Source organism: Microbacterium songi (genome assembly GCF_042747925.1).
GTDB lineage: Bacteria > Actinomycetota > Actinomycetes > Actinomycetales > Microbacteriaceae > Microbacterium.
The window spans coordinates 112,710-168,506 of sequence record NZ_JBHZIE010000001.1 but is presented as its reverse complement, the minus strand read 5'-3'; the positions used below and the strand labels follow the sequence as shown (position 1 = coordinate 168,506).

55 protein-coding genes and 1 tRNA gene (2 of these 56 running past the window's edge) are annotated in these 55,797 nt (G+C 69.5%); 21 read left to right on the top strand and 35 right to left on the bottom strand.

Translation table 11 applies throughout. The features are described from left to right. A protein-coding gene (locus ACFM35_RS00845) for a site-specific integrase (RefSeq protein ID WP_378837167.1) crosses the window boundary here: on the top strand, window positions 1-537 show its 3' portion. 711 nt of this gene lie to the left of the window's left edge; only the last 537 of its 1,248 coding nucleotides appear in the window; its start codon lies beyond the left edge, outside the window; the stop codon is at window positions 535-537. A gap of 62 nt (window positions 538-599) precedes the next feature. On the opposite strand, the gene ACFM35_RS00840 is transcribed toward ACFM35_RS00845, so the two are convergent. The 3 genes from ACFM35_RS00840 to ACFM35_RS00830 all read right to left on the bottom strand — a co-directional run bounded on the left by ACFM35_RS00840 (window position 600) and on the right by ACFM35_RS00830 (window position 2,226). Continuing rightward, a tRNA-Tyr gene (locus ACFM35_RS00840) sits at window positions 600-681 on the bottom strand. Between the two features lie 78 nt (window positions 682-759). Continuing rightward, a complete protein-coding gene (locus ACFM35_RS00835) occupies window positions 760-1,689 on the bottom strand; it encodes a PfkB family carbohydrate kinase (RefSeq protein ID WP_378837165.1) in 930 nt (309 codons plus the stop codon). A 42-nt stretch (window positions 1,690-1,731) separates the two neighbouring features. Then, on the bottom strand, window positions 1,732-2,226 hold the full coding sequence (locus ACFM35_RS00830; protein WP_378837162.1) for an FBP domain-containing protein: 495 nt from the start codon (window positions 2,224-2,226) through the stop codon (window positions 1,732-1,734). Between the two features lie 100 nt (window positions 2,227-2,326). Here ACFM35_RS00830 and ACFM35_RS00825 point away from each other — a divergent pair, with 100 nt between their 5' ends. After that, the gene (locus tag ACFM35_RS00825) at window positions 2,327-2,815 is read left to right on the top strand and encodes a YajQ family cyclic di-GMP-binding protein (RefSeq protein WP_378837160.1); all 489 of its coding nucleotides are present in this window, start codon (window positions 2,327-2,329) and stop codon (window positions 2,813-2,815) included. Between the two features lie 312 nt (window positions 2,816-3,127). Here the strand turns inward: ACFM35_RS00825 and ACFM35_RS00820 are convergent, their stop codons facing one another. From ACFM35_RS00820 to ACFM35_RS00795, 6 genes are all read right to left on the bottom strand, one after another. Then, on the bottom strand, window positions 3,128-3,442 hold the full coding sequence (locus ACFM35_RS00820) for a hypothetical protein (protein ID WP_378837158.1): 315 nt from the start codon (window positions 3,440-3,442) through the stop codon (window positions 3,128-3,130). Window positions 3,443-3,489: 47 nt separating this feature from the next. Beyond that, on the bottom strand, window positions 3,490-4,515 hold the full coding sequence (locus ACFM35_RS00815) for an alpha/beta hydrolase (protein WP_378837155.1): 1,026 nt from the start codon (window positions 4,513-4,515) through the stop codon (window positions 3,490-3,492). Window positions 4,516-4,580: 65 nt separating this feature from the next. After that, complete coding sequence (locus ACFM35_RS00810) at window positions 4,581-5,954, bottom strand: FAD-dependent oxidoreductase (RefSeq protein ID WP_378837153.1); 1,374 nt, start codon at window positions 5,952-5,954, stop codon at window positions 4,581-4,583. A gap of 67 nt (window positions 5,955-6,021) precedes the next feature. Then, complete coding sequence (locus ACFM35_RS00805; RefSeq protein ID WP_378837150.1) at window positions 6,022-7,095, bottom strand: polyprenyl synthetase family protein; 1,074 nt, start codon at window positions 7,093-7,095, stop codon at window positions 6,022-6,024. A gap of 83 nt (window positions 7,096-7,178) precedes the next feature. Next, on the bottom strand, window positions 7,179-7,916 hold the full coding sequence (locus ACFM35_RS00800; RefSeq protein WP_378837148.1) for a class I SAM-dependent methyltransferase: 738 nt from the start codon (window positions 7,914-7,916) through the stop codon (window positions 7,179-7,181). A 37-nt stretch (window positions 7,917-7,953) separates the two neighbouring features. After that, window positions 7,954-8,496 (bottom strand): DUF402 domain-containing protein, encoded by a 543-nt coding sequence (locus ACFM35_RS00795; protein ID WP_378837145.1) that lies wholly within the window; start codon window positions 8,494-8,496, stop codon window positions 7,954-7,956. A 22-nt stretch (window positions 8,497-8,518) separates the two neighbouring features. Between ACFM35_RS00795 and ACFM35_RS00790 the strand changes: the two genes are divergently transcribed. Beyond that, complete coding sequence (locus tag ACFM35_RS00790; RefSeq protein WP_378837143.1) at window positions 8,519-9,865, top strand: isochorismate synthase; 1,347 nt, start codon at window positions 8,519-8,521, stop codon at window positions 9,863-9,865. A gap of 10 nt (window positions 9,866-9,875) precedes the next feature. On the opposite strand, the gene ACFM35_RS00785 is transcribed toward ACFM35_RS00790, so the two are convergent. From ACFM35_RS00785 to ACFM35_RS00775, 3 genes are read right to left on the bottom strand one after another with little or no spacing between them, the layout of a single operon-like run. Further along, window positions 9,876-10,739, bottom strand: coding sequence for a PPK2 family polyphosphate kinase (locus ACFM35_RS00785; RefSeq protein WP_378837141.1), 864 nt, complete (start codon window positions 10,737-10,739; stop codon window positions 9,876-9,878). A 59-nt stretch (window positions 10,740-10,798) separates the two neighbouring features. Then, window positions 10,799-12,646 (bottom strand): 2-succinyl-5-enolpyruvyl-6-hydroxy-3-cyclohexene-1-carboxylic-acid synthase, encoded by a 1,848-nt coding sequence (gene menD, locus ACFM35_RS00780; protein ID WP_378837139.1) that lies wholly within the window; start codon window positions 12,644-12,646, stop codon window positions 10,799-10,801. Between the two features lie 3 nt (window positions 12,647-12,649). After that, complete coding sequence (locus tag ACFM35_RS00775) at window positions 12,650-13,138, bottom strand: PLDc N-terminal domain-containing protein (RefSeq protein WP_378837136.1); 489 nt, start codon at window positions 13,136-13,138, stop codon at window positions 12,650-12,652. A 90-nt stretch (window positions 13,139-13,228) separates the two neighbouring features. Here ACFM35_RS00775 and ACFM35_RS00770 point away from each other — a divergent pair, with 90 nt between their 5' ends. Then, the gene (locus tag ACFM35_RS00770) at window positions 13,229-13,561 is read left to right on the top strand and encodes a DUF4229 domain-containing protein (protein ID WP_378837134.1); all 333 of its coding nucleotides are present in this window, start codon (window positions 13,229-13,231) and stop codon (window positions 13,559-13,561) included. On the opposite strand, the gene ACFM35_RS00765 is transcribed toward ACFM35_RS00770, so the two are convergent. Genes ACFM35_RS00765 through ACFM35_RS00750 form a run of 4 tightly spaced genes read right to left on the bottom strand, consistent with a single transcriptional unit; the run spans window position 13,525 to window position 17,420 of the window. After that, entirely contained in the window at window positions 13,525-14,505 is a 981-nt protein-coding gene (locus tag ACFM35_RS00765) for a 1,4-dihydroxy-2-naphthoate polyprenyltransferase (protein ID WP_378837131.1), read from the bottom strand. The two genes, ACFM35_RS00770 and ACFM35_RS00765, sit on opposite strands and share 37 nt — an antisense overlap. A gap of 37 nt (window positions 14,506-14,542) precedes the next feature. After that, complete coding sequence (locus ACFM35_RS00760; RefSeq protein ID WP_378837128.1) at window positions 14,543-15,700, bottom strand: AMP-binding protein; 1,158 nt, start codon at window positions 15,698-15,700, stop codon at window positions 14,543-14,545. Between the two features lie 22 nt (window positions 15,701-15,722). After that, entirely contained in the window at window positions 15,723-16,622 is a 900-nt protein-coding gene (locus ACFM35_RS00755) for a 1,4-dihydroxy-2-naphthoyl-CoA synthase (RefSeq protein WP_378837126.1), read from the bottom strand. A 3-nt stretch (window positions 16,623-16,625) separates the two neighbouring features. Continuing rightward, window positions 16,626-17,420 (bottom strand): LLM class F420-dependent oxidoreductase, encoded by a 795-nt coding sequence (locus ACFM35_RS00750; protein WP_378837123.1) that lies wholly within the window; start codon window positions 17,418-17,420, stop codon window positions 16,626-16,628. A gap of 104 nt (window positions 17,421-17,524) precedes the next feature. On the opposite strand from ACFM35_RS00750, the gene ACFM35_RS00745 reads away from it, so the two are divergent. Beyond that, the gene (locus ACFM35_RS00745; protein ID WP_378837121.1) at window positions 17,525-18,529 is read left to right on the top strand and encodes an o-succinylbenzoate synthase; all 1,005 of its coding nucleotides are present in this window, start codon (window positions 17,525-17,527) and stop codon (window positions 18,527-18,529) included. A gap of 22 nt (window positions 18,530-18,551) precedes the next feature. On the opposite strand, the gene ACFM35_RS00740 is transcribed toward ACFM35_RS00745, so the two are convergent. Further along, window positions 18,552-19,271: a TetR/AcrR family transcriptional regulator gene (locus ACFM35_RS00740; protein WP_378837118.1), complete on the bottom strand. Its 720-nt coding sequence runs from the start codon at window positions 19,269-19,271 to the stop codon at window positions 18,552-18,554. A gap of 158 nt (window positions 19,272-19,429) precedes the next feature. Between ACFM35_RS00740 and ACFM35_RS00735 the strand changes: the two genes are divergently transcribed. The 3 genes from ACFM35_RS00735 to ACFM35_RS00725 all read left to right on the top strand — a co-directional run bounded on the left by ACFM35_RS00735 (window position 19,430) and on the right by ACFM35_RS00725 (window position 25,743). Continuing rightward, window positions 19,430-22,369 (top strand): efflux RND transporter permease subunit, encoded by a 2,940-nt coding sequence (locus ACFM35_RS00735; protein ID WP_378837115.1) that lies wholly within the window; start codon window positions 19,430-19,432, stop codon window positions 22,367-22,369. Beyond that, complete coding sequence (locus ACFM35_RS00730; protein ID WP_378837113.1) at window positions 22,366-24,414, top strand: YhgE/Pip family protein; 2,049 nt, start codon at window positions 22,366-22,368, stop codon at window positions 24,412-24,414. Before ACFM35_RS00735 ends, ACFM35_RS00730 begins: the two co-directional genes overlap by 4 nt. A 510-nt stretch (window positions 24,415-24,924) precedes the next feature. Then, the gene (locus tag ACFM35_RS00725) at window positions 24,925-25,743 is read left to right on the top strand and encodes a hypothetical protein (RefSeq protein WP_378837111.1); all 819 of its coding nucleotides are present in this window, start codon (window positions 24,925-24,927) and stop codon (window positions 25,741-25,743) included. 80 nt (window positions 25,744-25,823) lie between these two features. On the opposite strand, the gene ccsB is transcribed toward ACFM35_RS00725, so the two are convergent. The 6 genes from ccsB to ACFM35_RS00695 form a co-directional block, all read right to left on the bottom strand. Continuing rightward, window positions 25,824-26,927: a c-type cytochrome biogenesis protein CcsB gene (ccsB, locus tag ACFM35_RS00720; RefSeq protein ID WP_378837109.1), complete on the bottom strand. Its 1,104-nt coding sequence runs from the start codon at window positions 26,925-26,927 to the stop codon at window positions 25,824-25,826. A gap of 9 nt (window positions 26,928-26,936) precedes the next feature. Further along, window positions 26,937-28,718 carry a cytochrome c biogenesis protein ResB gene (gene resB, locus ACFM35_RS00715; RefSeq protein ID WP_378837106.1) on the bottom strand — a complete coding sequence of 594 codons (1,782 nt, stop codon included), beginning with the start codon at window positions 28,716-28,718 and terminating at the stop codon, window positions 26,937-26,939. Beyond that, window positions 28,699-29,526, bottom strand: a complete 828-nt coding sequence (locus ACFM35_RS00710) for a cytochrome c biogenesis CcdA family protein (protein WP_378837104.1) — start codon at window positions 29,524-29,526, stop codon at window positions 28,699-28,701. Before ACFM35_RS00710 ends, resB begins: the two co-directional genes overlap by 20 nt. Continuing rightward, complete coding sequence (locus ACFM35_RS00705; protein WP_378837101.1) at window positions 29,523-30,149, bottom strand: TlpA family protein disulfide reductase; 627 nt, start codon at window positions 30,147-30,149, stop codon at window positions 29,523-29,525. Before ACFM35_RS00705 ends, ACFM35_RS00710 begins: the two co-directional genes overlap by 4 nt. After that, entirely contained in the window at window positions 30,149-30,778 is a 630-nt protein-coding gene (locus ACFM35_RS00700; RefSeq protein WP_378837098.1) for a histidine phosphatase family protein, read from the bottom strand. The genes ACFM35_RS00705 and ACFM35_RS00700 overlap by 1 nt, the downstream gene beginning before the upstream one ends. A gap of 70 nt (window positions 30,779-30,848) precedes the next feature. Beyond that, window positions 30,849-31,535, bottom strand: a complete 687-nt coding sequence (locus ACFM35_RS00695) for a DedA family protein (RefSeq protein WP_378837096.1) — start codon at window positions 31,533-31,535, stop codon at window positions 30,849-30,851. A gap of 167 nt (window positions 31,536-31,702) precedes the next feature. Between ACFM35_RS00695 and aspS the strand changes: the two genes are divergently transcribed. The 5 genes from aspS to ACFM35_RS00670 all read left to right on the top strand — a co-directional run bounded on the left by aspS (window position 31,703) and on the right by ACFM35_RS00670 (window position 37,156). Continuing rightward, complete coding sequence (gene aspS, locus ACFM35_RS00690) at window positions 31,703-33,076, top strand: aspartate--tRNA(Asn) ligase (protein ID WP_378837094.1); 1,374 nt, start codon at window positions 31,703-31,705, stop codon at window positions 33,074-33,076. Between the two features lie 151 nt (window positions 33,077-33,227). Then, complete coding sequence (locus ACFM35_RS00685) at window positions 33,228-34,367, top strand: ABC transporter substrate-binding protein (RefSeq protein WP_378838599.1); 1,140 nt, start codon at window positions 33,228-33,230, stop codon at window positions 34,365-34,367. Next, the gene (locus tag ACFM35_RS00680) at window positions 34,354-35,262 is read left to right on the top strand and encodes an ABC transporter permease (RefSeq protein ID WP_378838596.1); all 909 of its coding nucleotides are present in this window, start codon (window positions 34,354-34,356) and stop codon (window positions 35,260-35,262) included. The genes ACFM35_RS00685 and ACFM35_RS00680 overlap by 14 nt, the downstream gene beginning before the upstream one ends. After that, a complete protein-coding gene (locus ACFM35_RS00675; protein ID WP_489672257.1) occupies window positions 35,250-36,053 on the top strand; it encodes an ABC transporter permease in 804 nt (267 codons plus the stop codon). Before ACFM35_RS00680 ends, ACFM35_RS00675 begins: the two co-directional genes overlap by 13 nt. Beyond that, window positions 36,050-37,156 (top strand): ABC transporter ATP-binding protein, encoded by a 1,107-nt coding sequence (locus ACFM35_RS00670; protein ID WP_378837089.1) that lies wholly within the window; start codon window positions 36,050-36,052, stop codon window positions 37,154-37,156. The genes ACFM35_RS00675 and ACFM35_RS00670 overlap by 4 nt, the downstream gene beginning before the upstream one ends. On the opposite strand, the gene ACFM35_RS00665 is transcribed toward ACFM35_RS00670, so the two are convergent. The 5 genes from ACFM35_RS00665 to ACFM35_RS00645 all read right to left on the bottom strand — a co-directional run bounded on the left by ACFM35_RS00665 (window position 37,153) and on the right by ACFM35_RS00645 (window position 38,873). Further along, window positions 37,153-37,422, bottom strand: a complete 270-nt coding sequence (locus ACFM35_RS00665) for a glutaredoxin family protein (protein ID WP_378837086.1) — start codon at window positions 37,420-37,422, stop codon at window positions 37,153-37,155. The genes ACFM35_RS00670 and ACFM35_RS00665 overlap by 4 nt on opposite strands. A 46-nt stretch (window positions 37,423-37,468) precedes the next feature. Beyond that, the gene (locus tag ACFM35_RS00660) at window positions 37,469-37,762 is read right to left on the bottom strand and encodes a rhodanese-like domain-containing protein (protein ID WP_378837084.1); all 294 of its coding nucleotides are present in this window, start codon (window positions 37,760-37,762) and stop codon (window positions 37,469-37,471) included. Between the two features lie 108 nt (window positions 37,763-37,870). Continuing rightward, the gene (locus tag ACFM35_RS00655) at window positions 37,871-37,969 is read right to left on the bottom strand and encodes a 30S ribosomal protein bS22 (protein WP_003792170.1); all 99 of its coding nucleotides are present in this window, start codon (window positions 37,967-37,969) and stop codon (window positions 37,871-37,873) included. Window positions 37,970-38,119: 150 nt separating this feature from the next. Continuing rightward, window positions 38,120-38,311 (bottom strand): helix-turn-helix domain-containing protein, encoded by a 192-nt coding sequence (locus ACFM35_RS00650; protein ID WP_378837082.1) that lies wholly within the window; start codon window positions 38,309-38,311, stop codon window positions 38,120-38,122. Between the two features lie 151 nt (window positions 38,312-38,462). Beyond that, window positions 38,463-38,873 carry an ArsR/SmtB family transcription factor gene (locus ACFM35_RS00645; RefSeq protein WP_378837079.1) on the bottom strand — a complete coding sequence of 137 codons (411 nt, stop codon included), beginning with the start codon at window positions 38,871-38,873 and terminating at the stop codon, window positions 38,463-38,465. 68 nt (window positions 38,874-38,941) lie between these two features. Between ACFM35_RS00645 and ACFM35_RS00640 the strand changes: the two genes are divergently transcribed. Then, entirely contained in the window at window positions 38,942-40,384 is a 1,443-nt protein-coding gene (locus ACFM35_RS00640) for a TrkH family potassium uptake protein (RefSeq protein WP_378837077.1), read from the top strand. Beyond that, window positions 40,377-41,048 carry a potassium channel family protein gene (locus ACFM35_RS00635; protein ID WP_378837074.1) on the top strand — a complete coding sequence of 224 codons (672 nt, stop codon included), beginning with the start codon at window positions 40,377-40,379 and terminating at the stop codon, window positions 41,046-41,048. The genes ACFM35_RS00640 and ACFM35_RS00635 overlap by 8 nt, the downstream gene beginning before the upstream one ends. A 9-nt stretch (window positions 41,049-41,057) precedes the next feature. Here ACFM35_RS00635 and ACFM35_RS00630 read toward each other — a convergent pair whose 3' ends face one another. Continuing rightward, window positions 41,058-41,882: a bacteriorhodopsin gene (locus ACFM35_RS00630; protein ID WP_378837072.1), complete on the bottom strand. Its 825-nt coding sequence runs from the start codon at window positions 41,880-41,882 to the stop codon at window positions 41,058-41,060. 139 nt (window positions 41,883-42,021) lie between these two features. Between ACFM35_RS00630 and ACFM35_RS00625 the strand changes: the two genes are divergently transcribed. Further along, complete coding sequence (locus ACFM35_RS00625; RefSeq protein ID WP_378837069.1) at window positions 42,022-42,507, top strand: MarR family winged helix-turn-helix transcriptional regulator; 486 nt, start codon at window positions 42,022-42,024, stop codon at window positions 42,505-42,507. A 22-nt stretch (window positions 42,508-42,529) separates the two neighbouring features. On the opposite strand, the gene proC is transcribed toward ACFM35_RS00625, so the two are convergent. After that, entirely contained in the window at window positions 42,530-43,375 is an 846-nt protein-coding gene (proC, locus tag ACFM35_RS00620; protein WP_378837067.1) for a pyrroline-5-carboxylate reductase, read from the bottom strand. A gap of 91 nt (window positions 43,376-43,466) precedes the next feature. Between proC and ACFM35_RS00615 the strand changes: the two genes are divergently transcribed. Genes ACFM35_RS00615 through ACFM35_RS00605 form a run of 3 tightly spaced genes read left to right on the top strand, consistent with a single transcriptional unit; the run spans window position 43,467 to window position 46,522 of the window. Next, window positions 43,467-44,579 carry an alpha/beta fold hydrolase gene (locus tag ACFM35_RS00615; RefSeq protein WP_378837064.1) on the top strand — a complete coding sequence of 371 codons (1,113 nt, stop codon included), beginning with the start codon at window positions 43,467-43,469 and terminating at the stop codon, window positions 44,577-44,579. A 42-nt stretch (window positions 44,580-44,621) separates the two neighbouring features. Continuing rightward, on the top strand, window positions 44,622-45,584 hold the full coding sequence (locus ACFM35_RS00610) for a cation diffusion facilitator family transporter (RefSeq protein ID WP_378837062.1): 963 nt from the start codon (window positions 44,622-44,624) through the stop codon (window positions 45,582-45,584). Window positions 45,585-45,592: 8 nt separating this feature from the next. After that, window positions 45,593-46,522, top strand: coding sequence for an LLM class F420-dependent oxidoreductase (locus ACFM35_RS00605; protein WP_378837060.1), 930 nt, complete (start codon window positions 45,593-45,595; stop codon window positions 46,520-46,522). Window positions 46,523-46,633: 111 nt separating this feature from the next. On the opposite strand, the gene tadA is transcribed toward ACFM35_RS00605, so the two are convergent. Then, window positions 46,634-47,101, bottom strand: a complete 468-nt coding sequence (tadA, locus tag ACFM35_RS00600) for a tRNA adenosine(34) deaminase TadA (protein ID WP_378837058.1) — start codon at window positions 47,099-47,101, stop codon at window positions 46,634-46,636. Between the two features lie 57 nt (window positions 47,102-47,158). On the opposite strand from tadA, the gene upp reads away from it, so the two are divergent. After that, complete coding sequence (gene upp / locus ACFM35_RS00595) at window positions 47,159-47,791, top strand: uracil phosphoribosyltransferase (RefSeq protein ID WP_378837056.1); 633 nt, start codon at window positions 47,159-47,161, stop codon at window positions 47,789-47,791. Here the strand turns inward: upp and ACFM35_RS00590 are convergent. From ACFM35_RS00590 to ACFM35_RS00580, 3 genes are all read right to left on the bottom strand, one after another. Continuing rightward, the gene (locus ACFM35_RS00590) at window positions 47,776-49,023 is read right to left on the bottom strand and encodes a type III PLP-dependent enzyme (protein ID WP_378837054.1); all 1,248 of its coding nucleotides are present in this window, start codon (window positions 49,021-49,023) and stop codon (window positions 47,776-47,778) included. The genes upp and ACFM35_RS00590 overlap by 16 nt on opposite strands. A gap of 207 nt (window positions 49,024-49,230) precedes the next feature. After that, complete coding sequence (locus ACFM35_RS00585; protein ID WP_378837051.1) at window positions 49,231-49,557, bottom strand: DUF3467 domain-containing protein; 327 nt, start codon at window positions 49,555-49,557, stop codon at window positions 49,231-49,233. 65 nt (window positions 49,558-49,622) lie between these two features. Then, window positions 49,623-53,231 carry a TM0106 family RecB-like putative nuclease gene (locus ACFM35_RS00580; RefSeq protein WP_378837048.1) on the bottom strand — a complete coding sequence of 1,203 codons (3,609 nt, stop codon included), beginning with the start codon at window positions 53,229-53,231 and terminating at the stop codon, window positions 49,623-49,625. Between the two features lie 103 nt (window positions 53,232-53,334). Here ACFM35_RS00580 and ACFM35_RS00575 point away from each other — a divergent pair, with 103 nt between their 5' ends. After that, window positions 53,335-55,404 carry an NAD(+) synthase gene (locus ACFM35_RS00575; protein ID WP_378837046.1) on the top strand — a complete coding sequence of 690 codons (2,070 nt, stop codon included), beginning with the start codon at window positions 53,335-53,337 and terminating at the stop codon, window positions 55,402-55,404. A gap of 10 nt (window positions 55,405-55,414) precedes the next feature. Here ACFM35_RS00575 and ACFM35_RS00570 read toward each other — a convergent pair whose 3' ends face one another. Then, window positions 55,415-55,797, bottom strand: the 3' portion of a protein-coding gene (locus tag ACFM35_RS00570; RefSeq protein ID WP_378837043.1) for a hypothetical protein. 196 nt of this gene lie beyond the right edge of the window; the window shows 383 of its 579 coding nt (coding positions 197-579); the start codon falls outside the window, past its right edge; the stop codon is at window positions 55,415-55,417.

Genomic DNA, 55,797 nt, shown 5'->3' with positions numbered 1-55,797 from the left:
CATCTGGACGGTGACACCCCTCATCTGGTGGTCACCACGCAGCTCGTAAGGGCTAACCGAGTGGTCGTAGAGAAGACGGCCAAGTCCAAGGCCGGGCAGGGCCGCGTGGTGCCACTCACTGACCGCGCCGTGGGCTCGCTCCTGGCTTGGCAGCTACGTCAGGCCGAGGAGAAGGATGCGGCGGCCTTGGTGGGGATCGCGCACGATTCCGACCGGGTGTTCACGATGGAGGACGGCCGAGACCTGAGGCCGGAATACCCCTCGCGGGTGTTCAAGGACATGATCACGCAGGCAGGGCTCCGCCACCAGCGGCTGCACGATCTGCGCCACCTGTTCGCGTCCCTCATGCTCTCAGCGGGCGAGGACATGGGCGTGGTGTCCAAGGTCATGGGGCACGCCAACTCGCAGATCACCCGCGACACGTACGCGCACCTCGTGGGCGACCGCGCCCGCACCGCTGTGAATGGCGGATTGGCGCTCCTGCCGCCGCTCGCGCGCACCAATGTGCCCGCAACTGTGCCCGCAGGAACGAAATAAGGCCCTCACGGGCCGGATGACCGGGGACCGAGAGGGCCCAAATACGCGTGATTACGCGGTTGTGGCGAGTGAGGGATTCGAACCCCCGAAGTCGATGACAGCTGAGTTACAATCAGATCCCTTTGGCCGCTTGGGTAACTCGCCAGGGCGCTCCGTCCGACTTGTGCAGACGACCGGAGGCGCGATCCACAATGCTACCCAACGATGGGCCCGCAGGAGAAATCACGTGCCCAGGCGATCGAGGTCGTCCCCCGCCAAGGCGGACGGCAGGCGCAGGAGCGCTCCTTCGAACCGGCACGTCGCCGCGGCGACATCCATCGCCCGCTCCAGAAGCGCACCCCATCCGTCATCGTTCGCCGGCGCATCCTGCACGAGGGAGACCACGGCGGCGGCGAGGACGGCATCTCCCGCGCCCATGGTGTCGATGATGCGCCGCGGGAGGTCCGACACAGGACGTGTCACAACGATCTCGCCCGCTTCGAGAGTCGCCCCGGCGGCGCCTTCGGTGGCGAGGACGACGTCCACCCCCAGGTCGATCAACCGAGCTCGCAGCGCGTGCAGAGGCTCGCCGTAGAGGAGGGAGGCATCGTCGTCGCCCACTTTCACGAGGGTGGCGGACGCGGCGAGCGACTCGAAACCGCGCACGAACTCCGCGCGGTCGCTCATCATGCCCGAGCGGGGGTTCGGGTCGATCGCGAGCGACTGCGCTCCGCTGACGGCGTCGGCGAGTTGGAGGGTCTGGGCGATGTCGTCGAACGGGAAGCAGCTGACCACAACGGTCGGAGCATCCGCGATCGCCTCCCGCTCACGCGCTCCGAACCGGATGCGTCGCTCCTGCGCGGCCTGGTTGAACTCGTACTCCGGCTCGCCGGCTCCGCTGCGCACACTGACCGCGCGCGAGGAGCCGTGCGGCGCGGCACTCGCGATGAGCTCCACGCCGAAATCCGACAGGAACGAGCGGATGCGCCCGCCCGCTTCGTCATCACCCACCATTGCGATCAGGGTTGCAGGCACACCGAGACGGCTGATCCCCACCGCAACGTTGAGGGCGGCCCCTCCGACGAACTCGCGGACGCCGTGGTCATCGCGCAGTTCGTCGATCAGGGCGTCGCCGATGACGACGACACGCGCCGGCGGAGTGTTCTCTGACATGGTGGGCTCCCTTGCTTCCTGTCTGCCTGCACATTACTGGCGTCAGGCCGTGACCTCGTCCAGGATGCGACGGACGAACGACTCCACGCGGCGGTGCGTCCCGTCGATGCGGCGGTCCACGCTCGCCCGCACTTCGCTCGGCGCCAGCGGCGCGGCGAGCCGCACGTTCTCGTGACAGGAGAGATCCGCGCAGATGTAGGTGCCGACGCTGTCGCCGTGCTCCCCCGAGAGGCCGGCCTTCTTCGCGGTGAACAACGCCACCTGATCGGCCGGTTGCATCGTGTGGCACAGGTTGCACATCGCCGACCTCGCCCGCGAGGTGCCGTCCGCGACCCGGAGGGCGACGCCCGCGATCCGACCGTCGAGCTCGAGGACGACGTAACCGCGCCCGCGGATGCGGGGATCACGCCATGCGAGGAAGTCGCAGTGGTCCCAGTCCGTGAGCACGAAGTCCGCCGGCGGAGTCACGAGTCGCCGCTCGTCCACCGTCACATTGGAGAACGACGCACGCACGTCGGCTTCGGTCAGCGGGCGCATGGGTTCTCCTCATGGTGGGATGCGGGCGGGCGACATCGACAAGTCTACGAAGACGGATGCTGCTTCCTCCGGCGCGAGACCACCGGACTAAACTCTCACCATGGCTGATTCATCCTTCGACATCGTGAGCAAGGTCGATCATCAGGAGGCCGACAACGCCCTCCAGCAGGCCCGCAAGGAGGTCGAGCAGCGCTACGACTTCAAGGGCACGGGCGCGTCGATCGACTGGAGCGGCGACGACATCCTGATCAAGGCGAACACGGAGGAGCGGGCCAAGGCAGTACTCGACGTCTTCCAGAGCAAGCTCATCAAGCGCGGGATCTCGCTGAAGAGCCTCGAGTCGGGTGAGCCGGCTGCGAGCGGCAAGGAGTACCGCATCGCCTCGTCGCTGAAGGACGGGATCTCGCAGGAGAACGCGAAGAAGATCGGCAAGATCATCCGCGACGAAGCACCGAAGACGGTCAAGTCGCAGATCCAGGGCGACGAACTGCGGGTGCAGTCCAAGAGTCGCGACGACCTCCAGTCGACGATCGCGCTGCTCAAAGGAGCCGACCTCGACGTCGATCTCCAGTTCATCAACTTCCGTTGACGGCTGCCGACGGCAAGCGCTCACCCGGCTGCGGTCGATATATCACCGCGGGTACCGCCACATCAGTGGACGTGTGGAACAGGTGTTCCATAGAGTGAGCAAGGACAACACGATCCCGACCTCGGTCGGCCCGGTTCCTCCCCAGTGGCCGGAGCTCACTGATCTATCCCCAGTAGGTCTGAGTGGTTGAGATGTCCGGTTCCCTCACGCCTGGCCCGCTCGGCAATGTGGCGTGAGGGAACCGATCTTTCCGCCGACGAATCCGTCCCGGCCGTCTTCGGCGGCGCGCGAGGACCGTCGTCGCACGGAGTGCTACGACGAGCTGCGTGGACGCGCCAGATACTCCCAGTCGACCTCGAGCACGTGGGGGCGGGATCGGGAGATGCGCGCGGGGAGAATCATGTCCGTCTCCGGCCAGTACCGGCGCTGGATGACCGCGGTGGTCTGCACGGTCGTCGGCACAACCCCGGTCGCCTCGGCGAGGAGCTCGAGACGGCACTCCTGGAATCGACCTCGCCTCGCGGGCTCCGAGACCGCGAGGACGCGCACTCGCCCGCGGACGGCGTCAGCGAGCGGACTGCCGGTCATCACCTCGAGCTGGTGCGCCACCTCGTCGAGATCTTCCATGCCCGAAGCCTAACCGCGACGCCCGCACCACCGGTCATATGCGCCCGTCAACGGAAGCGCGGCCTCGGCGCGACCGGTGCGCGCGTGGCGAGGCATCCGATCACCCAGCGCTCCAGCCGGTAGTAGGCCTCGTCGCGCACGTCCGCGCGCGACAGGAAGACATCGTGGAGCGCTCCCGCGATCCGGTCGACCGTCACCGACGAGGCGAGCTTGAGCGAGGCCCGCGCGATGTCGTCGACGACGAGCACGGAGTCCGACCGGGTCAGGTCCTCCGACCAGCGCCGGGGAATCGCCGACTTCGCCGACAGCAGGACGCAGACGGGGGCGTCGATCGCAAGCCCCGATGCGACGCGTGCGTGCCCCACCAGCACCGCGTGGAGCCAGCCCGCGTGCACGGCCATCGACTGCTCAGGGCGCCACTCCAGGTTCACATCCAGCGGGTCCTCCGCATTGCGCACTTCACGCTGCGCCCGTGCGTAGTAGCCGAGATCCACCTGTGGGATCGTCTCCATCGGTCGCAGGCGCGTTTCGAGCGAGAGCAGCGGTGACACGGCCGCCCGGGTCGTCCCGCTCAGCTGGAACTCGAGCCACGGGCTGTTCAGCACCACCGCTGAGATGAGCCTGGGATGCCGCGCCGCCCACAGCGACAGGATCAGGCCGCCCGTGGAATGGCCCACGAGCACGAGCCGGCGCTTCGCGGGCTCCCCGGCGAGCGGACGATTCATCGCCTCCAGGGCGGCGGAGATGTCCTCGTCGTAGGTCGTCAGATCGGCGATGTAGCCGGGCGTCTGCCCGGGGCGCAGGCTCCGACCGTACTTGCGCAAGTCGAGCGCGTAGAAGTCCGCGCCGCGGTCGGTCCAGAACGTCGCGAACTCGCGTTGGAAGAAATAGTCCGACCAGCCGTGCACGTAGAGGACGTCGACATCGGCGAGCGGCTGATGGTGCAGCACGTGCCGGTGCGCCTGCGATCGTACGATCGTGGCGACGACCTCGCCCTCGAAGTCTTCTCCGAGGGGCAGCGTCTGCTGCTCGAACGGCGCTCCGAGGATGTCGGCAACCCACTCACCAGCCATGGCGACACTTTATTGGGTCGCGCCCGGGTCACGCCGCCGGCCGCTCCCCGCCCGCCTCCGGCTCGTCACTCGCCGCGCGAGACCTGGACCATCTCGTCGCGCGGGACCACCTTGATGCGCGCCCGTCCGTGCGGCTCGCCCAGTGCCACTTCGTGTTCGTCGAGGCGATGCCAGCCGTCGAGGTCGGTCCAGGCGACGCCGCGTTCGGTGAGGAGGGCGGGGACGGCCCCCTCCGACGGGTCGGCGGGCTGCCACCACGATGCCTGATCGTTGATCACGTGCCGTACCGTCTCCATGGCATCGGATTTCGTGTGCCCGATGAGGCCGACGGGCCCGCGCTTGATCCACCCGGTGGCGTACATCCCCGGGACTCGCTCGTTGGAATCCTTGTGCAGTACCTGACCCTCGTGGTTGGGGATCACACCGTGCCGCTTGTCGAAGGGAACACCCTGCAGGGGCGAACCGAAGTAGCCGACCGCACGGTAGATCGCCTGGATCGCGACCTCGCGCAGCTCACCGGTGCCGGTCACGCCGCCCTCGGCGTCGGGCCGGGTGCGCTCGTAGACGAACGAGGTCACGCGTCCTTCATCGTCCTTCTTCACCTCGACGGGCTTGGCCCAGAAATGCAGGTGGAGGCGGCGCGACGCCGTGCCGCCGGCGTTGTTGACCGAGTCGCGCTTGCGCCAGGACTGCAGCACGCGGTCGATCACCATGACCTGCTTGTTGCTCGCGATCGCGGCGCGTGAGGCGTCGTCGTAGTCGAAATCCTCGTCGTAGACGACCATGTCCACATCGCGCAGCTCGCCGAGCTCGCGCAGTTCGAGAGGAGTGAACTTCACCTGGGCGGGTCCGCGGCGGCCGAAGACGTGGATGTCGGTGATGGGACTCGCGACGAGCCCGGCGTGGACGTTGTCGGGGATCTCCGTGGGGAGGAGGTCTTCCGGATGCTTGATGAGCATGCGCGTGACATCCAGGGCCACGTTGCCGTTGCCGATCACGGCGACCGACTCGGCCTCGAGCGGCCACGTGCGCGGCACGTCGGGGTGCCCGTCGAACCAGCTCACGAAGTCGGCGGCGCCGTAGGAGCCCACGGCATCGATGCCGGGGATATCGAGGTCGGTGTCGCGGATCGCGCCGGTCGAGAAGATCACGGCGTGATAGTGCTGCTTCAGGTCGTCCAGGGTGATGTCCGTACCGAAGTGCACGTTGCCGAAGATGCGGATGTCGCCGCGGTCGAGCACCTCGCGCAGAGCCGTGATGATGCCCTTGATGCGCGGGTGGTCGGGCGCGACGCCGTACCGCACCAGTCCGTATGGTGCGGGGAGCTGCTCGAAGAGGTCGATCGACACGTCGAACTTGCGCTCCGCCTTCAGCAGGATGTCGGCGGCGTAGATGCCCGCCGGCCCGGCGCCGACGATGGCCAACCTGAGTTTGGTCATGGGTGATGTCCTTTCGTGGCGCGACGATCGCAGAGTGCGAGGCGACCGGGGCGCGCGCGGGGGTGTGTCAGCTGGATCGGTCGGAAACGGCCTCGGCGAAGCGCGTGAGCGCCTCCCGCACGGGCCCGTCCGGAAGCGGCGCCAGCGCCTGCACGGCCTCGCGCGACCACGTGTGCGCGAGGGCGACCGTGGCGTCGGTCGCCTCATGGGTGCGGAGCTCGGCGAGCGCGTCATCGAGGATGGCCGGGTCGGCCCCGTCGGCGATGCGTGAGACGCCGTCGTCGACGCGCATGCGCAGGGCGACGGACGCCTGGTCTTGGCGCTGCGCGAGAAGCAGGTACGGCATCGTCGGCACGCCCGCGCGCAGGTCGGTGCCGGGCACCTTGCCGGTTTCGGCCGGGTCGGCCGAGAGATCGATGACGTCATCGAGCAATTGGAAGGCGACGCCCACCTTCTCGCCGAACACCACGACCGGCGCCTCGTACTCGAGCGGCGCGTTCGAGAAGAGCACGCCTGTCTGCGCGGCGGCGGCGATCAGCGATCCGGTCTTGTCGGAAAGGACGTCGAGGTAGAACTCGACGGGGTCGTCGTCGTCCTGGGCGCCGACCGTCTCGTGCATCTGTCCGAGGACGAGGCGCTCGAACGTATCGGCCTGGAGCTGGATGGCGCGCTCGCCGTTGCGTGCCATCAGCTGACTGGCGCGCGAGAACAGCAGGTCGCCGGTGAGGATCGCGATGTTGTTGCCCCAGACCGAGTGGGCACTGGGCACGCCGCGACGCTTGTCCGCCGCATCCATCACGTCGTCGTGGTACAGCGAGCCGAGGTGCGTCATCTCGAGGGCGGTGGCCCCCTCGATGACCGCCTGGGTGGCGCCGTCGCCGAGTTCGGCCGTGAGCAGCGCGAGCATCGGGCGGATGCGCTTCCCGCCCGCCTCGTAGAGGTAACGGCTGGTTGCATCGGCCAACGTGTCGGCGACCTTGAGCTCCAGGGCGAGCTGAGCGTCGACCTTCTCGAGTCCGGCGTCCACGGTCGCGAGTAGCCTGCGGGAGCGTACGCCTGTGAAGATGCGGTCCGACAGGCTCAGCTTGCCCGCGAAGGCGATGCGCGCGGCAGAGCTGGGCGCGGAAGGACGCGGAGTCACGCTGTCAGCCTACCGTCCCGCACCTGATCACCGGCCGCGCGGGCAGGGGCACCCGCGGCGGGCGATGCGTGCGCACGGTCGGGTCACTCCCCGGCGGGGTCGGTGCCGGGGTTGGTGCCGCGGTGCAGCGCGACGATCCCGAACGTGAGGTCGCGATGGGCGACCCCGGTCCACCCCGCCTCGCGCATCCAGGCCGACAGGGTGGGCTGGTCGGGCCAGTCCCGGATCGACTCGTTGAGGTAGTCGTACGCGTCGGCGTTCGAGCTGACGGCCTTGGCCACGACGGGGAGGATCCGGTCGTTGTAGAAGCGGTACAGCCCCTCGAACACGGGCGACGGCGGGTGCGAGAACTCGCAGACGACGATGCGGCCGCCGAGCCGGGTGACGCGACGCAGCTCACGGAGGGCCTTCTTCGGGTCATTCACGTTGCGCAGCCCGAACGACATCGTCACGGTGTCGAACTCGCCGTCCTCGAAGGGGAGCGCGGTCGCGTCCGCCTCGGTGAAGCTGAGATTCGCGATGTCGTGGTGACGACGGCGGCCCTCGGCGATCATTCCGGGCGAGAAGTCCGCCGCGACGACGTCTGCGCCGCTGCGCGCCAGCGCCACGCTCGATGCACCGGTGCCGGCGGCGAGATCGAGGATGCGCTGACCCGGGCGGGGAGCCACGGCGCGCGTCGTGGCCACGCGCCACAGCCGGTCGTTGCCGAGGCTCAGCACGGCATTCGTACGGTCGTACCCCGCAGCGACCTCGTCGAACATGCCGCTGACGCGCGCGGGGTCTTTGCCGAGATCGGCGCGGTGCGGGCGGTCGGAGTGCATCCGTCGATTGTAGGCCGGGGCGGCGTGCGCCCGGCCCTCACTGCGGCGCGAGCGCCTCGAGCCTGACGAACCACGAGTCTGCGGTCGCGTCGTCGAACGGCGGCACGCGACGCGTCACCTGCTCCTCGAGATCGATGGCCACCTGCTCGAGTCGAGCCACGATCTCCGGCGGGTACCCGTAGGCGACGCGATGCTCCTCCCACTCGTCGCGATCGTCGATGTAGATCCCGCGTTCGACGCGGTCGACGACGTCGAGGTCCATGTCGATGCCGGTCGGCACCCCGTCCTGCCAGCGGGCGTCCCACGCGATGTCGATGTAGATGACCGTCCTGCTGGGCGCGGCGTTGCGCGTGTACACGAACTCCCCCGACGGCGGAAGGAGCGTGATGTTCGGATGCTGCACCGCGACGTCGCGCCCCGGTCGAGCGCTGCGCCACCCCGGCTGCTGGCCGAACCAGTCCCCCCACCGGTCGCTGCCGAGGTAGATGCACTCGTGCTCCCAGTGCGGTCCCCCGTCCCATTTCCGCCACCGGAAGTTCAACGGTGTACCGGATGCAGGACGCGGCGGCGAGGGTGTCACGGCGCAAGTCTAGGCTGGAGACGTGCGGGATTCCGAAGGGCGAGAAGTGCCGCGGCTCTGTGCCGAGACACGCGAGATCGACCACGTCGACGACCTCCTCGATTTCGCCGATCCGACCGGAACGCTCGCCTGGCTTCGCCGTGGCGACGGCATCGTCGCGCTGAGCGGTGTCGGAGAGCCGGTGTTCACCCTCTCGGAGGACGGCGCCACCGACCTCGCCCGCATCGCTCGGCTCGCCGCCCGCTGGCGCGCGATCTCGGACGTCGCCGAGGTGGATGACGACGTGCGGGTCCCCGGTACGGGTCTGGTCGGCTTCGGTGCGATCGCGTTCGACGACCGCTCCTCAGCGCCATCCACGATCATCGTGCCGTCGGCGCTGGTCGGACGCCGGGCTGGACGCTCGTGGGTCACCCGCATCAGGCGAGCGGATGCCGCGTACCCCGAGCTGCCCACCGGGCTGGCCCCGTGGGGCGCGTACTGGTCGGCGACGCTCGGTCCCGGTTCCCTCGACCCGGCGGCGTATCAGGCGGCCGTTCATGCGGCCCTCGACGCGATCGCCGCGGGCGAAGTGAGCAAGGTGGTGCTCGCCCGGGATCTGCGGGGCACGGTCCCCGCCGGCGCCGACCTGCGTCGACTCGCCCGCGCACTGTCGACGGGGTATCCCGACTGCTGGGCATTCGCCGTGGACGGCCTCATCGGCGCCAGTCCCGAGACACTGGTGACCGTGTCGCGCGGGACCGTCACGGCCCGCGTCCTGGCCGGTACCACTCCTCGCGGCGCCGACGCGGACGCCGACACGCTCGCTTCCGCGGCGCTGGCGACCAGCGCGAAAGACCAGGACGAACACCTCTACGCCGTCCGCAGCGTGCTCGGCTCGCTGAGGTCGCACACGTCGGCACTCGCCGCGAGCGAGCAGCCGTTCACCCTGAAGCTTCCCAACGTCTGGCACCTGGCGACCGATGTCGAGGGCACGCTCTCGGGCGCGGCATCCGCTCTGGATCTCGTCGGCGCACTGCATCCCACCGCCGCGGTCGCGGGCACCCCCACCGCCGCTGCCCTGGCGGTCATCGACGGCCTCGAGCCGTTCGACCGCGGACGTTACGCGGGTCCGGTGGGCTGGGTGGACGGCACGGGCGACGGGGAATGGGCGATCGCCCTGCGCTGCGCTCAGATCGGAGCGCCGGATGCCGCGACCGACGCGTCCCCGGACGGCGCCCCCGACGTCGGCTCCCCGACACCCTTTTCTCTGCCCGCCACGCTGCCCGTCGTGGCGCACGCGGGCGCGGGCATCGTGGCGGGCAGCGACCCGGAGTCCGAGCTGATGGAGACGCGCGTCAAGTTCCGACCCATCGTGGACGCGTTGGCCTGATACCGCCGGTTCAGGTGGCGGCCAGGCGCTTCTTCTCGACCTCGACGTCGAACGTCGCGGTCGGCCACTGCGGGTCGATGTCCCGGAGGGTCTCGAGCAGGAGGTTCTGCACCGCGAGCCGGGCGTACCACTTGCGGTTGGCGGGGACGACGTACCAGGGCGCGACGTCGGTCGAGGTGCGCTCGAACACCGTCTGGTAGGCATCCATGTAGTGGGGCCACAGAGCGCGTTCGTCGACGTCGCCCGGGTTGTACTTCCAGTGCTTGTCGGGGCGGTCGAGCCGTTCGGCGAGTCGATCCCGCTGCTCGTCGTAGGAGATGTGCAGCATCACCTTGACGACACGCGCCCCGGAGGCGACGAGTCCCGCTTCGAACTCGTTGATCGCGCCATAGCGACGCTCGATCTCCTCGTCGGACGCGAGCGAGCGCACCTTGCCGACCAGCACGTCCTCGTAGTGCGAGCGGTCGAAGACGCCGATGAGTCCGGGCGTCGGAACTCGGGAGCGCACGCGCCAGAGGAAGTCGTGGGAGAGCTCTTCGGGGGTGGGCTTCTTGAACGCCGTGAGCAAGACTCCCTGAGGGTCGACCGCGCCGATCACGTGCCGCACGATGCCGCCCTTGCCGGCGGAGTCCATCGCCTGCAGCACGAGCAGGATCGAGGCATCCGACGCGCCCGTCCTGCTCTGCGCGAACAGGCGCTCCTGATACTCGTCGAGCTGCGCGAGTCCCGCCTTCAGATCTTCGGCACCGGTCGACTTCGACCCGGAGTGCCCGGGGGTGGACTCGGGATCCAGACCCGACAGCACGAATCCGGGGCCTGCGCGCAGGAGGTCGAGGGTGTCGGCGCCCCCGCGGGTCTGGCTCTTCGAGGTCATCTGCCCATTCTGGCGCGCGGCGGCGTCACGCGCGAGGACGCCGGGCGACCTCATCGGCGTCAGCGCGGAAGCGGCACTTCGATCAGCTGACGACCGCCTACGGGGGCGACCAGCGCCTGGTCGAGCGCGGTGCGGGTGGTCACGCGCAGATACTCCCAGCCGTACGCCAGCGCCAGTTGCTCGAGCCGGGTCGTGTGGGGGGTGTAGAGCACGCGGTCCATCGCGGCGGGATCGGCGACTCCCGCCACCTCGAGCGTGTCGAAGATCGTCCCGCCGCCGTCGTTGCCGATGATGACCTGGATGCGCGGCTCGGGCTCACCCGGTGGCAGCAGCAGCGATCCGACGTCGTGCAGCAGGGCGAGATCGCCCATGAGCAGCCTGGTCACTCCCGGTGCGCCGCTGCTCTGGCTCGCGATCGCGACGCCGAGTGCGGTGGCGACCGTACCGTCAATGCCGGCAAGACCCCGGTTGGCGTGCACGGGCACCTTTTTGCCCCCCACGACTGCATCGGCCACGCGCACGAGACGTGACGAGCCGAAGACGAGTCGGTCGTGCGGCCACGTCGCGCGCCACACCGCGTCGACGAGGTTCTCCCGATCGAGCGGCGTCCGGATCGCCGCCAGCTCCCCGGCGATCGCTCCCAGCCGCGCGCGGGGGTCGGCCGAGCCGAGACCCTCGACGTCGGGCGCGGGCGGGGCGACGTCGACCGCGGCGTCGCGCGAAGCGCGCATCCACGCGCCGAGCCACTCGCGGTCGGCTTCACCCGGCTCCACCGCGACGGTGTCGAGCGGCACCGTCGCGCCGTTGAGGTTCAGGGGTTCTCCGGGCCCACGGAGCGCCAGGACTTCCACCTCGACATCCGACAGCAGGGCGGTCACCTCGCGGCTCAGCGTCGGGTGACCGAGCACGACCGCCCGCTCGATCCGCCCGCCGAGCTGCGGGTCGCGCAACAACGCCCGATAACCGTGCACCAGGTTGCGCCCGAAGCGCGCGCCGCTGACGACCTCGGCGATGAGCGGCCATCCGCCCGCGTGCGCGAGCGCCTCCGCATCGCTGCCGGCGTCCGACCCTGCGATCACGACCGTGCGCGCACCGCGGGCCAGCATGTGCGGTGCCGCGTCTGCTTCCCCGGGCAGATCGGCCTCGCCGATACCGCCGCCGCCCTGATACAGAGCGCCGGATGCCTCGGCCTCGGTGTCTGCGTCGGGCAGAGGCGCGGCATCCGGGTCCTGCTCGGACGTCGAGGCCAGCTCGGTCTCGGGCACACCCATCCAGCCCGGGAACTGCCCCGCGAGGGGCTCGCGGAACGGGACGTTCAGGTGGACGGGGCCGGCCGAGCGCATGCCCTCGCCGAGCGCTGCGGCCACCGCCTGCTGGGCCACGACGCGCAACATGGCACTCTGCGGTCCGTCGCCGAGCGGATCGGTCTCTTCGGCCACGGGGAGGTCGGCCTCGTACCGGGTGTTCGGAGCGAACATCCCCGGCTGGCGGGTGGTCTGATTCGCGCCGACACCGCGCAGCTCGGGTGGGCGGTCGGCAGTGAGGATGATCAGCGGAACCCCCGCGTGATGCGCCTCGAGTGCCGCCGGCAGAAGATTCGCCCCCGCGGTACCGGAGGTGCACATCACCACGGCCGGCATACCGGACTCGCGACCCAGACCCACTCCGGTGAAGCCGGCCACGCGTTCGTCGATGCGTACGTGCATGCGCACGCCGCCACGGCGCTCGAGTTCGGCCGCGACGAGGGCGAGTGCCTGCGAGCGCGAACCCGGACTCACGACGAGGTGCCGCACCCCGAGCTCGACGAGTGCGCACAGGAGGGCTGCGGCGGCGTCCGTGGCGGGCGACACCAGGCGCCGTTCATCGACGGCGGGCTCGCCGCGCGCCGGGTCCTTCTCGAGCGACACGACTCAGCCGACGGCGCCGCGCTGGCCGCGGCCGTCGTCGTCGTCCGAGGGGAGCTCAGGACCCCGAGCGGGAGGCTCGATGGCGGGAGCGGCCGTGGGCGGGGCAGGCGTCCCCGGCCCGGAGGCGGATGAGGCACCTGCGGGGGGCATGTCCCACTTCGGGTCGTCGTCTTCGGCGTCGAGCATGGCCAGCTCTTCCTCGAGACGGCGAATGCGTTCGTCCTGATCGCTGACCGTTCCGAGGCGCCCGAGGAACTCCGGATCGTCGTCGGGCGCACGACGGGCGGTCAGGGTCGACGCGCGTACGCGACCGACCGCGAGCCACAACAGGCCGCCCAGCACGGGGATCAGCACCACGATGAGAAGCCACACCGGCTTGCTGACGCCGCGGTGCCTGTTCGGAGGCTGCACAGCACAATCGACGATGGTGTAGACCCAGAAGGCGGTCAGCACCAGCGCGAGAATCAGCAGCACGCGGGTCACGATCCCCATCCTAAGCGCGCTGCGACCACCCGGTCCGGTGGAGGCGCAACTGTGGGCGCTCGCACAGGACGCGCACGGGCGCGGACGTAGAATGAACCGGTGAAGCTGCCCCCGATGCTGACCTACACGGTGCTGCGCCTGCTCGCGTTCCTGGTGCCGTTCGGCGTCCTCATGCTGTTCCCGGTGTTCCAGGAGCTCTACTGGCTGGCGGCCGTCTTCGCCGCTCTCATCGGACTGAGCATCTCGCTGCTGTTCCTTCGGCGCCCGCTCGCCGACGTGTCGGCGACGATCGATCGCCGTCGCCGCGCAGAGCGTGCCGTGGCCGACGACGAGAGTGTCGAGGATGCCGCGAACGACGTCGCGCGCGGGGTCGCGACATCCGAATCCCCGGTATCTCAGCCGACGAACGACCAGGCGACGAAGAAGCCGTAGGCGACGGACGTCAGCGACGCGAGTGCGAGGGCGACGACGAGTTCGCGCGGCGCGCGGTACGTCCAGACGATGAGGATCGCGGGCAGTGCCACGAGCAGCACCAGCAGGGTCAGCCACGCGATCGGATAGAACAGCGCCAGGAAGATCGCGATCGCGAACGGCAGCAGCACGAACGCCGTGAACACGACCTGTGTGGCGCGCTTGCCGATGCGCACCGTGAGGGTGCGCTTGCCCGCCTCGCGGTCCTGATCGATGTCGCGGAGGTTGTTGACGAGCAGCACCGCACACGCCAGCAGGCCGGCAGCGACGGCGCCGAACCACGCTTCCTGCGGGAGTGACTGCACCTGAACCCACGTCGTGCCGAGGGTCGCCACCAGCCCGAAGAAGACGAAGACGAACAGCTCGCCCAGCCCCGCATACCCGTACGGGCGCTTGCCGCCGGTGTAGAAGTACGCCGCGACGATGCAGATCGCCCCGATCGGGATGAACCACCACTGCTGCGTGCGGATCGTGACTGCGAGCCCCGCGACCGCTGCGATCGCGAAGAAGGCGAGCGCGACCACGAGGACGGTGCGCGGCTTCGCCTTGCGCGACGCGGTCAGTCGCGCCGGCCCGACGCGGAAGTCGTCGGTGCCGCGGATGCCGTCGCTGTAGTCGTTGGCGTAATTCACGCCGATCTGCAGGCTGAGCGCGACGGCCAGGCACAGCAGCGCCAGCACCCAGTGGAACAGGCCGTCCACGAGACGGGCGGCGCCGGTGCCGATCAGAATGGGAGTGATCGCCAGCGGCAGGGTTCGCAGCCGCGCGGCCCCGATCCAGTCCCGCGCCGTCGCCTTCGGAACCTGCCGTGGGTCGCGCGACACGTGAGCCCGCTGAGGATTGCCGCGACTGGGCTGCTTCTTCGGCTTGGTCTGCGTGCGCTTCTTGCGAGGGGATCCGGCCACGAGGAGACATCCTACGGCGACAGGACCATCGGTCCGCTCAGCCGCCCGGAGCGCGGAGGGCGAGGCGCAGTGCTTCGCGATCGGGTTTGCCGGAGGCGAGCGTCGGCAGAGCGCCGACGAGGACGATGCGAGACGGCCGTGCGTGCGCGCCGACCGTCGCCTCAACGGCCGTGCGAGCCGCGCTCAGCACCGCGTCCTCGTCGTGGGCGCCGAACTCCTCGCGGGAGACGACGACGACGGATGCCTCGCCCCAGCGCTCGTCGGCGACGCCGACCACGACCGCGTTCCCGAGCCCCGCCACCGTACGGACGATCTGCTCCACGCGATCGAGGGAGATGTTGATGCCGCCCGAGACGATCACGTTGTCGAGCCGTCCACGGACACGCAGGACACCGTCCTCGAGCAGTCCGTCGTCCCCCGTGCGGTACCAGCGCGTTCCGTCGTCATCCACGACGAAGGCGTTCTCGGTCAGGTCGGGTCGACCGAGGTATCCGTCCGCCAGCGTCGGCCCGGCCACCCGCACCTCGCCACCGACGACCGCGAGGCGCACGCCCTTGAGTGGCACGCCGTCGTACACGCATCCGCCGCTGGTCTCACTCGAGCCGTAGGTGCGGACGATGCGCACACCCGCATCGACCGCACGCTCGCGCACCGCCGCCGGCAGCGCCTGCCCGCCGACCAGGATCGCCTCGAAGGAGCGAAGCGCCCGCAGCACCGTGGTGTCTTCGGCCGCGGCATCCAGCAGTCTGGTCACCTGGGCCGGGACCAGCGAGGTGTACGTGGGCACCGGCGCGCCGCCGTCGCTGGATGCCATCGACAGCGCAGCGGCCGTGAAGGACGGAGCACTGAACACGCCGCTCAGGATCGCGGGCTCGCGTCCTGCCACGATGGCGCGGACGAGCACCTGCAGGCCGGCGACGTAGCTCGCGGGCAGCGCGAGCAGCCACGCCCCGTCTCCGATGCGGTCGGCGGTCGCCAAGACGCTCGCGGTGAGCGCGTTACGGCTCAGCACGACGCTCTTGGGCACGCCCGTCGAGCCGGAGGTCGTCACCACGGCCGCCGTGCCGGCGGGCACATCCACGGGCGCCGACCCCGGCATGCCCAGCCCGAGCGCGGGACCCGCGCCGTGCAGCGCCTGCCGCACGGCGCGCAGCACGGTGCGCGGATCGTCGTCGGCGACCGGGACGAGCTTCATCAGCCGACCGATGTGCGCACGGTCAGTACTGCCACGGATAGGGCGCCCAGTCGGGTTCGCGCTTCTCGAGGAAGGCGTCGCGCCCCTCGACCGCCTCGTCCGTGCCGTAGGCCAGCCTCGTCGCCTCGCCGGCGAAGACCTGCTGACCGACGAGTCCGTCATCGACCGCGTTGAACGCGAACTTCAGCATGCGGATCGCGGTGGGCGACTTCGTGAGGATGGTGCGCGCCATCCCGATGGCTTCGCGCTCGAGGTCGGCGTGCGCCACGACCCGGTTGACCGCGCCCATCTCGAAGGCGCGCTGCGCCGAGTACTCCTCGGCGAGGAAGAACACCTCGCGGGCGTTCTTCTGGCCGATCTGGCGGGCGAAGTAGGCCGAACCGTACCCGGCGTCGAAGGAGCCGACGTCGGCATCGGTCTGCTTGAAGCGGCCGTGCTCGCGGGAGGCGACGGTGAGGTCGCAGACGACGTGCAGCGAGTGCCCGCCTCCGGCGGCCCACCCGGGCACCACCGCGATGACCACCTTCGGCATGAATCGGATCAGTCGCTGCACCTCCAGGATGTGCAGCCGACCGGCACGTGCCGGGTCGGTGACCGTGTCGGTCTCGGAGTACTTGTAGCCGTCACGACCGCGGATGCGCTGGTCTCCGCCTGAGCAGAAGGCCCACCCGCCGTCCTTGGGGCTCGGACCGTTGCCGGTGAGCAGCACGACGCCGATGCGCGGATTCTGGCGAGCACCCTCCAGCGCCCGGTAGAGCTCGTCCACCGTGCGCGGGCGGAAGGCGTTGCGGACCTCGGGACGATCGAACGCGATGCGCGCGATCCGGCCGTCTCTCGAGACGTGCGCGGTGATGTCGGTGTACTCCGACGCGCCGGGCGCCGGCATCCACTCGCCCTCATCGAACAGATCGGAGACGGACACCGCTCAGGCGTTCTTCGCGTCGCGCCAGGCGAGCCAGCGGCTGACCAGGTCGTAGTCCCAGTCGGGCCCACCGAAGCCCATCGTGTACAGCCGCGTCCCCGCGTCGTAGAGCGCGTCGGCGAACTGCTCGTCTCGGTCTTTCAGCTCGTTCGAGACGATGAGTCCGGACGCGTCGTGCCCGTCCTTCTCCGCCCAGCGCTCGATCACCTCGAGCTTGTGCGGAACCTGATCGGGACCGACGAAGCTGTGCCAGATGTCGGCGTGACGGGCGACGATCCGCAGCGTCTTCTGCTCGCCGGAACCGCCGATCATGACGGGGATGTGGCGGGTGGGCGCCGGGTTCAGCACGTCCCACCGTGCGGTGACGCGGTCGAGCCCGTCGGAAAGGTCGTTCAGCCGCGAACCGGCGGTGCCGAACTCGTAACCGTACTCGTCGTAGTCGCGCTCGAACCAGCCCGAACCGGTGCCGAAGATGAAGCGACCCTCGCCGCCGCGGGCGCTGATGTGGTCGATCGTGCGGGCCATGTCGGCCTGCAGATCGGGGTTGCGGTAGCTGTTGCAGTTGACGAGCGCACCGAACTCGACGCGCTCGGTCTGCTCGGCCCACGCGGCGAGCATGGTCCACGACTCGAAGTGGAGTCCGTCCGGGTCGCCGTACAGGGGGAAGAAGTGATCCCAGTTGAAGAGGATGTCCACCCCCATCTCCTCGAGGCGGGACACGGCATCGCGAATCGCCGTGTAGCTGACGTGCTGGGGCTGGATCTGCACGCCGAGGCGCACGGGGGTGTCGAGAAGCATGGGTCCCAGCCTAGGACCGGCCGGGCCGCGCAGCGCCCTCCCCCGACATCGGCTCGGCGGCGAGCGCACCCCCAAACGGGGCGCGTCCGAGGGAAGATGGGCTCGTGACCGATGACGCTCCCGCACCCCTTCCCGCCCTGAACGACCTCCTCGAGTCCGCGCGGGTGGTGGCGCTTCCGCTGGTCACGCGATTCCGCGGGGTGGAGGTGCGCGAAGCGGTGCTCTTTGAGGGGCCCGAAGGCTGGACCGAGTTCTCCCCGTTCGTGGAATACGCCGATGCTGAGGCCTCCGCCTGGCTCGCGGCGGCGGTCGACTTCGGATGGCGGGCGCAGCCCGCGGGGCTGCGGACGGAGATCCCCGTCAACGCCACGGTGCCGGCCGTGCCCGCGGCATCCGTCCCCGCACTCCTGGCGCGCTTCGACGGATGCCGCACCGCCAAGGTCAAGGTCGCGGAGCCCGGCCAGCGCCTCAGCGACGACGTCGACCGCGTCCGCGCCGTGCGCGAGGTGATGGGCGTCGAGGGGCGCGTGCGCGTCGACGCCAACGGTGCGTGGAACGTCGACGAGGCCGAACATGCGATCCATGCGCTGGCCGGATTCGACCTCGAGTACGTCGAGCAGCCGTGCGCCACCGTCGACGAGCTCGCCGAGCTGCGACGCCGGGTGAAGTACATGGGCATCCCGATCGCGGCGGACGAGAGCGTCCGAAAGGCGTCCGACCCGCTCGAAGTCGCCCGCGCCGGCGCGGCCGACATCCTCGTGATCAAGGCTCAGCCGCTCGGCGGCGTGCGCCGCGCCCTGGCGATCATCGCCGAAGCCGGCCTGCCGGCCGTGGTCTCGAGTGCGCTCGACACATCGGTCGGGCTCTCGATGGGGGCGAGCCTGGCGGCCGCACTGCCTGCCCTCGACTACGACTGCGGGCTGGCGACCGCGTCCCTGTTCACCAGTGATGTCGCGTCGCCCCCGCTGATCCCGCGGCAGGGAGTGATCGCCGTCGGTCGGGTGCGCCCCGACCCGGCTCTGCTGGAGTCCGCCGGCGCCTCGGCTGAGCGGCGCGACTGGTGGCTCGACCGGATCCGTCGGTGCCACGCGGAGCTGGCCCGCGGCTGAGCCTGAGGAGATCGCCCGCGGGTCAGCCGGCGATGACCTCGGCGAGGATCCGCATGCGCGCGTTGATCGCGAGGCACAGCTCCGCGTCATCGAGACCGTCCATCGCGGCCCGCAGGGCGGCGGTCTCCCACGTGGTCAGGAACATCTGTGCGAGGTCCTCCGGCGGCAGTTTGAGAGGCAGGCCGCTGGCACGCACGATGTCGCGGATGAGATCGGCGACACGTGATGTCATCGCGTCCTCCCACCGGGTGTACGAGGCGGCCAACGTCGCGTCGCGGAGCGCCCGGTTGCGGATCTCGCTGAGCAGCAGGACCCCTGATCGACTGTCGTTCTCGACGTCGAGCAGTCGGCCGACGAGCTCCCCGGGGCTGCCCGACAGCTCGGACGCCGACTCCAGCTCCCGCACGCGCTCGGTCACGGCCGACAGCTTCTCGTCCGACACCCGGCCGGCGAGCTCCAGGAAGAGCTCGTCCTTCGACACGAAGTTCGAGTAGAACGCCCCCCGGGTGAAACCGGCGCGTTCGCAGATCGCCTCCACGGATGCCGCGTCCAGCCCGACCTCGGCGAACACCTGAGCGGCGGCATCCAGCAGTCTCTGGCGGGTGCGCTCCCGGCGGGCGCTGGCCGGGACGGCCTCGTTCGCGGGTGTCGGCGGGATATCCGCCAGGGCCGCGGTGTCGGCGACCTCGTCTACGGCGGCGCCGGTGGAGGTGCCCGCGGGGGTGCTCATGGTGTCGCTCACTGCTTCTCCTTCGGAAGGGCCGGCGGGGCGGGTCCGGGGCCGGTGCTCCCTCACACCCGACTCTCAGACTCGAGACCGTTCCGCGACCTACGATACACATATGTATCGGATACATCGGTGTATCCAAACCCGCAGCACTGTCTGATCCCGGAGGCACCGTGTCCACTCTTCTCTACGCCCTCGGCCGGTGGTCGTATCGGCGACCGTGGCGCGTCATCGCGACGTGGGCGCTGCTGCTCGCCCTCGCCGGCGGCGGGGCCGTCGTCTTCAGCGCGGGAACCGACAACACCTTCTCCATCCCCGGCACCGAATCGCAGGAGGGCATCGAGCAGCTCGCGCGCACATTCCCGCAGGCGAGCGGCACGAGCGCGCAGCTGATCGTCGTCACCGCTGACGGCGCACCCATCGACGAGGCGCCCTACAAGGACGCCATCGAGGACGCCGTGGGCTCGTTCGGAGACCTCGACCAGGTCAGCGCGGCCACCGACCCCTTCGACGAGAACGTGTCGGGTCTCGTCTCGGACGACGACTCCGCCGCGATCGTCCGCCTGCAGTTCGACGGTCAGACGAGCGATGTCACCGCCGACACGAAGACCGATCTGCGCGAGGTCACCACCACGCTGCAGGACGCACTGCCGGACGGCTCACAGGTGCTCCTCGGCGGTGATCTGTTCTCACAGTCCATCCCCGGCGTGACCATCACCGAGGCGATCGGCCTGCTCATCGCCCTGCTGGTGCTGATCGTGACCTTCCGTTCCTTCGTCGTGGCAGGACTCCCCCTCTTGACGGCCATCCTCGGTGTCGGGCTCTCGATGACGCTGATCTTCATCGCCACAGCCTTCGCCACGGTGTCCTCGACGACACCTCTGCTGGCCCTCATGCTCGGGCTGGCTGTCGGCATCGACTATTCGCTGTTCATCGTCGCCCGACATCAGGATCAAGTGCGCGCGGGGATGCCGGTCGAGGAGTCCGCGGCGCGCGCGACGGGCACCGCCGGCTCGGCCGTCGTGTTCGCCGGAATCACCGTGCTGATCGCCCTCATCGGACTGTCGTTCGCGGGTATCCCCTTCCTGACGACGATGGGCATCGCCGCCTCGGTCGCCGTCTTCCTCGCGGTGCTCGTCGCCACGACGCTGACCCCGGCGCTGCTGGGCCTGCTCAAGGAACGCGTGCGAGGACGGATGCCGCGGCACGCGTCGTCCGCCGCGTCCGCCACGTCCGCGCCCGCGGACGACGCCGACCCGGACAGTGTCGGCGAAGGCTCTCCGCGGCCCGCCACTCGCCGTAGGGAGAAGGTGACGTTCTCGCGACGCTGGGTGCGCGGCGTCATGAAGCACCCCGTGCTCACCACCGTCGCCGTCGTCGTCGGGCTGGGGATCGCCACCGTGCCCCTCGCGAGCCTGACGCTTGCCCTGCCGAACGCCGGCATGCTGCCCGCCGACACCGAGGCCCGCCAGAGCTACGACCTCGTGAGCGAGAAGTTCGGTCCGGGCTTCAACGGGCCGATCATCATGACCGGCACAATCGTGACGAGTACAGACCCGCTCGGCCTGATGACCGACCTCGGTGACGACATCGCGACACTCCCGGGCGTGAAGACGGTGGCGCTGGCGACCCCGAACGAGACCGCCGACACCGGCATCGTCCAGCTCATCCCCACGACGGCGCCCGACGATCCTGCCACCGCCGCGCTCGTGCGGGAGCTGCGCGATCAGCACGACCGTCTTCTGGACGAGTACGGCGTCGACCTGAAGGTGACCGGTTTCACCGCGGTCGCGATCGACATCTCCGACCAGCTGGGTGCCGCCCTGATCCCGTTCGGCCTGTTCGTGGTCGGACTCTCGATCATCCTGCTGGCCATCGTCTTCCGGTCCATCTGGGTGCCCATCAAGGCGACCCTCGGCTACCTGCTGTCGATCGGCGCCGCGTTCGGCGTGGTCAGCGCGGTCTTCTCGTGGGGCTGGTTCGCAGACATCCTGCACGTCTCATCGGTCGGCCCGATCATCAGCTTCATGCCCATCGTCGTGATGGGGGTGCTGTTCGGCCTCGCGATGGACTACGAGGTCTTCCTCGTCTCCCGCATGCGTGAGGACTACGTGCATCGCCGTCGCAGCCACCCGCACGAGAGCGACCGCACCGCAGCGCTCGGCGCGGTCGAGTCGGGGTTCGTCGGGTCGTCCCGCGTCGTGGTCGCCGCCGCGATCATCATGTTCTCGATCTTCGCCGCGTTCGTCCCCGAGGGAGACAGCAGCCTGAAGCCGATCGCGCTCGGACTGGCCGTCGGCGTCTTCGTCGACGCGTTCGTCGTGCGCATGACGCTGGTCCCCGCGGTCATGACCCTCCTGGGCGCGAAGGCGTGGTGGATTCCACGGTGGCTGGATCGTCTCCTCCCCCACTTCGACGTGGAGGGCGAAGCGGTCGAACGCGAGCTCGCCATGGCGGATTGGCCCGAGCCCGACACCACCGCGGTGGTCGTCGGTACCGGTATCGCGCTGCGGCAGGGCGACCTCGCCCTCTACGACGATGTCGCGGTACGGGTCGACAGCGGCGAGACGCTCGTCGTGACGGGCGCCGATCGCCGCAGCATCCGTGCACTCCTCCTCACCTTCGCCGGGCGCGTGACCCCGTCGGAAGGCACGCTCAAAGTGGCAGGGCATCTGCTGCCCGCCCGTGCCGCGTGGGTGCGCAGCCACGTCGGGGTCGCCCTCATCGGCGGCGACGACGGATTCGCCCCCGTGAAGGAGCTGCAGCGCGCGCTGGCCGGCACCCCGCGCCTGGTCGTCATCGACGGGCTCGACACGGTCACCGATGACGCCGAACGCGATCAGGTGATGGCTGCGCTCCGGGATGCCGCGGAGCGTGCGCGTTCCGCCGATCGGCGGCTGACGATCATCGCCGGGGCCGTCGACGACACTGATGTGCGCCTCCTGCTCGGCGCGACCGGATCGATCGTCGACACGCTCGATCTTCGATTGCCGCCCCGCCGCGGCATCCCCGCGCCGCACGATCCGGCGGCCGTGCAGCGGGACGATGCCGAGCATCCGTCCGCGCCCGCCCCGACCACTCCGACTCCCGACACCCACGAGGTGAACGCATGACCCTCCCCATCGAGCGCGCCCGCACGCGCAAGCCCATCACCTGGCTCACGGTCATCGGCGTGATCCTGCTGCCCGTCGTCATCGGGGGGATCCTGGTGGCGGCCCTCTACAACCCCACCGAGCGTCTCAGCGAGATGACGGCGGCGATCGTCAACAACGATGAGCCCGTCACGATCAACGATCAGGTCACGCCGCTCGGACGGCAGCTCACCGCGGGGCTCGTCGAGGGGTCGGACGACCTGGCGAGCAATCTCACGTGGGTCGTCTCGAACACATCGGATGCCGCGGAAGGCCTCGCGGACGGCACCTATCAGGCGGTCGTGACGATTCCCGAGAACTTCTCGGCCGCCGCGACCTCCGGCGGACAGGCCATCGGCGGCACGGGTACCCCCGAACAGGCGACGATCTCGGTCAGCACGCCACCGGACGCGCGCATCGTCGACGACGCCATCAGCGCTCAGGTCACGCAGGCTGCGGCATCCGTCATGGGTTCCACGATCTCCTCGGCGACCCTCGACAACGTGTTCCTCGGATTCACGACGCTCGGCGACCAGCTGGGGAGCGCCGCAGACGGCGCGCATCAGCTCGCCGACGGTGCACGTCAGGCGGCCGACGGCGCTGCGGCGCTGCCGAGCGGCGCGGCGCAGCTCGCCGACGGCGCGACCGGCATCGCGACCGGAGCCGGCTCGCTCGGCTCGGGTCTCGATACGATCGCCTCGGGCATCTCGCAGTCCTCGAGCGGAGCTTCGCAGCTCGCCGGCGGCGTGCGTCAGGTCGTCGCGGGGGTGGGTGATCCGCAGCTGGTGAACGCCGCGAACACCGCGGCGGCCGAGGCGAGCACCTCCGCCTCTCAGACCGCCGCGCTGGCCGCCTCGGTGGGCGGGGTCGCGCAGACGAGCGGCGGGCTGTCGGCGACGCTGGGCGACCTCAGTGCGCAATGCTCCGCGTCCGGCGGGTCGGCGCAGTTCTGCGGCGAGCTCGCCGACGCCGCCGGTGTCGCCGCGTCCACAGCGGGTGCCGCGGGTGCGGCTGCCGGCGACGCCGTCACGGCCGCGCGCAGTGCCGGCACCGCCAGCGGGTACGCCGGCCCCACGGCGAGCGGCATCCAGACCCTCACCACCCAGACGAGCGCCGGTCTCACCGAGATCGCGAACCAGACCGACGCCCTGGCATCCGGTCTCGGACAGCTCGCCTCCGGCACGACGCAGTCCGCCGACGGCGCCCGCGCGCTCGAGTCCGGCGCAAGCCAGCTCGCAGACGGCGCGACGCAGCTGTCGACCGGTGCCGGCACACTCGCCACCGGGGTGAGCACTCTCGCCGACGGTACGTCGTCGCTCGCGGACGGCCTCACGACCGCGGCATCGTCACTGCCGTCCTACACCGACTCCGAGGCGCAGAACCTCGCGGATGTCGTCAGCAACCCGGTGACCGCCGACGGCGCCGGCACGTCATTGTTCGGGGCATCCGCTGTGCCGCTGCTCGCGACCCTCGCCCTCTGGGTCGGCGGGCTCGCCTCATTCATCGCCCTGCAGGCCGTCACCCGGCGCGCGCTCGCATCACGGCGGCCGTCGGCGTTGCTGGCGCTGCGCAGCTTCGCCCCGGGCGCGCTGATCGGCCTGCTGCAGGGCCTCGCTGTGGCGGCGGTCGTACAGTCGGCCGCCTCCTACTCGTGGGCTGACTGGTGGGCGTTCGCCGGCATCGCCGCACTGACAGGGGTGGCGTTCGCCGCTGTCAACCAGGCGCTGGTCGCGCTTCTGCGCGGCTTCGGTCGCTGGGTGGCCGCGCTGGTCGCCGTGCTCGTGGTTGCAACCGGAGTGGTCTCCACCATCCCCGGGTGGCTCGCCGGCATCGCGGGGTTCATGCCCACCGCGCCGGCGTACGACGCCATGCTCGGCGCCCTCGCCGGCGCCGGAGGGATCGGGGCCGGCATCGCCGGACTCGTCATTTGGACCGTCCTGTCGCTGGCCGTGACCGTGATCGTCGTGACGAGGAAGCGCTCGATCGCCGTGCGCGATCTGGTCGCGGCATCCGCTCTGCCCGCCTGAACCGGGCCCGGGCCGGGTGCGCGCCGCAGCCGGCCCGGCCCGGCGCACGCCGATGGCCCCACTCCTTCAGAGGCCGGAGTGTGACGTTCCGCGTGGACGCATCCGGCAGGGTTCGGCCACCGGCCGTCGCCGCCGGGGCCATTCACGTTCGAAGGCCAGAGTGTGACGTTCCGCGTGGACGCATCCGGCAGGGTTCGGCCACCGGCCGTCGCCGCCGGGCCATCCACGTTCGAAGGCCAGAGTGTGACGCGAAGTGGCGACGAACCCGGCGATCTTTGGCCCAGAGCTCGTTCCTCCCCATGGGAGACATCGGTTGAAGCATCCACCGGTCTGATCCCGGCGATGTGCAGGGTCTTTCCGACGCGGTCTACTCGACGAGTGCACCCGAGCCCACTCCCCCCGCAGTTGAGAAACCGCGCTTTCCGCGTCGGTGAGGCGCTCGACGCGGGTGTGACACCCCGACGGCTCCGTGCACGCGACCTGGAAGCGCCGTTCTACGGAGTGCGGCGCATGCGCAACCGTCAGGACATCGACGCCCCGTCGGGTCTGCTCACGAGTGACCAGCGATACGCCGCTGTCGACCGAGCGTGTCGCGCCCTTCTGCCGCGCATGTCACCAGAGCACTTCTTCAGCGGCAAGACCGCCGCCGCCCTGTGGCGACTCCCGCTCCCCTCGTCCGTGCCCGTGCTGCCCCTCGACGTATCCGGAGTCGCGCCGCGCCGCGCGCCGCGCACCCCCGGTGTGAACGCCTCGCGTATGCAGGTCGATCCGCGCCGGGACCTCACGCGGTTTGCAGGACTCCCCGTCACCCGTCCGGCGGAGACGTGGGCTCAGCTGGCCACATCTCTCACCACCGACGAGCTGATCATCGTGGCCGACGCGCTGGTCGGGCGACGCGTCCTCGCCTCGGTCGAAGAACTGCATCGCGCCGCGCATCGCCTGCGAAGGGTCGGGGTGTCACGACTGGACGCCGCGATGAAGGAAGTTCGGACGGGGAGCGAGTCGCCGCGAGAGACCGAGACCCGCCTCGTCCTCGTGCGAGGAGGCCTGCCCGAACCGATGCTCAATTGGGAGCTTCGCGACGCGGACGGGAGCCTCGTCGCACGCCTCGACATGGCGTTTCCCCACTATCGCGTGTGCGTCGAATACGACGGCCGTCATCACGCCGAAGACCCCCGGCAGTTCGCACGTGACGCCGACCGCTGGGACGCTCTGCTGTCAGCCGGTTGGGTCAACGTGCGCGTCCTCGCGCACCACTACAACGATCCAAGACGACTGATTCTGGATCGCGCACGTGCCGCCCTCCTGGCTCGAGGGTGGCAGCCATGAATGCGCGCCTCGTGACAGCAGTGGCGGACCGAATTCCGCCACCGAAATCGAGGCGTGTTCCGCCCGATCAGCGGATCGAATCAGGTGAGTCCCGAGTAGACGTGCAGGCCCTTGAAGAACATGTTGACGATCGTGAAATTGAACATGACCGCACTGAAGCCGATGATCGAGAGCCAGGCCGACCGGGTGCCGCGCCAGCCGCGCGTGGCGCGGGCGTGGATGTAGCCGGCGTAGAGGACCCAGATCACGAAGGTCCAGACCTCCTTTGTGTCGAAACCCCAGTAGCGGCCCCACGCGTCATTGGCCCAGATGGAGCCCGCGATCAGCGTGAAGGTCCAGAAGATGAATCCGAGGATCGCGAACCGGTACGCGAGCGATTCGAGGGTGTCGGCGGAGGGCAGGGTCCGCAGGAACGCGGGTCCCGTCTTCACCGCGGGCGATCCGGCCTCGACCGCGACGGCAGCGATGACCTTGCGCTCGCGTCGGGCCTGGAGGAGCTGCACGACCGAGAGCCCGAAGGCGAGGGCGAACAGCGCGGTGGCGAGCGAGGCGACGAACACGTGCACGACCAGCCACACCGACTTGAGCGGGTCGGCGAGGGGCGTGATCTCGACGTAGAACTGCAGTGCGGTGCCACCGAGCAGCAGCACGATCATCCCGGTGATGAACGTGCCGAGGAAGCGCAGGTCGTAGCGGAACAGCACGACCAGGTAGACGGCGACGATCAGCATCGTGCCCGTCAGCGCGAACTCGTACATGTTCGACCACGGCACGCGGCCGGCCGCGATGCCGCGCGTCACGTCGGCGGCGACGTGGAAGAGGAAGCCCAGAAGAGTCAGCGACGTGCCGATGCGCGCCCACGTCTGCTTGACGCGCTTGCCGGGCCGCGCCTGCATGGCTTCCTCGGCCGCACGCTCGTCGACACGGAGTCGATCAGCCGCGGCGGACCCACCGACGGTCGTGCCCGCACCGCCGGCGGTGACCAGCTGACGGGACCGCTCGGTCGCGGCGTACCGCTCGGTCGCGGCGTCCCGCTCCGCGGCGCCCCGCGCGTCGACGGCGAGCGCCGACCGGCGGGAGAGGTCGATGGCGTACGCGATGAACGCGAGGGCGTAGACCGCGATCGCGGTCCAGACCAGCAGGACCGAGACGGAATCCAGCGTGAGCGTGTCGGTTGCGGGCATGCCCCCATTCTACGCGCGGTCGGATGCCTCACCGGCGGGTGACTGCGACCGTACGCGGTCTGCGCGCAGCACTGTTTCGAGCGCGTCCCCGTGCTTCTGCGAGACCTGTTCCACCGCCGCCCGGAGCGCCGGATCCTCGCCGCGGGCGAGGCCCGCGTACTCGATGCGGACGGTGTTTCCGTCGGGGGTCGCCTTGACCCACATGCGACGACGCGGCACGAAGAGCGCGGCCAGCAGCCCCGCCAGCGAGAGGATCGCGAACGTGAGCACCCAGGGCCCCGCGGCGTCGCGGTGGATGGAGAGCGACGCGAAGCGCTTGACCGATGCGCCCTCGCCGTCGAGGGACTCGTCGTCGAACGTGACGGAGCCCCATCCATTGGGCAGTTGGGCGCTCTGGCCGGGCACGAGCTCGATCGAGGACGCGTCCGTGTCCATGCCGGTCAGCTTCGTCATGCTCGACGTGTCGAGCGTGTAGACCGAGCGCGGGGTGCCGTCGTCGATACCCAGGTCGCCGGCGTACACGTTCAGCGTCAGTGTCGGGTACACCAGGTCGCCGAACACCGAGGTCAGCGCCCCGCTGTCGAGCTTCTGCGCGGTCGGGTAGAAGAAGCCCACGAGACCGAGCTGCTCGGGAAGCCCGTCCGGCACCTTGATGACGCCGAGCGAGGTCAGGTTCGCGTCCTGCGGCAGGAACGGCACCGAATCGTGGAAGACGACGTCACCGGCCGCGTTGCGCACGGTCAGCGTGGGGGCGTAGCCGTTGCCGAGCAGGTAGACGCGGTCGCCGGCGATCGTGAGCGGGTGGTTGACCCGCACGACGCCGTCGGTCGGGTCCTGGCCCGACAGCTGGGTCGTCACATGTGCGGCGAAGTCGCCCGCCTGGCCGCCTCCGGCGGTGCCGGGCGCCTGGTAGGTGACATCGAAGCTGTCGAGCGTCATCGAGTAGGGCGTCAGGCGCTCCGGATCCACGAACCTCCCGGGGTTGAACGAGGAGTAGTCGGTGAGCGCGTTGACGAACGTCGTCCCTTCGACCACGACACGCTGGCCGGTGTAGGTGAAACCTCCGCCGAGGCCGACGGCGATGAGCACGCCGATCAGGGCGATGTGGAAGACGAGGTTCCCCGTCTCGCGCAGGTACCCGCGCTCCGCCGACACCGAGAGGGCACCGCGCGCGTCGTAGCGCTCGACACGGTAACCGGCGCGTTTCAGCTGGGCCGCCGCCAGATCGATGGCCGAGCCCGCCACGCCCGCGGCATCCTGCCCCGGCGCCAGCTCCACGAACGACTCGGTGTGATCGTCGAGGCGCGACAGCCGCGCGGGGGTGCGCGGCGGACGGGCGCGCAGTGCCTTCCAGTGGTGCTTCGTGCGCGGGATGACGCACCCGATGAGCGAGACGAACAGCAGGATGTAGATCGACGAGAACCACGCGGACGAGTACACGTCGAACAGCTGCAGCCTGTCGAGTACGGGCGCGAGGTCGGGGTTGTCGGTGTAGTACTGCGTGACCCCGTTGGGGTCGGCACTGCGCTGCGGCACGATCGAGCCCGGGACGGCGGCGATCGCGAGCAGCAGCAGCAGTACGAGCGCGGTGCGCATGCTCGTGAGCTGGCGCCACGCCCAGCGCGCCCACCCGAGCGGGCCGAGCGCCGGCTGCGTGATCGACCCGTCGTCGGACTCCGACGGGGTGCGGTCGCCGACTGCGACGCCGTCGATGTGGTCGGAGGGGCGGAGCGGGTCGCCCGAGCCGGAGCCCCGCCCGGTCCCACGCGACTCAGATGGGGAGCGGGACACCGAGCAGCACCCCCTGCAGCTGCGACATCAGAGCGGTCCACACGCCGGAGACCATCAGCACGCCGAGCAGCACGAGCAGAGCGCCGCCGATGAGGTTCACGGTGCGGATATGCCGTCGCAGGAATGACACCGAGCGGGTCGCCCACCCGAATCCGAGCGTCAGCAGGACGAACGGGATGCCGAGGCCCAGGGAGTACGCGAGTCCGAGAAGGGCACCGCGCCCGGCGGAGGCCGAGTCCAGGGACATCCCCAGGATGACGCTGAGGGTGGGGCCGATGCAGGGCGCCCAGCCGATGCCGAGCGCAAGGCCGAGCAGGGGTGCGCCGACGAGTCCGACGTTGCCGCGCACCTGTGGGCGGAACGTGCGCTGGGCCATCCCGAGGGCGCCGATGAACACCAGCCCGAGCAGGATGATGACGACGCCCATGATGCGGGTGATCAGATCGCGGTACTGGATCAGGGCCACACCGAGCGTGCCGCCGAAGATGTTGATGGCCATGAACACCACGGTGAAACCGGCGATGAACAGCAGGACTCCGCCGAGGAGCCGACCGCGCGAAGGCGCATCCGCACCCGTCGGAGTATCCTCACCCGCACCCGCACCCGCACCCGGCGCGGAGTCGACGGTCGTCCCCCGGCCGACCGCGACGGCGGTCGGGGCACGGCGCGGCTGGACTGCTCCGCCGATGAAGCCGAGGTAACCCGGCACGAGGGGCAGGACGCACGGCGAGAGGAATGACACGAGCCCCGCCAGGACGGCGATCGGCACCGCGACCCAGAGCGCCCCGCCGGCGACGATCTCGTTCACGAGGTCTCCGCGATGGCGTCGGAGACGAGGGAACTGAGGATGGACTCGTCCTCCTCCGACACGGCTCCGATGATGCGGGCGGCGACGCGTCCCTGGGTGTCGAGCACCAGCGTCACGGGCGTGGCGCTGAGCGGCGCGACGGCCGCGAACGCGAGGGTCACTTTTTTGTCGTTGATGTCGATCACGCTGGGATACGTCACGCCGTAGTCCTGCGCGAAGCTCGCGGCGGTCGCAGCCTGGTCGTACGAGTTCACGCCGAGGAATGACGCACCCTGTCCGTCGAACCGCTTCCAGACGCTCTCGAGCACCGGCGCCTCGGCCCGGCACGGACCGCACGCGGCGTACCAGAAGTTGACGACGAGCACTTCGTCCGCGTAGTCGCTGCTCGACACGGCCTCGCCGCTCTCGGTCGTTCCGGCGAACTCGACGGCCGGACCGCGCTGATCGGCGGGGATCTCGACGACGCGGAAGTCGCCCGCGATGTAGCCCTTGTTGTCACCGCTCCGGTACTGATCGGCCAGCGGGTCGTTCGCGCACGCGGTCATCCCCAGCATCACACCGAGGGCGAGGACGACGGATGCCGCGCGCCTGCCCTTCCCGGCGATGCCACGTCTCCCGCGCATCACACGGCCCCCACGTCGATCGACCCCACGGTGCTGGCGGGCTCGGCATAACCGACCTCCACCCAGTGGCCGTCGCGCTGTTCGAAGCTCGTCACGCTCGACAGGCCGCAGCGGCGCTTGCGGGGATCGTGGCGGGCGGGCTCTCCGGCGACCCAGAGGTGGGTGACCCAGATCGGCAGCTGGTGAGACACGATCACGACATCGCCGCCGTCGACGCGGGTCCAGGCATCCGTCATCGCCGCGTCCATCCGGGCGATGATCTGCTCGTACGGTTCGCCCCAGCTGGGCACCGCGGGCTTTCGCAGGTGCCGCCAGTTGAGGGGGTTCATGACCGCCCGCTTCATGACCTTGCCCTCGAAGACGTTGGTCGGCTCGATGACGCGCTCATCGATCAGCGGCTCGATGCCGAACAGATCGGTGAACGGTCGGGCGGACTCCTGAGCGCGCTGCAGCGGCGAGCAAACGAGGCTCGAGATCGGGCGCTCCCACGCGTGGACGTGATCCGCCGCCTGGCGCGCCATTCTGCGGCCCTCGACGCTCAGCCCGAAGTTCGGGAGTCGGCCGTAGAGCACGTGGTCGGGGTTGTGAACCTCCCCGTGACGCACGAGATGGAGGCGGTCGGCAGGCACCCTCCCATTCTACGCGGGGCGGGTCTGGGCGCGGGCTGGGGAGGAGCTATGCACGGCGCTCCTCAGGGCGTCAGTCGCCGGATGCCGCGGCATCCGCTCGCCGCGAACCCACGAGGGATCGGACGCGGACGTACAGGAACCATGCGACACCGACGACGACCGCGGCGATCACGATGTACTGCAGGATGTCGGCGTACTGCTCGACGACGTGCCACGACTCGCCGAGGAGGAACCCGGCCATCACGAACACCGTGTTCCAGATGAGGCTGCCGGCGGTCGTCAGCAGGCCGAACTTCCACAGCGGCATGCGCGTGACTCCCGCGGGGATCGAGATCAGGCTGCGGAAGACGGGGATCATCCGGCCGAAGAAGACGGCCTTGCCCCCGTGGCGCTGGAACCAGCCGACGGTGCGGTCGATGTCCTCGGGGTGCAGCAGCGGGACCCGCGCCGCCACTCGGCGGAGGCGGTCGACGCCGAGCCACGCGCCGATGCCGTAGAGCACCATTGCGCCCACGACGGATCCGAGCGTGGTCCAGACGAGCGCTTCTGCGACGGTGAACGTGCCGCGGCTCGCCGTCAGGCCCGCCATCGGCAGGATGACCTCGCTCGGCAGCGGCGGGAACAGGTTCTCGAGGGCGATCGCCAGTCCTGCGCCCGCGGGGCCGATGACCTCCATGAGCGAGATCGCCCAATCGATGAGGGCCGTCAGCCAGGACGTTCCTGCGTCGGCGGCGGTCAGGGTCGCAGTAGCGGTCATCGGGTGCCTCGCGCTCGGTGATCGTCGGGGTCGTGCGGATGGGGTCGCACTCGTGCAGGGTCGACGTTACGGGGGCAGGGTTACCGGGGGCTGTGAAGGACGTGTGCGCCCGCACCGCCCCGTTCGGGGCCGCAGGCGCGACGGGGCGCCGCGTAGACTGTCCCCTCGTGAGTGAACGCGTTCTTGTCAAGCAGCTTCAGGGTCTCCCCGCTGGTCCCGTGTCCGTTTCGGGATGGGTCGAGACCGTCCGCGACCAGAAGAAGGTGCAGTTCGTCGTCCTGCGCGACGAGAGCGGTGCGGTTCAGCTGGTGAATCCCGCCACGCGTCCCGCCGCGCCCGTTGAGGGTGCGCAGGATGCCGCGACCCAGGACGCCCCCGCGCAGGACGCGGACGCGCTCGCGCTGACCTCCCTCATCTCGGAGTTGTCGACGGGGACGTTCCTCACCGTCACCGGCGAGCTCAAGCACGACGAGCGCGTCAAGCTCGGCGGAGTGGAGATCAAGGTCGGCGCGCTCGAAGTGTCGTCCGCCGCGCTCCCCGAGACGCCGATCGCCGCCGACTCCGGCCTGGACAAGCGCATGGACTGGCGTTTCCTCGACCTGCGTCAGCGACGGAACAACCTGATCTTCCGCGTCTCGACCACCCTCGAGCACGCGTTCCGCACCTACTGGGTGGAGCGCGACTACATCGAGCTGCACACTCCGAAGTTGATGTCGAGCCCGTCCGAGTCGAACGCCGAGCTGTTCTCGCTGGAATATTTCGGTGACCAGACCGCCTACCTCGCGCAGAGCCCGCAGCACTACAAGCAGATGGCGCAGTCAGCAGGGTTCGGGAAGATCTTCGAGATCGGCGACGTCTATCGGGCCGATCCGTCGTTCACGAGCCGCCACGCGACCGAATTCACCTCCGTCGACGCCGAGATCAGCTGGATCGATTCGCACGACGACGTCGCCCGCATGCAGGAGGAGCTGCTCGCCTTCGCGATCGCCGCTGTCAAGGAGAAGCACGGCGCGGAGATCGAGGAGCTCTTCGGCGTCACGGTCGAGGTGCCCACCGTGCCGTTCCCGCGCATCCCTCTCGCCGATGCCCGCGACATCGTGGCGGCGCGCGGCCACGAGACGCAGCGCACCGATGGCGACCTCGAGCCGGAGGGTGAGCGCCAGGTGTCGGCGCACGTCAAGGAGCAGTTCGGCCACGACTTCGTGTTCGTGACCGACTACCCGTTCGAGATCCGGCCGTTCTACCACATGAAGGACGAGCAGACCGGGCTGACCAAGAGCTACGACCTGCTGTACAAGGGTGTGGAGATCACGACCGGAGCCCAGCGCGAGCACCGCATCGACGTGCTCGAAGCGCAGGCGCTCGAGAAGGGTCTCGCCCTGGAGGGCATCGAGCACTACCTCGACTTCTTCCGCTACGGCACGCCCCCGCACGGCGGCTTCGGCATGGGTCTGGCGCGCGTCCTGATGCTGCTGCTCGGTGAGTCCTCCATCCGCGAGGTCACCTTCCTCTTCCGGGGCCCCACCCGGCTCGCGCCCTGAGCTCGATCCCGATCCATCAGCTGCCGTCAACCAGCTGTTCAGCCAGAACTGGTCGACCCGTCACCTGGCCTGCATAGGTTCCTCGTACCCCCGATCGATGCGCTCACGCGCGGATATCGGTGTGCCCACCCGAGAGGAACCCACCATCGCCATGTCCCCCACCGCACGCCTTCTCCGATTGGGCGGCATCAGCACCGCCCTCCTCGTCAGCGCCTCGCTCGTCCTGGCAGGATGCTCATCGTCTTCCGCAGGATCGACCACGGACTCGGGCGTCGACGCCGCGACCGCGACCGCTCTGACGGACTTCGGCTCCCTCGCCGACCTCGAGGCCGCCGCGAAAGCGGAGGGCAAGCTGAACGTCATCGCGCTCCCCCGCGACTGGGCCAACTACGGCGAGATCCTCGATCTCTTCGCGAGCCGTTATCCCGAGATCACGATCGACGAGCAGTCGCCCGATGTGTCCAGCGCCGAAGAGATCCAGGCAGCGAAGACGAACGAGGGCCTCGACACCGCCCCCGACGTGTTCGACCTCGGCCTCGCCGTCGCACTCCAGAACACCGCGGAGTTCGCGCCCTACAAGGTGGAGACCTGGGACGAGATCCCCGACGCCCTCAAGGAGTCGACCGGACTGTTCGTCGGCGATTACGGCGGATACATGTCGATCGGCTACGACTCGTCGAAGTTCGCCGCGCCGAAGACGCTCGACGACCTGCTCGACCCGGAGTACAAGGCCGCCGTGGCGATCAACGGCGACCCCACGCAGGCCGGCGCCGCCTTCGCGGCCGTCGGCTTGGCGACCGTGCAGAGCGACGGCACGCTGGATGACTTCCAGCCCGGCATCGACTTCTTCTCGAAGCTGAGCAAAGCGGGCAACATGCTCAAGGTCGACGTCACGACCGCGACCATCGCCAGCGGTGAGACTCCGGTCGTGTTCGACTGGGACTACCTGAACACCACTCACGCGGCCGACAACCCGGCCTGGAAGGTCGAGGTCCTGCCGGGCACCGGGTACGCCGGCTACTACAACCAGGCCATCAACAAGAACGCGCCGCACCCGGCCGCGGCACGTCTCTGGCAGGAGTTCCTCTACAGCGACGACGTGCAGAACCTGTGGCTCAAGGGCGGCGCTCGTCCGGCGCGCATGCAGGCGATGACCGACGCCGGCACGATCGACGCGACGGCCGCTGCGGCTCTGCCCGAAGCACCGACCGAGACGGTCGTCCCGACTGAGGCCCAGAGCACCGCCGCCGGCACCCTGCTCGGCCAGAACTGGGCCGCTGCGGTCCAGTGACGACCCTCGGTCAGGTCGTCGGTCCTCCGCGGGACCGCGCCCCCGCCCCCGCGCCAGCTGGGCATGGCTGGGGCTCGCTCCCTTCACCGCGTACATCCTGCTGTTCCTCGCTCTGCCGACGGTGCTCGCGATCGGATCAGGGCTCTTCGACGCGAACGGGGCGTTCACCCTCGACAACATCGCCGCCCTGGCGGACCCCGTGCTGCTTTCCACGTTCTGGAACTCGACCTGGCTTTCGCTCCTGACCGCCGTCGTCGGCGCCGTCGTGGGCGCGCTCGTCTGCTACGCGATGCTGGGTCTGCCCGAGACCGGCGCGGTGCGCACATTCGTCGATGCCGCGGCCGGTGTGCTCGCGCAGTTCGGCGGCGTCATGCTGGCGTTCGCCTTCATCGCCACGATCGGCCTCCAGGGCCTCGTGACCCGGCTGCTGCTGGACGTGTTCGGCGTCGACATCTTCGCGGACGGGCCGTGGATCTACGAGCTCCCCGGCCTGATCCTCCCCTACATCTACTTCCAGGTGCCGCTCATGGTGATCACGTTCATGCCGGCGCTGTCCGCGCTCAAACCCCAGTGGGCGGAGGCGAACCTCACCCTCGGCGGCACGCGTGGAGGGTTCTGGCGTCACGTCGGCATCCCCGTCCTGGCGCCATCGTTCCTCGCGAGCCTCCTGCTGCTCTTCGCGAACGCCTTCTCGTCGTACGCGACCGCTGCGGCTCTCGCCAGCCAGGGGTCGCAGATCGTCCCTCTCCAGATCCGCACGGCGCTCACCAGCGAGACCCTCCTCGGTCGCGAGAATCTGGCGGGGTCGCTCGCGCTCGGGATGATCGTCGTGGTGGCGGTCGTCATGTTCGCGTATTCGCTGATCCAGCGTCGCGCCGCACGGTGGCAGTCGTGAAGGGTCTGGCCCCGTCGCGTACCGTCCGATGGATCGTCGGCGTCGTCGTGGGCGTCCTGTTCGCCCTGCCGCTCGTCTCGACACTGCTCTACACGTTCCGCGACGGTGACGGAGTGTCGCTCGTGCACTGGGCGAGCCTGTTCGACCCCGCGAAGCGCTCCGTGTTCGCCCCGATCTGGGTGGGACTGTCCAACTCGCTCGTCCTCGCGATCGTGACGGTCGCGATCGTCCTGCTCCTGCTCGCCCCCACGATGGTGTTCGTCGCCCTGCGCTTCCCCGCGCTCCGCCGCCCGTTCGAGTTCCTCGTGCTGCTCCCGATCTCGATCCCGGCGATCGTGCTCGTGGTGGGGCTCGCCCCGATCTATCTGCAGATCGGGCGCACCTTCGGCACCGGCGCGTGGACGCTCGCATTCGCGTACGGCATCACGGTGCTTCCGTTCGCATACCGTTCGATCCAGGCATCGATCGACGCGGTCGACATCCGCACGCTGTCCGAGGCGGCCCGCAGTCTCGGCGCGGGATGGCTCACCGTGTTCCTGCGGGTGCTCGTTCCCAATCTGCGGCCGGGGCTGCTCGCGGCATCCCTCATCTCGGTCGCGGTCGTGCTCGGCGAATTCACCATCGCGTCGCTGCTCAACAGGCAGGTGCTGCAGACCGCGCTCGTCGTGGTCAACAAGATCGACGCCTATGCCGCCGCGATGTTCACCCTCATGGCACTCGCCTTCGCACTGGCGCTGCTCCTCGTCATCGGGCGGGCCGTTCGGCCGCGCCCCGGAAGGAAGACCTCATGACCACCGCCGATCTGCCTCCCCGCGCCCTGCCCCGGACCACCGACAACGCCCTCCTGGCGGAGGCCGGAGAAGGCACCCGCGTGCAGTTCGAGGGCGTCGTCAAGGACTACGGCACGACGCGCGTCCTCCACGGCGTGGATCTGGATGTCGCTGCCGGCGAGTTCGTGTCCCTGCTCGGCCCCTCGGGCTGCGGCAAGACGACGGCGTTGCGCGTCCTGGCCGGCCTGGAAGTCGCCACCAGCGGATCCGTCCTCCTCGGCGGACGGGACGTATCGCGCGTCCCCACCAACAAGCGCGACATCGGAATGGTCTTCCAGTCGTACTCGCTCTTCCCACACCTCCGCGTCGCCGACAACACGGCATTCGGTCTGCGACGTCGCGGCGTCGGCAGGGTGAAGGCCAACGCCCGCGCCGCCGACGCGCTCGACCTCGTCGGACTCGCTCATCTCGCCGAGCGGTACCCGCACGAGCTGTCTGGCGGGCAGCAGCAGCGCGTGGCGCTGGCACGGGCTCTGGTCACGGAGCCCCGGGTGCTTCTCCTGGACGAGCCGCTCTCGGCACTCGACGCAAAGGTACGCGTTCAGCTCCGCGACGAGATCCGCCGCATTCAGCTGCGCCTCGGGATCACGACGGTGTTCGTCACCCACGACCAGGAGGAGGCCCTGGCGGTCTCGGACCGCATCGCCGTCATGAGCGCCGGCACGATCCAGCAGATCGGTACACCCGAAGACCTCTACCTTCGTCCGCGGACGGCGGATGTCGCGGCGTTCGTCGGCGTCTCCAGCGTGGTGCCGGGCGTCGTCTCCGGGGGCGCGCTCACGGTGTGGGGCATCGGTCTCCCGCTGCAGGATGCCCAGCGCGACGGCGAGGTGGACGTGTTCGTGCGTCCCGAGAACGTGCGATTCGCGACCGAGACCGAGCCGGGCGTGGACGCCATCGTGCAGGAGAGCACTTTTCTGGGCAGCTTCCGCCGCACGCTCGTGCGCACCCCCGACGGCACGCTGGTCCGGCTGCAGCATCCCGCCGACGAACGTGTGGAGTACGACGAGCGGGTGCGGATCGCGCTCCTTCCGCGGGAGGTCATCGTCCGACCCCGGAGCTAGTCGCTCCGCTGCGCGGCGATCAGGGCCTCACGCAGTCGAGCGGGAGACACCCGCCAGTGGGCGTGCAGACCGCCGTCGATCAGAACGACGGGGATCTTCTCCCACCAGAGCTCGTACAGCGCCGGATCCGCGGCGATCGACGATTCCCGCACGTCGATGCCGTCGGCGATGTCGTCCGGCAGGTCAGCGAGCACCGCGTCGACCACGTCGTGCGCGACGTCGCAGAGATGACAGTCCGGCTTACCGATGAGAGTCAATGTCGTCACCGGACCAGCCTAAGGACACGGAGCAGCCCGAGGACGTCCGCGGCGCTCAGCTCTCGAGCGGGTACCCCGACTGGATCCACTCGCCGGTTCCGCCGTCGACGTTCGTCACGTCGTATCCGCGCGCTTCGAGCGCCTGCACGACGCGGCCGGAACGACCGCCGACCTGGCAGATGACATCGAACGCGCCGTCGGGGAGATCGTCGAGGTGCTCACCGATGGTGGACATCGGGAGGTTCACGGCTCCGGGGACGTGGCCGGCCGCATACTCGTCCGGTTCACGCACGTCGATGAGGGGAACACCCTCGCGCTCACTGAGCTGCTGCACGGTGATCGACTTCACGGGTGGCTCCTCGATGACTCGGTCCGGATGGGTGGACAGACACGAAGCGCCCGTCCGGTGGACAGGCGCTCGGTGCAGTGCAGCGCTCGCGATCGCGGCGCCACGTCTCTACTTCTTGTTGCGACGCTGGTGGCGAGTCTTGCGAAGCAGCTTGCGATGCTTCTTCTTCGCCATACGCTTGCGGCGCTTCTTGATGACTGAACCCACGGAAAACCTCACTATGTCTGGGGTCTGGACGAGCGGACCGGCCTGGTCCGCTACATCCGGGAACGGAGTTTTACGGAAAACACCTCGGATCAGTCTATCCCACCCGCCGCGCCGAGAACTGCGCGCGGGCGGTCTGCGCGGGCGACCGGCTCAGCCGACGTCGGCGATGGGGCGCTGAAGCGCCGCCGTGACCGCGGTTTCGGGCACCCGGTAGCTGCGCCCGAAGCGCACGGCAGGCAGCTCGCCCGAGTGCACGAGGCGATACACGGTCATCTTCGAGACGCGCATGATGTCAGCGACCTCGGCGACGGTGAGGAATCTCACGTCCGGCAGTTCGGGCATGGTCCCCTCCATACGATCCAGATGTGCTGTTGCATGTCCCAGTGCGACACACTCTATGGCCCGCGCGGGACGCGTGTAAACCCGTGTGATCACTGGGCGGCATGAGGGACCTGTGAGGAGTGTGACGCGTGTGACGGGCGCGCGCCGGCGTTCAGCGTCCGGGCAGCTTCTTGAAGGCGCTCGCCACGGCGTGCTTCGCTGAGGCCGCAGCCCGGCCGACCACGTCGGCCGCGTGCGCGGCGCCATCCGGGAGGGCGGAGGTCGCCATCGCGCTCTGCACGTCGGCGTCGTCCACCAGGAACGGCACGAGCCAGTCGTCGATCTCGTCCAGCGGCGCGCGCAAGAGGCTGTAGTAGCGGTGCTGGCCCTCTTCGCGCACCGAGACGAGCTCCGCCTCCCGCAGCACCTTGAGGTGCTTGGACACCGTCGGCTGACTCACACCCAGGTCCTGCACGATGTGCGACACACTCGTTCCGCGGCCGTTCGCATCCGAGCGATCCAGAAGCAATTGCAGGATGTCGCGACGCGTGCCGTCCGCGATCACGTCGAAGATGTCCGCCATGTGCTTAGGCTAGTGGCGCGAGGCCCGGAGTACCATGACAGGGGTCTCCGGACGAAGGGGGCGACCGCATGACGGGCGACCCCGCCTCACGCCGCGAGCGACTCTCGGTGCGCCGACGATGGGCGGAGCTCTTCGATCGCCTCCGCGATCTCACGACCGCGTCGCCCGCGCGCTTCGCCGTGAGCGTCTTCGTCATCCTGATCATGCTCTTCACGGCGCTGCTTTCGCTGCCGATCGCCGCCGCCGACGGACGGCGCACCGCCTTCGCGGACGCGCTCTTCACCGCGGTCTCCACGATCTGCGTCACGGGACTGTCCACGGTCGACATGGGCAGCCACTGGTCGCCCATCGGACAGGTGATCATCTACATCGGCGTCAACGTCGGAGCTCTGGGGGTGCTGACCCTCGCCTCGATCCTCGGACTCGTCATCTCGCGCCGGCTCGGTCTGCGCGCGAAGCTCATCGCCGCCGGCGACTCGAACCCGATGCGCGCCCACGGCGGCCCGGTCAACGAGGGGCAGACGGTGCGCCTCGGCGAAGTCGGAAGCCTGCTCGCGACCGTCGCCCTGTCGACCCTCATCATCGAGGCGGTACTCGCGGTGCTGCTCTACCCGGCGCTGCTCCTCGGCGGCGTCGACCCGCTGTCGGCGCTGTGGGAGGCCCCGTATTACGCGGCGATGTCCTTCACGAACACCGGCTTCACACCGAATCCCGAAGGCCTCGCGCCCTTCGCGCACGACTACTACTTCCTGATGGTCATCATGGCCGGGGTGTTCCTCGGGTCGATCGGGTTCCCCGTCATCTACACGCTCGCACGGCACCGCTGGCACGTCCGCCGCTGGTCGCTGCACGCCAAGCTGACGCTGATCACGACCGTGATCCTGTTCTTCGCGGGCGCCGCGATGTTCCTCCTGCTCGAGCACAGCAATCCGCGGACGTACGGAAGCATGGACGCCTGGGACACGGTCTTCCAGTCCTTCTTCGTCTCGGCGATGACGCGGTCGGGCGGCTTCTCGGTCGTCGACATGGGCGACTTCTACGGGTCGTCGCTCGTCGTCGGATCCATGCTGATGTTCATCGGCGGAGGCTCGGCGTCGACGGCCGGAGGCATCAAGGTCACCACGCTGGCCGTGCTCGCCCTCGCGGTGTTCTCCGAGGCCAAGGGCCGCCCCTCCGTGCAGGCCTTCGGTCGCCGCATCCCGAGCGATGTCCAGCGCGTGGCGCTGTCGGTGGTGGCATGGGGTGCGACGATCGTCGCCATCTCGACGATCACGATCACGCAGATCACGGGCGCTCACGTCGAGATGGTGCTCTTCGACGTCATCTCGGGATTCGCCACGGTCGGCCTCTCCACCGGCCTGACGGCGGAGCTGCCGGATCCTGCGATCTACGTCATGGCCCTGACGATGTTCATGGGACGCGTTGGTACAGTGACACTCGCCGCGGCGGTGGCCGCGTCGAACCGTTCGCAGCTCTACTCGCTGCCGGTGGAAAGGCCGATCGTTGGTTGAGCAGATCCGCGGAGACGCGCCCGTCCTCGTCATCGGCCTCGGGCGCTTCGGTGCGGCGTGCGCCGGCGAACTCGACCGGCTGGACCGCGACGTCCTGGCGATCGACGGCAACCTCGACCTCGTCCAGAAGTGGTCGGAGCGCGTGACCCATGCCGTGCAGGCGGACGCGAAGAACATCGACGCCCTCCGGCAGATCGGCGCGCAGGACTTCCAGGTCGCCGTCGTGGCCGTCGGCTCGAGCATCGAGGCATCCGTCCTCATCACCGCCAACCTGGTCGACCTGAAGGTGCCGCAGATCTGGGCGAAGGCCGTGTCGCAGTCGCACGGCAAGATCCTCGCGCGCGTCGGCGCCAACCACGTCATCTATCCCGAGCGCGAGGCCGGCGAACGCGTCGCCCACCTCGTCAGCGGACGGATGCTGGACTTCATCCGCTTCGACGATGATTTCGTGCTCGCCAAGATGTATCCGCCGAAGTTCATCCGGGGCACGGGCCTGAACGACTCGGGCGTGCGGACGAAGTACAACGTCACGGTGGTCGGTGTGAAGAGCCCCGGCAAGCCTTTCCGCTACGCCGAGGCCAACACCGTCGTGACCAACCACGACCTGATCATCGTGTCGGGCACGAATAGCGACATCGAGAGATTCGCATCGCTCGATCGCTGACACGCATCTTTACCGGCGGCCCGCCTTCTGCGGGACCGCGTCCGCGTGCGGCCGCTCGACAGCGGCGAACTCGGGGTCCTCGAGCCACGACTTCGTCTTGGCGACCTGGAAGATGATGATCGCGTAGACGGCCTTGGCCACGATGTCGGCGATCGAATAGCCCACCTGCTTCCACACCCAGCCGTCGGCGCCGAGGTCCAGAGCCGGCAGCAGATAGGCGATCGGGTACACGCCCCAGCTCAGCAGAAGAAGGTAGCGCAGCCGACTCAGCGTCCCGCGCACCTCGACGGGCTGCGATGCGAGCGACTTGCTCAGCTGCACGAACAGCACGTACAGGATGAACAGGAACGGAATCGTGGACAGGATTCCGAAGACGGTCCGCACTCCGAGGTCTTCGCTGACCTCGCCGGGGTAGCCCAGGACGATCATCAGGATGGCGGCGGGCACGAGCTGCAGCAGCAGGCGGTTCTGCATCGCGCGGGCCAGAGCGAGCACCGCGACCAGCTCTACGAGGAGAAGCGGCACGGTGAGCAGCCAGTCGACGTAGCGGTAGCCCTCGTTGAACGCGGCACCCGCGGTCTCGGTGTAGTCGCCCGCTCCCCCGACGGCCTCCGTCGTGAAGGCCTCGTTGAACGAATCGAAGATGCGGAAATAGTGGTAGGCGGCGATCCCGCACACGATCAATGCGATCGTGATGGCGGGTCGGTAACGCGGGAGCACCCGCTTCAGCGACACGAGCAGGAAGATGGCCGTGAAGAGCTGTGCGGCGATCACCAGCGAGAGCGAGTTGTAGACCGTCGAGAATTGTGCGGCGGTCAAGAGGTCGGGTATCACGTCTGACTCCTTCATCATCGGGTGGGCGGGCTGGACGCCGTCTCACTTCAGATACTAACTTAGTTAGTAACTGAGTTACACCCTGCCACAGAGTCTTTCCGATTGCACGCGCTAAGATCGCAATCTGGCGAGGGGACACATGACACAGCACGAGGGACGATCGCACCATCTCGACGCATTTCCTGCGGCGGCGATACGGTTCTCGCGCGCGCTCGATCGCAACCGGGAGCAGATCGCGGCGGACGAGGGACTCTCGGCGAGCGAGCTGCGCACGCTGTTCTACATCGCCGAGCACGTGCGGGTGACACCCAAGCAACTGGCCGATCACATGCACGTCACCACCGCGGCCGTCACCTTCATCTCGCGTCGCCTCGTGGACACCGACATGCTGCAGCGCATCGACCACCCCGATGACCGACGCAGCCTCTACCTCGAGCTGACGCCCAAGGCCCACGCCACGATGGAGCGCATCCACAGCGAGTTCCACGAGATGGTGGCCGGGGCGACGGCGCACCTGGAGGCCGGCGAGGTGGAGGAGTTCACCGCCCACCTCGGCACCGTGGCGGCGACGATCGCCGAGCACACGGCACGGGTCGCGGGCTCCCGGCGAGCCGCGGCGCTCTAGAGTCCTCGTCGCGCGAGCGTGATCAGCCCGCGGCGAGTTCGCGTGCGCGCGCCAGCGCGGCGTCCGTGGCCTCGGCGAACACCACGTCGAGGTGCGCATCCTGCAGAACCGCGATCGCCCGCTCGGTCGTGCCCTTCGGGCTGGTGACACGCCGGCGCAGCTCGGCGGGGTCCTCACCCGAGGCCTGGAGGAGGGCTGCCGCGCCGATGAAGGTCTGCTCCGCCATGATGCGCGCCTCGGCATCGGTGAAGCCCTTGCCGACCGCGGCCTTCGTCAGCTCCTCGACGAGCAGGAACACGTAGGCGGGCCCGGAGCCGGAGATGGTCGAGAGCGCGTCGATCTGGTCCTCCCCCACCTCCACGACCACCCCGCACGTCTCGAAGAGGCGGCGCACCAGCTGCCGATCCTCCGTCGAGACCCCGGGGGCGGGCGCCAGCCCCGTCACCGCCTCGCCGACGATGGCGGGGGTGTTCGGCATCGAGCGGAGCACGGCGACATCCGGCCCGAGGATCGAGGTGAACGTCTCGATCGTCACCCCCGCCGCGAGCGAGACCACGATCGTGCCGGGGCGCAGCGCGGGCGCGATCTCGCGCAGCAGGTCGGGCACCATGGCGGGTTTGACGCCCACGAGCACGATGCGAGCGGATGCCGCGGCCTCCCTGTTCCCCTCGGGATGCGACGCCAGATCGACCGAGGTCACACCCGCGAGATGAGCGAGGGAAACCGCCTTCGCCGGGGTGCGGTTGGTCGCGACGATGCCGCCGGCGGCAAGGCCGGAGCCGAGCAGTCCGTGCAGGATCGCGCCGCCCATCGAGCCCGCTCCGAGGATGGCGATCGGGGGAAGGGCGGGGCTTTCGGCTGCACTCATGCGGCCATCCTAGGCCGGGCCCCGAGCAGCCCCGAGCCCGGGTGGAAGGCGCCGGTATAGTCGAACCACCCGCACTGACTGGAGGCCACCGATGGCACTTTTCGACGGCATCACCTCGCGAGTGATCGACACCGATCGGATCGCCGTCGGGATTCTGGAGCGGGCGGGCGACGACCCCACGACACCCGCCGACCGCACCGTCGTGCTCGTGCACGGGAACGTGTCGTCGGCGCTGTTCTGGCAGGAGATCATGCAGGATCTCCCGAGCGACCTGCGGGTGATCGCGATCGATCTGCGCGGCTTCGGAGGGTCGGAGCACGCACCCATCGACGCGACCCGGGGAGTGCGGGACTTCAGCGACGACATCCACGCCGCGCTCCAGGCACTGGACGTACCCCCCGCGCACCTCGTCGGATGGTCGATGGGCGGCGGCGTGGTCATGCAGTACGCGCTCGACCACCCGGTACTGAGCCTCACCCTGCAGGCTCCGGTCTCGCCCTACGGCTTCGGAGGAACACGTCGCGACGGCACCCGCCTCACCGACGACGACGCGGGGTGCGGCGGCGGCGGGGCGAATCCCGACTTCGTCGATCGTCTCACCACCAAGGACACGACCGCCGACGCGCAGACATCGCCGCGCTCGGTCTTCCGGTCGGGGTACGTGGCCGCCTCCTACACGACCGACCACGAGGACGCGTGGGTGCAGTCGATGCTCACCACCTCCACCGCCGAAGGGAACTACCCGGGCGACGGGACACCGAGTGAGAACTGGCCGGGTTTCGGCGTCGGCACGATCGGGGTGCTGAACACGATGGCTCCGAAGTACTTCGACACCTCCGGCATCGTGCAGCTCGCCGACAAGCCGCCGATCCTCTGGATCCACGGCACCGCCGACGCCATCGTCTCGGACGCGTCCTTCTACGACCTGAACCACCTGGGGCAGCTCGGCATCATCCCCGGGTGGCCCGGTGCGGACGTCGCCCCCGCGCAGGAGATGGTGTCGCAGACCCGCGACGTGCTGGGCGCCTACGCCGCCGCCGGCGGCGAGGTGACGGAACTCGCGCTCGAAGGCGTGGGGCACTCGCCCCACCTCGAAGACCCCGCCGCGTTCCGCCACGCTCTCCTCCAGGTGATCGGCTACGTGGGGGCTCCGGCAGACCCCGCTCCGCCGACCGAGGCCATCATCCTGCGGTCCGCGGACTGAAGGGGTCCGAGCGGATGCCGCGGCATCCGTAAACTCGTCGTCATGAGTGCATCCGGCGGCAAGAAAGCGATCATCGCGGCGTTCCTCGCGAACCTCGGCATCGCGGTGGCGAAATTCCTCGCCTGGATCGTGTCGGGCTCGGCATCGATGCTCGCCGAGGCGATCCACTCGGTCGCGGATTCGGGCAACCAGCTGCTGCTGCTGCTGGGTGGGCGCAAGGCCGCCAAGGAGGCCGATCGCGAGCACCCGTTCGGTCACGGACGGGAGCGATATGTCTACGCCTTCGTCGTCGCGATCATCCTGTTCTCGGTCGGCGGCGTGTTCTCGATCTACGAGGGCGTCGACAAGATCACGCACCCGCACGAGCTGGAGATGGTGTGGGTGCCGATCACGGTGCTGATCATCGCCATCGGCCTCGAGAGCTTCTCTCTGCGCACCGCGGTCCGGGAGAGCAACCACACGCGGGAGAAGGGCCAGTCGTGGGTCTCCTTCGTCCGTCGCGCCAAAGCGCCGGAACTGCCCGTCGTGCTGCTCGAGGACGTCGCAGCACTCACGGGTCTCGTGTTCGCCCTCGCCGGCATCACGCTCACGGTCGTCACTGGTGACTCGGTCTGGGACGCTGTCGGCACCCTGGCCATCGGCACCCTGCTGATCCTCGTCGCGATCATCCTCGGCGTCGAGACGAAGAGCCTCCTCGTCGGCGAAGGCGCCACCGACGCCGACCACGATCGGATCGTCGCAGCGATCGAGGACGGCCCGGAGGTGCAGAAGCTCATCCACATCAAGACGCTCTACCTCGGACCCGATGAGATGCTCGTCGCGGCGAAGCTCGGCTTCGCCTCCGATCAGCAGCTCGCCGCCGTCGCCGCCGACATCGACACGATCGAGTCCCGCATCCGTGCCGCGGTTCCCGCCGCGCGCGTGATCTACCTCGAGCCCGATCTCTATCGCAGCGACGCTCCCCCGCCGCCCACCGAGGCCATCGTCATCACCTCCGCGGACTGAGCGGCATCATGGAATATTGCACCTTCACCGAGCCCCAGCAGGGCTTCAGCTACGCCGACCAGCTCGCGTTCGCGCAGGCGACGGAGCGGGGCGGCTTCGACGGCTTCTTCCGCTCCGACCACTACATGCGCATGGGTCCCGGCGACCCGCTCCCCGGTCCCACCGACGCCTGGACGACGCTGGCAGGGCTCGCCCGCGAGACCTCGCGGATCCGGCTCGGCACCCTGGTCTCCTCCGCCACCCACCGCGTTCCGGCCATCCTCGCGATCCAGGTCGCCGAGGTCGACGCGATGTCGAATGGGCGCGTCGAGCTCGGGCTCGGCACCGGGTGGTTCGAGGCGGAGCACCGCGCCTACGGGATCCCGTTCCCGCAACGGCGCTTCGACATCTTCGAGGAGCAGCTGGAGGTCGTGACGGGCCTGTGGGCGACGCCGGTCGGAGAGACCTACAGCTTCGCCGGTGAGTATTACGTGCTCACGGACGCGCCCGCGCTGCCCAAGCCCCGGCAGGCGCAGGTGCCGATCATCGTCGGCGGGGGCGGCCCGAAACGCACTCCCGCGATCGCGGCCCGGTTCGCGACGGAGTTCAACATCGGATTCCAGCCCGAGTCCGTGATCGCCGAGAAGTTCGCCACGGTGCGCGCGGCCTGCGAGCGCATCGGTCGCGATCCCGACACCCTGAAGCTGTCGGTGGCGCTGCCCACGCTGGCAGGAGGCTCCGAAGCCGACCTCGTCCGGCGGGCGGCGGCCGTCGGTTCCGATCTCGCCGAATTCCGCGGCGAGACGAACATCTGCGGTGGTCCGGACGAGATCGCCGACAAGGTGCAGCGTCTGGCCGCCCTCGGTGCCGACCGCATCTACTTCCAGCTCATGGATCTGCGAGACGCCGAACAGGTCGACTACCTCGGCGCGGAAGTGCTGCCCGGCCTGCCCCGCTGACCTGCCCAGCGGCTCATGTCCACGGTGCGCAGGCTTCGGCCGGCACCGACCTGCTCAACCCGGACTCCGACACGAGGTGCGCGGGTCTTCGCCGAGGGACCGGCCGCGCGCTCAGCGGCGTGTCTCGAAGAAGGACCCCAGCAGGGCCTCCGACTCCGCTGCGCGGACGCCGCCGACGACCTCGGCGCGGTAGGGCAGCCGGCGATCACGGACGACGTCGTACATCGACCCGGTCGCACCGGCCTTCGCATCCCACGCTCCGAACACGAGGCGCGTGATGCGCGCCTGCAGCAGCGCGCCGGCGCACATCAGGCACGGTTCGAGAGTCACCACCAGGGTGCAGCCGTCGAGATTCCATGACCCGACGGATGCCGCAGCCTGACGGATCGCGACGATCTCGGCGTGCGCGGTCGGGTCGTGGGTGTGCGCGCGGAGGTTCCGGCCTTCGCCGACCACCGCGCCCGCAGCATCCGTCACCAGGGCGCCGACCGGCACCTCGTTCTCGAGCGCCGCGACGTCGGCGAGCTCGAGCGCCCTCGCCATCCATGTGTCGTACGTCGCGGGCGTGGGCAGACTCATGCGTTCACGGTACCGGGCGCTCCTGCGTCGGGCCCCGCACGCAGTAGCCTGACTGACATGCGTGTCCACGTCGCCGATCACCCCCTGATCACCCACAAGCTCACCGTCCTGCGTGATCAGAGCACACCGTCGCCGGTCTTCCGCCAGCTGACGGAAGAACTCGTGACTCTGCTCGCCTACGAGGCCACGCGCAACGTGCGGGTCGTGCCCATCGAGATCCAGACACCCGTCACCACGACGATGGGTGTGCGCATCGGCGAACCACGCCCGCTCGTGGTGCCCATCCTGCGTGCCGGCCTCGGAATGCTCGACGGAATGGTCAAGCTGCTGCCGAGCGCCGAAGTGGGCTTCCTGGGGATGGCTCGCAACGAGGAGACCCTCGAGCCGACCACCTATGCCGAGCGCCTGCCCGAAGACCTCAGCGATCGCGAATGCTTCGTTCTCGATCCGATGCTCGCGACCGGCGGGTCACTCGGCGCGGCGATGGAGTTCCTCTTCAGGCGCGGGGCGCGCGACGTGACCGCCATCTGCCTCCTGGCGGCCCCGGAGGGCGTGGCCGCCATCGAGAAGCAGGTCGAGGGTCGCGACGTCACGCTGGTCCTCGGGGCTCTCGATGAGCGATTGAACGAGAAGGGCTACATCGTGCCCGGACTCGGCGACGCGGGCGACCGCCTCTACGGCACGGTCTGACCACCGATCACCACGATCGGAGTGACCGGACGCCCGTTGAATGTCGTCGCCGTCACCGACGTGTAGGCGCCCATCGCCGGACTGACCAGCAGGTCGCCGACCCGCAGATCGGGGAGCGGCACGTCGCGGGCGATCACGTCGGCGGAGTCGCACGTCGGACCACCGAGGGTGACGCGTCTTCGGGTGTTCCCGGCCTGCGCGACGGGTTCCTCGTCCTGGAGCACCTCGTCGACCCCGAACACCAGCGGGTGGACGTCTTCGGCGACGATATTCGAGTACGACCCGTACACTCCGTCGTCGATGTAGTACCACCTGCCGTCGTCGCGGTCGGCGATCCCGACGACGCTGGTGACGAGGCTCATCGCGTCGGCGACGAGGATCCGGCCGGGCTCCGCGATCACGTCCAGGTGCCGCGCCCGCTCGTCGAGGATCGGGGCGAGGACCCCGGCGAAGTCTTCGAGCGGACGCACCTGCTCGTCGTAGGCGACGGGGAAGCCGCCGCCGATGTCGAGGGTGTCGAACCGTGCAGCGGCCGTCTTCTCCAGCCGCTCCATCAGATCGAGCGTGTCTGTGAGCGCTCGCGCGAATCGGCCGGGATCGTCCAGCTGGCTGCCCACGTGGTAGCTGAAGCCTGCGATGCGGATGCCGCGGCGTTGCGCGTGCCCGAGAAGTTCCGAAGCCTCGGTCCCGCTGACGCCGAACTTGCCCGACAGATCGCTCTTCGCGGAAGGACTGCGATAGGCCAGCCGGATGAGCAGCCGCGTATCGGGCGGCGCCCCCGTGAACTTGTCGATCTCGCTCTCATTGTCGACCACGAACGTGCGCACCCCGCGGCGGAGCGCTTCGGCGATCTCGCTCGGCTTCTTGATCGGATGGGTGTGGATGACCCGCGTGTGCGAGATCCCGGCGCGGAGGACCTGGTGCAGTTCCTGCGCGGTCGCGATGTCGAACGAGCATCCCTCGTCGCCGAGCGCCGCGATGACGGCGTCGTGTGACAGCGCCTTGACCGCGTAGTGGAAGCGCACACGGGGCAGCGCTGCGCGAAGGCGTCGGTAGCAGCGCCGCACCGGCGCGAGGTCGAGCAGCATCAGGGGGGTGCCCTCGCGAGAGAGCGCCGCACGCGCGGCGTCGGTCGAGAGCAGGCGGGCGCACGACTCCCGGCCGTCGGTCAGCGGGTCGATCGGTGTGCGTGCAGAAGGCCGGAGCACCTCTGGCGCGATCGTGATGGTCATGGCACTCCCCTCCCCTGCGGAGAGTGAGGAGTGGAGCTGCTGATACCGGCCCTGATGCCGTGATGCGACCCGTCCGGTGACGAAATGGTCGCGGCATCCGTCCCTCGCCGAACGGATGCCGCGACTGGATTCAGGTTAGGGCGGTTGAAGAATTTCGCAGACGGGGTTGACAGGGACGGAGGCGCCGGGTTAGCGATGGGACGTTCGTCAGTCCTCCGTGTCGAGGAGCGGGTTCGCGGGTTGGCGTCGCCCCGTCTCCTGCTCCCAGAACTCGAGCTGCTGGGTGAGGGCTTTCGCGAGCTCGAACACCTGCTCCGGCGGAATACGGATGCGGCTGACGACACGCGCCGGCACGACGGTGCGGTGCTCGCCCGTCTCGGCATCGACCTCCTCGCGGGGCGGCTGGGCCAGCGTGACGAAGTCCATCACGAACACGGTCGGTGTGTGCCAGACGTTCGCGAAGTCGGCGTATGCGCCCCCGATGAGCTCAGGTGGAAGGTCGATCTCGAACTGGCGCTGCGGATCGTCGGCCATATGATTCCCCTCTGCCGTACGGACGGGTGTCGCCACCACGGCGCCAGTCTAGGCTCGTGGCCCGCTCACTCGACATCACCGACGAGTCGCGCGAACGCGCTCAAGCGGGCCACGCCCTCGGGGGTGTAGGGCAGGTCCTCGAGCAGATCGGGCGAGTAGACGACGTACGCGGCGTACTTCGCCCGTGAGATCGCGACGTTCAGCCGATTGCGCATCAGCACGAACTCGAGCCCGCGGGGGGCGCCGGCTGCGGACGACGCGGCGAGCGAGAGGATGGCGACGGCCGCCTCCTGGCCCTGAAAGCGATCGACGGTGCCGACGCGCACGTCGGCGAGCCCGACAGCGGCCAACGAGTCCTCGATGAGGGCGAGCTGCGCGTTGTACGGCGTCACCACGATGATGTCGTGCGGGGCGAGGGCGCGGGGCTCTCGGAGCTCGCCCGTGTCGAGGTCGACGTCGGTCCACGGGCGGCCGTCGGCCGCGGCATCCGGCTCCCGGCGATCGTGATGGAGCAGGTCGCGCACGATGCGCACCACCCGATCGGCCTCGGCGGGCGAGCTGCTCGTCGTCGGCTCGGGCGGGATCACCGGTTCGAGGTGCAGCCCGGAGGTGACGCCCTCGAGGTGCCGCAGTTCGGTCGCCTCGTGCGCGGCCAGCTGGCCCTCGTAGGAGAGCACCGACACCGGCTGCGCGACATCGGGATGCATGCGCCGGGTCTGCGCCAGGAAGTAGCCGCGGTCGGCCGGGATGACGGCATGCTCGCCGAGCAGCCAGCCGAGCGCCGAGGTGTCGACCGGCTCGGGGTGGATTCCCTGACTCACCTGCGGCAACTGCTGCGGGTCGCCGAGCAGGAGCAGGTTGCGGGCGGACACCGACGAGGCGATCGTCGGCGCGAGCGAGTACTGTCCGGCCTCGTCGATCACGAGCAGGTCGAGACTGCGCCGGGGCACCCTGGTCGGGTCGCTGAACGTCCACGCGGTGCCGCCGACGACGTAGCCGCCCTCGGCGCCGTGCGTGAACGCGACGATCCCTCCGGGTGGGAAGTCGAGGAAGGCGTGCTCCTCGTCGGGCCGCTGCGGCTTCTTCCGGACCCGCTCGGGCGGCAGCCCGCCGTCGGTCACGATCTTGTCGAGGATGTTCTCGACGACCGCGTGCGACTGCGCCACCACCCCGATGCGGAATCCGTGCTCGCGCACGAGCGCGGCGATGACGTGCGCGCCGACGTAGGTCTTGCCGGTACCGGGGGGACCCTGCACGGCCAGGTAGCTGTCATCGAGGTCGAGCACGGCCGCCACGACGGCGCTCCGATAATCGTCGCCCTGCACCCCGGGGAGCTCGCCCGAGCGGGTGCGCGGCGGGATTCGACGCAGGATGTCGGTCGCGGGGTCGCGCGGAAGGTCCGGCAGCGCCTCGAGCAGCGCGGTGGCCCACTCCTCGACGGCCGGCTCCTGCGCGCGCGGCGGAGGCGGGCTGCCCGGCGCGATGGCGATGGGCAGGTCGAGCCACTCCTCGCCGCCCTTGAGGGTCTCGTCGACCACGACCCCGTCCTCGACGGTGTCGACGACCTTCGCGGCGCGCGCAACGTGTATCCACCGTGGCGAGACAGGCACGTCGAACGGCGCGGGGAGGGCATAGATGAGGAACGGCTCGCCTGACGCCGACAGCTTCGTCCCGGGCGCGACGTCTCCGCGGAGCGCGACGTGGCGATGGGGTGTGCGTTCGCGGTCCTCCTGACTCCACGCTCGTCGCACCTCGGACCGATCGGGGTCGACGACGATGACGTCGCGGACGTTCTCCCATACGCTCACCGGCTCCCGCAGTCGGAGGAAGTGCGCCCCCCAGAAGCTCTTCCGCTCACGCCGGTGGTAGTCGATGGCCGCCCCGGCGAGTCGGACGGCCGTCTCATCACCGGTCGGCTCCTCGAGTGCCGCGATGTGCGCCGCGAGGACTGATGCCTCCACCGGGCCGGCCGCGCGGGTCGCGGCCTCCTGCAGCTCACGGCGCTGTGCCTCACGGCCTTCGGCCATGACGCGTGCGGCCGCAGACAGTTCTTCGGCCAGCGGGGAGGCCCGGTAGGCCTCGGCTCCCGGCTCGTCGTCGGTGGAGGTCGGTGCGATGCCGTGTTCCGCGGCGAGGCCGCGCAGGAAGTCGCGCAGTCGAAGGGTGGAGACGCAGTCGTATCGGTTGTAGTCGAGCAGCTCGCGGCGGATCTCCTCGAAGGTCTCGAGGTCACCGTCGTCGTGCGCCACGCGTGCCCGCACATACTCTTCGATCGAATCGCCGCCCGCGGCCACGGCCATGTCGTCGCGGTTGTCGTCGCCCATGTAGAGCGGTTCGAGCTTCTTGATCGAGTACGAACGCGACCCCACCCGCAGTGCCCGGGTGACGATCGGATAGAGGTCGACGAAGACGCCGTCGCGCAGCAGCGTGTCGACATCGGCCTCGCCGACCCCGTAGCGCGCGGCCATCGCGGCCAGATGGGTCGGCTCGTACGGTGCGTAATGGAAGATGTGCAGGTCCGGATGCTGCCGCCGACGCTCGGCCACGAAGCCGAGGAACCGCAGCAGCGCATCGCGTTCCTCGGCGAAACCGTCCGCCCAGAGGAAGTCGTAGCGTTCCCGCACGTCGATCCAGCCGAACAGGTAGTCCAGGCCCGCGCGTCCGTCATCGGGTTCGGTGTAGAGCGGGTCTCCCTCGAAATCGAAGAACAGGTCTCCTTCGCTCGGCGTCGGGATCGCGGCGAGGGCTTCCGGTGTCAGGACCTGGAAGAGTGGAGCCGCATCGACCGCGCTGTCGAGCTGAAGCCGCGCCTGCAGGCGGAGCCTCTCGAAAGCGTCGGCACGCAGCGACTCCGGCGGCTCATACGCTCCGGCGAGCGCCTCGATGGTCCGCACCCCCGCTTCTCGGAGCTTCTGCCTCTGCGTCGGACGCATGCCGGCGACCAGGAGGAGGTCGCGGTGGCGCTCGACCTCGATCTCGCACGTGGCGCAGCGCCCGCACGCCGTGTAGCGCTCGTCGCCCCACGCGACGATGCCACCGGTCTCGGCGGCCGGGACGTCGCGCTCGGAGATCAGACGGCGCAGGCGTCGCCGCCGCAGGTGGAAGACGGGGAGCAGGTCGTCGACCGCGTGCGAGCTGATCGACCCGTCGCCGAGGATGAGCTCCACCCGATCGGATCGCGGGACGTCGAGCCGGTCCAGCTGGTCGACGTACGCGGCCAGCTGCATGAGCGCGGTGACCTTCGCCCGACGGGCGAGCTTCGTGTCCTGCACCATCCACCGCCGCTCGCCGTCGCGGACCAGGAAGTCGGCGAACCCGATGAAGTCGTCGTGGGCGAACGCCGCCTGGTAGACGACCTCGACCTCGGGAGACGCCAGGGCGGCGTTGGTGGCCGCGACCGCCGCCGCGACCTGGGGGGCGTCGGCTGAGGAGACCTCTGCGATCTCGACCACGCGCTCGCCGAATGTCTCGCGGTACGCCGCGAGACGGCGTTCCTCGTGACGGAACCCCAGCGAGATCGCGCGCTTCAGCATCGCGTCGTCGGGCTCGTCCACACGCTCCGTGCGCCCCAGCCGCGCGTCGAGGAGACGCAGCCAGGCGAACTCGCACTCGGCGGCCGCCTTCAGATCGCTCGCACTGAAGACCACCCGACCGGCCTCGGGGATGTAACGCATGTGATGCCCTCCGCGAGCGACACTACCCGCGGCCACCGACAGCACCCGCGCAGGAATGCGCCGGCACGCGGCGCCGCGACGCGTCGCCTGACAGACTGGACACGTGATCAGCAGCCTCCCCTTCGAGAGCGCCTATCGGCACGGTTTCGCGCGTGTCGCCGCCTGCACGATCCCCGTCGCGATCGCCGATCCCGTCCGCAACGCCGACGCCGTGCTCGCGGCGGCCGGCGCGTGCGACGCCGACGCCGTCTCCGTCGCCGTGTTCCCGGAGCTGTGCCTCACGGGATACGCCATCGACGATCTCGTCCTGCAGGATGCCGTCCTCGATGCCACCGTGGCGGCCGTCGAGCGCCTCGTCGAGGCATCCGAATCGCTCCTGCCCGTGCTCGTCGTGGGCGCCCCGCTCCGGCACCGCAACCGCCTCTACAACTGCGCCGTCGTGATCCACCGGGGCGAGCTGCTCGGTGTCGTCCCGAAGTCGTACGTTCCGACCTACCGGGAGTTCTACGAGCGGCGCTGGTACGCACCCGGGGACGATCAGGCCGGTCAGGACATCAGGGTGGGCGAGCTGGAGGCACCGTTCGGACCCGATCTGCTGTTCGAGGCGCTGGATGTGCCCGGGCTGATCGTGCACGCCGAGGTGTGCGAGGACGTCTGGGTGCCGATCCCCCCGTCGGCCGGGGCTGCGCTGGCCGGCGCGACGGTGCTGCTCAATCTCAGCGGCAGTCCGATCACGATCGCCCGCGCAGAGGATCGCAAGGACCTCTGCCAGTCGCAGTCGCTCCGATGCCTCGCGGCGTACGCGTATGCGGCGGCGGGGGCCGGCGAGTCGACCAACGACGTGTCGTGGGACGGCCAGACGATGATCTACGAGGGCGGGATGCTGCTCGCCGAGACGGAGCGCTTCCCCGATGGCCCGCGGCGGAGCGTCGCCGACGTCGATCTCGACCGCCTGCGGCAGGATCGGCTCCGTCAGGGGACGTTCGACGACAACCGCCGCACGTACGACCCGCAGTTCCGCACCGTGTACTTCCAGCTCGACCCGCCCTCGGGTGACATCGGCCTTCGACGGACGCTCGACCGATTCCCGTTCGTCCCCGACGACCCGGCCCGCCTCGCCCAGGACTGCTACGAGGCGTTCAGCATCCAGGTGTCGGGCCTCGAGCAGCGCCTGCGAGCGATCGGCGACCCGAAGCCCGTGATCGGCGTGAGCGGCGGACTGGATTCGACTCATGCACTGCTGGTCATCGCCCGCGCCATGGACCGCATGGACCGGCCGCGGAGCGACATCCTCGCCTACACGATGCCCGGATTCGCCACCTCGGAGCACACCAAGGCGAACGCCATCGCCCTCGCCGAGTCGCTCGGCGCCTCGATCGAGACGATCGACATCCGACCCGCGGCCACCGAGATGCTGACGCGCATGGGCCATCCGTTCGCCGACGGTCGGCCCGTGCACGACGTGACGTTCGAGAACGTCCAGGCGGGTCTGCGCACCGACTATCTGTTCCGCCTCGCCAACCACCACGGGGGCATCGTGGTCGGCACCTCCGACCTGTCGGAGCTCGCGCTCGGCTGGTCGACGTATGGCGTGGGCGACCAGATGAGCCACTACGCCGTCAACCCGGGGGTTCCGAAGACGCTCATCCAGCACCTCATCCGCTGGGTGATCGCCGACGAAGGCAGCTCGACCGATCTCGATGCCCGCGCGAAGGACGTGCTGCAGTCGGTACTCGGCACCGAGATCAGCCCCGAACTCGTGCCCGCGGGGCAGGACGGCCGGATGCAGTCGACCGAGGATCGCATCGGTCCGTACGCGTTGCACGACTTCACGCTCTTCCACGTGCTGCGCTACGGGCTGCGGCCGTCCAAGATCGCCTTCCTCGCCTTCCACGCGTGGCGCGACGAGGACGCAGGGGCCTGGCCGCCCGGCTTCCCGGTCGACGACCGCTTCGCCTACGATCTGCCGACGGTGGCGAAGTGGCTCCGCATCTTCCTGCAGCGCTTCTTCGCTTTCGCGCAGTTCAAGCGCTCCGCCACCCCGAACGGTCCCAAGGTCTCGGCGGCGGGGTCGTTGTCGCCGCGGGGCGACTGGCGCGCGCCGTCCGACGGCAATGCCGCCGCGTGGCTCGCAGAACTGGATGCCGCGCTGCCTGACGTGGCGAAGGGCTGACCCGCGAGGATCAGACGGGCATCGCCCCGTACGCGAGCGTGATGACCCAGGCGTCGCGCGACAGGTCGGCGAGCGTGTACTGCACCGAGCGGTCTCGTACCCATCCGCGGTGGCGGGCGTTGTCGAGCTTCACGTACTCGGGCTTCACCCGCACTCCGCGGCCGTCGGCCTCCAGAACCGCCTGCACCTTGGTCCAGTGCGAGATGAGCGCCGGCACATCGTTCTCGTCGAACAGGTGCGAGTGGCGCTGCATGTCGTGGAGCAGAGCGTCGTCGGGGTGCGTGTCGCGGATGTCGAGACCGAGTGGAATCGCAGGATCGCAGATCGCCACCACCGTCGCGGAGCGGAAGCTCGCCGTCTTGATCAGGATGGGCAGCTCGACGTCGGCCCGTG

What these genes read in the sequence shown, in the direction of transcription:
- ACFM35_RS00750 (WP_378837123.1), bottom strand. Translation starts at nt 17,420, where the DNA reads ATGCTTCTCGACACCCCCGTGCGCCTCGGCGTGCAGATCCAGCCCCAG.
- ACFM35_RS00810 (WP_378837153.1), bottom strand. Translation starts at nt 5,954, where the DNA reads ATGACCAAACTCAGGTTGGCCATCGTCGGCGCCGGGCCGGCGGGCATC.
- ACFM35_RS00800 (WP_378837148.1), bottom strand. Translation starts at nt 7,916, where the DNA reads ATGCACTCCGACCGCCCGCACCGCGCCGATCTCGGCAAAGACCCCGCG.
- ACFM35_RS00785 (WP_378837141.1), bottom strand. Translation starts at nt 10,739, where the DNA reads ATGACCTCGAAGAGCCAGACCCGCGGGGGCGCCGACACCCTCGACCTC.
- ACFM35_RS00760 (WP_378837128.1), bottom strand. Translation starts at nt 15,700, where the DNA reads ATGAAGCTCGTCCCGGTCGCCGACGACGATCCGCGCACCGTGCTGCGC.
- proC (WP_378837067.1), bottom strand. Translation starts at nt 43,375, where the DNA reads ATGAGTGCAGCCGAAAGCCCCGCCCTTCCCCCGATCGCCATCCTCGGA.
- ACFM35_RS00585 (WP_378837051.1), bottom strand. Translation starts at nt 49,557, where the DNA reads ATGGCCGACGATCCGCAGCGCCAGTTCGAGATCGACCTTCCACCTGAG.
- ACFM35_RS00815 (WP_378837155.1), bottom strand. Translation starts at nt 4,515, where the DNA reads ATGGCTGGTGAGTGGGTTGCCGACATCCTCGGAGCGCCGTTCGAGCAG.
- ACFM35_RS00580 (WP_378837048.1), bottom strand. Translation starts at nt 53,231, where the DNA reads ATGCGTTACATCCCCGAGGCCGGTCGGGTGGTCTTCAGTGCGAGCGAT.
- ACFM35_RS00625 (WP_378837069.1), top strand. Translation starts at nt 42,022, where the DNA reads ATGACACAGCACGAGGGACGATCGCACCATCTCGACGCATTTCCTGCG.
- ACFM35_RS00725 (WP_378837111.1), top strand. Translation starts at nt 24,925, where the DNA reads ATGCGCAACCGTCAGGACATCGACGCCCCGTCGGGTCTGCTCACGAGT.
- ACFM35_RS00650 (WP_378837082.1), bottom strand. Translation starts at nt 38,311, where the DNA reads ATGCCCGAACTGCCGGACGTGAGATTCCTCACCGTCGCCGAGGTCGCT.
- ACFM35_RS00670 (WP_378837089.1), top strand. Translation starts at nt 36,050, where the DNA reads ATGACCACCGCCGATCTGCCTCCCCGCGCCCTGCCCCGGACCACCGAC.
- tadA (WP_378837058.1), bottom strand. Translation starts at nt 47,101, where the DNA reads ATGAGTCTGCCCACGCCCGCGACGTACGACACATGGATGGCGAGGGCG.
- ACFM35_RS00730 (WP_378837113.1), top strand. Translation starts at nt 22,366, where the DNA reads ATGACCCTCCCCATCGAGCGCGCCCGCACGCGCAAGCCCATCACCTGG.
- ACFM35_RS00695 (WP_378837096.1), bottom strand. Translation starts at nt 31,535, where the DNA reads ATGACCGCTACTGCGACCCTGACCGCCGCCGACGCAGGAACGTCCTGG.
- ACFM35_RS00830 (WP_378837162.1), bottom strand. Translation starts at nt 2,226, where the DNA reads ATGCGCCCGCTGACCGAAGCCGACGTGCGTGCGTCGTTCTCCAATGTG.
- ACFM35_RS00820 (WP_378837158.1), bottom strand. Translation starts at nt 3,442, where the DNA reads ATGGAAGATCTCGACGAGGTGGCGCACCAGCTCGAGGTGATGACCGGC.
- ACFM35_RS00605 (WP_378837060.1), top strand. Translation starts at nt 45,593, where the DNA reads ATGGAATATTGCACCTTCACCGAGCCCCAGCAGGGCTTCAGCTACGCC.
- ACFM35_RS00835 (WP_378837165.1), bottom strand. Translation starts at nt 1,689, where the DNA reads ATGTCAGAGAACACTCCGCCGGCGCGTGTCGTCGTCATCGGCGACGCC.
- ACFM35_RS00615 (WP_378837064.1), top strand. Translation starts at nt 43,467, where the DNA reads ATGGCACTTTTCGACGGCATCACCTCGCGAGTGATCGACACCGATCGG.
- ACFM35_RS00640 (WP_378837077.1), top strand. Translation starts at nt 38,942, where the DNA reads ATGACGGGCGACCCCGCCTCACGCCGCGAGCGACTCTCGGTGCGCCGA.
- ACFM35_RS00775 (WP_378837136.1), bottom strand. Translation starts at nt 13,138, where the DNA reads ATGGGGATCGTGACCCGCGTGCTGCTGATTCTCGCGCTGGTGCTGACC.
- ACFM35_RS00685 (WP_378838599.1), top strand. Translation starts at nt 33,228, where the DNA reads ATGTCCCCCACCGCACGCCTTCTCCGATTGGGCGGCATCAGCACCGCC.
- ccsB (WP_378837109.1), bottom strand. Translation starts at nt 26,927, where the DNA reads ATGCCCGCAACCGACACGCTCACGCTGGATTCCGTCTCGGTCCTGCTG.
- upp (WP_378837056.1), top strand. Translation starts at nt 47,159, where the DNA reads ATGCGTGTCCACGTCGCCGATCACCCCCTGATCACCCACAAGCTCACC.
- ACFM35_RS00610 (WP_378837062.1), top strand. Translation starts at nt 44,622, where the DNA reads ATGAGTGCATCCGGCGGCAAGAAAGCGATCATCGCGGCGTTCCTCGCG.
- ACFM35_RS00590 (WP_378837054.1), bottom strand. Translation starts at nt 49,023, where the DNA reads ATGACCATCACGATCGCGCCAGAGGTGCTCCGGCCTTCTGCACGCACA.
- ACFM35_RS00645 (WP_378837079.1), bottom strand. Translation starts at nt 38,873, where the DNA reads ATGGCGGACATCTTCGACGTGATCGCGGACGGCACGCGTCGCGACATC.
- ACFM35_RS00705 (WP_378837101.1), bottom strand. Translation starts at nt 30,149, where the DNA reads ATGCGCGGGAGACGTGGCATCGCCGGGAAGGGCAGGCGCGCGGCATCC.
- ACFM35_RS00825 (WP_378837160.1), top strand. Translation starts at nt 2,327, where the DNA reads ATGGCTGATTCATCCTTCGACATCGTGAGCAAGGTCGATCATCAGGAG.